Here is a 51,916-nt window from a genome sequence, read left to right as displayed (position 1 = left end):
GAACTGACAGCAATGTTTACTAAGTCAGCCTGCCAGAGCATTAAACGGGATTAAAAATGGTAAAAATCAGACCTATCCGCGTATCAATAAATAACCAAAATGACGATTATAGAGGACAGTATTACAAGTGATTAAATAATAATCTTGTTTTGTGTAAAAAGTAACCAAAATAAATCACATATATTGGTAAACTATGGGGTATTCCAATTCACAGGAAGTGTTATAACTAGAATCAATTAGAAAGTTACCTGGCAGTTGTTGACGTTTCGTGTACATCTTATGGAGCCCAGTTATAAGAATTTAACCGAATGCCATTGTCCGGCTTACAACCTCTGAAGGCAAGGTGAAGGGTAGGCGCAAGCCCAAAATGACCAGCAGCAAGATCGAATCGGCCAAGAAGCTATTAACCAGCGGCAGAACGCACGTAGTGTGCTTTATATGACCCCAAATATCCGACTTATTGAAAAAACGGGGCAATTAAGCCCCTGTGAAATGTAATTTTAAACCCAACGCTTTCGTTATTTTAAACACTGTATTAAATGTAGGGTTTGCTTCTCCAGAAAGTGCTTTATAAATACCCTCTCTACTCATTCCAACTTGTTTTGATAGCTGGCTGATATTTTTTGCTCTTGCAATATTGCCTAATGCAATAAATAAATATTTAGTATCGTTTTCCTCTATCGCTGCATTTAAATAGGCTTGAATATCTTCATCATCATGTAAAAACTCAACAACATCAAACTCTTTAAGCTCTTTATTCATGTCAAAATCCCCATTCTTTAGCTATTTCTTTTGCTTTTTTGATATCTTGTTGTTGTGTATTTTTATCGCCACCACAAAGCAACAAAACTATTTCATTATTCCTATTAGTAAAATATACCCTGTATCCCTTCCCTTGATGAATTCTTAATTCTGATATTCCATTTCCAATAGGTTCTGCATCTCCGAAATTACCCTCTTTCATTCTATCAATTCTTATAATGATTTTTGCTTTTGCGGTTTTGTCTTTCAAAGATTTTAACCATCTCTCTACTTCGGGTGTTCGATTTACTTTAATCATTTTACCCCTCATTTATTTCTATAATACTGAGTATAATACAGCCTTTTGTGTTGTCAACCGCAGTTAACAGTTTTAACAGTTTTCTGGGTGTTTCATTTAAAAATTCCTCTCAAAACGTCAACCGCCCCTATGCCTTTATCCCGCCACCGGCAAAATCGACGGTGAGTGTTTTCCCAGCCGCCATAATCGGGGGCAAATCTCGCCAAGATGCCCCTGTTCGTAAAATCCAAAACACCGCATTGATAAATAATCGATTATCGTGGGCTTCACGCCCCCATGCGCCTTTTCGGCCAGGCAAATGAGGTTCAAGTCAGTCCCAAACAGGTGCTGAAATATCATGGCGACGGTGTGAAGGTGTGCTCATTGTCAAACAATTCTATATATGAAATGGACGATGCTCATAGCAGATATTCTTCATGACGACATTATCTAGAGTCTTGTATGTTTTGTTTAGGATTAGACAACTATATCAGAACCGGTAACTCTGAACCTTTTTATATTTATCAGTAAAAACAAAAAAGGCCAGCAAACGCTGGCCGATTTTAAAAACTTATTTCTTAACACCAAAATCACGATAATCTATCGGACCTTTATTACCCGCCTGATCTAAACCATATACACAGAAGCGTACTGGGGAATCTTTCTTCATAAGAGAAATCGGTATTCTTCTATAGATAGAATATCCGGTGTGATCGTCACACTTTGTAGATTCCAGAGGACCTGATTTTATACGTAAGTCAACAATTTCCCATTGATTAAATATAGGATTAACAACCCATCTGTCCTCTGCTTCAAAAACTAATCTTATGGCTGGTTTTATTGACGGAGGAGTGTTATCAATTTCACGTAATTTTACTGACGCGTAAGATGTGTCCTGCCAGCGTTTATTTTCAGCATGTCGTCCAATAACACACATTGTGTAAACTCCTTCTTTAGAAGGTGTCAGGAGTTTATCCAGCGGTTGCTCAGTGACTGAGAAGGGTTTGCTGTATCCTTTAGGGTTTGAACAATCAGTATTACTCGCAAGTCCTTTTTTATAGCGGATTTTGTCAAAACCATCTTCACCAAGTCGTAAATTCCATGTGGCAGCGTTGCCATTAACGGTACTCTGAGTAATAAGAGGACCACTGGCTCTAATGGTGATTCCTTTGCCATCGTCAAGTTTATTTAAATCCAGTTTTCCATCATGGGTAAGTGCACGTGCAATTTTGTCAACAGGCATATAGTAACTGGCACTTTCGCGCGAGTAACCTTTATCATCGACTAATTCACACGGCCGGCCAAGCCCACAACCACTGTAACCCGGTGTGACGGTGGTATTTAATACGCCAATTATCTTAGATTGGTTTTTCAATATGACCGGTGAACCAGAGGTTCCCCCAGAAACACCAGCACAATCCACAGAAACACTTGGCGCCCAATTCCACACATGTTCATACAGGAGCGGTGTTTCTCCAAGGATGTGGCAGTCGGAATATCGCAGATAACGTTTATCGCTCTCTACACCATTGACAGGTATATGAGCAAGTTCAACGGCCTGACCTGATGGTTTAAGTTCTTTTTGTAATGTCACCGGCAGTATTCCACGCTTTGCCAGTTCTCCATAAGTTGCTTTCAGTCTGAAAACCGCCAGGTCACCGCCTTTCATGGTTGCGTACAAAACTTTATCAATATCAACAGGTTGATGTTTATCGATCAAGTCAATAAAGTAATTTGGTGTAAATGTCCAACCAGGACCGGCGGGTTGATCAATAATGACTTCGTTTGTGTCTAAGGTATCGTCAAGACAATGGCCTGCGGAGAGAATAAGCGCCTGTTGATTGGCATCCGGTTTTTCTGAGCCGGCAATGAGTGTGGCGGTACAGAGGCCATTCGTTCTTAATTTTCCAACATGCTTAAATCTATCTGCACCCGGATCGGTCGATTTTAATAGCGGAGCTTCGTTTCTGGTGTTGTATTGCTGATGAGCAATATGCTCATTTTTGCTTTCAGGGAGTGTTTGTGCGAAGCAATTTGTTGACACAATCCCTGTAATAAGAGTAGCTAAAAATATTTTTTTCATATTTTGACCTCAGGTTGTTTACATTTTTAATATTTCCATGTAAAGAAAACAGACGTTCAATAAAATGATGTTTATTGCTAATCTTTTTTTAGGATTTTAATAAATCCTCTTATTGGGGTATTTAATGCTTACTAATTTATGAGTTAATAAACATTTTTTTTAGCGCATAAAATCATTCTATTGGGTGCCGGTGTTCCTTACCCAATAATAAATAACATAAAAATCAGCTGAACAGTTTTATATACGGCAATAGGGCTATAACGTTCAATGGAACGAAAGCTAACGATAAGGGCTTTTCTGATATAATTTCGTCGTTATAAATGATGAATTGATTAAATAGGATTTAAGCTCCGGGAGAATGTGAGTTTGTTAGTTGTTACTTAATTTCTCACCCGGAGCATTGATTGAGGAATAATAAAAATGTTAGCGAAATAATTCTGGTTTTGCCGGAATTAATTCCAGTTCAGTTTGAAGTGTTTTTAAATAGTCAATAGCAATAGTCGCTAAAATGGGATAAAAATCATTTTCCAGTTTGGCTTCTTCAGTCAGTTCCAGATAACGATATGCCCACGGCAGTAAGTGCTGTTCCAGCAGTGTACGCGCAGCAGGTTTATGTCCTTGTTCCAAAATATAAACCAGGGCCAGCAGCATCAGGCCGAATTGATCTTCCGGTTCCCGTTGTTTACTGGAGATGATCATATTTTGTTGCGCCAGAAATTCCCGGTAAGCCAATGTGCTTTCACCTAATAACAGGTTTTCTCTGTCCAGATAAACGGATCCCCAAGGCGGCGCTGGCATGGCTCCTTGTCCTTCGAACAGGATGGAATAGTCATATTGCAGGGATCCCGCCGGCAGAGCAGCGATTTTTTTCGTCAGGTTTCCTATTTTTCCGCTATCCGACCAGGGAAATAATTTATCAATATCTGTAAGCAATGGAATTAGCGGACGGACTTGTTCTGATTGCGGTGAGTAATAAAAACAGGCACCAAGAATGCGGGGTACAGTGGTATCTAATAACATCGGCAGCTCTCATTGTGATTTGGTTATACAGAGGGTGTAGGAAGCTATTTTATGACAAGCTGCATCATAAACTTATATGATATGAATAGATAGTTGATTATGATCAACGATTAAGCTGTTGTGGTGTTGTTACTATCTTTGTTACCAGATTGGCGGTGGTTTTTGTTATAAGTCGTATAAATTTATCGTCGAAAATAATAAATCCAACCGTCTTCTTGATGTGAAGAATATATATTTAATTCGCATCTTAATTCAATGGGGTTAATAAGGTTATTATAATGTCAAAGGATATATATCATTAGCCATCTAATAACTTAGTAAATAGTCCCGTTAAAAATAAATAAACCGCTGTCGGGTTAATACTGCACCTCAATGGGTGTGGTTGGGAAGGGGGTGAAAATCCTCCGCAGCCCCCGCTGCTGTGATGCTGACAACTCCGCTGATGCCACTGGTCGGAATGACTGGGAAGGTGGCGGGGAAGGATGACGCTAAGCCAGAAGACCGACCTGACAGGTATGAGACATTCAACTCCTTCGGAGGGAAGCGGGTTGTCATCCAATGGATGTGTGCAGTGCTGATGCTGCGTCAGGCACGTCTTGTTGACACCTATTCTCGGTCGATATATCGGGAATTTTTTATGCAACAGTCAGGCAAGAAGGCGTTTGTTATTGCAGGTACGGGGAGTGGTTGCGGTAAGACCACGGTTACCCTTGGCATTTTGCGGGCGTTGAGGCTGCGCGGGTTGGCTGTCCAGCCGTTTAAAGTGGGGCCGGATTATCTGGACAGCGGCTGGCACAGCGCGGTGTGTGGCGTGGCATCCCGCAATCTTGATGCGTTTATGCTGCCAACAGCAACTTTAAACGGTCTTTATAATCAGCATATGCGCCATGCTGATGTGGCCGTCATCGAAGGTGTGATGGGGTTGTATGATGGTTATGGTACGAACCCGAATTATTGCAGTAGCGCTGCAATGGCGAAACAGTTGGGATGTCCGGTGATTTTGCTGGTAGATGGTAAGGCAGTATCCACTTCTGTTGCGGCTACTGTTCTGGGTTTTTGTCGTTTTGATCCCTCTCTGACAATTGCGGGCGTTATTGTTAACCGCGTCAATTCTGAAAATCATTTCGAACTCATCCGTAGTGCTATTGAACATTATTGTGGTGTTCCGGTGCTGGGGCGTTTGCCCGTTATGCAAGATGTGTCGTTGCCGTCCCGCCATCTTGGTCTTATTCCGGCTCAGGAACAGGTTGCTGATGATGCCCGCTGGCAGCGGTTGGCTCAACAGGTTGAAACATATATCAACCTTGATCGTCTGTTGGCGCTTTGTGACTGTCCTGTTTCACCGGAAGGTGAGGCGCCATCATTGCCTGATCCCGCACTGGCTGACGGCCTGACGCTGGCATTGGCGGATGATGAAGCTTTTAACTTTTATTATCCGGATAATCTGGAAATGCTGGAACGGGCAGGGGTACGTATCCACCGTTTTAGCCCACTACATGATCGCCGCCTGCCTGATTGTCAGATGATTTATCTGGGCGGTGGCTACCCGGAAATCTATGCCGCTCAATTGGCCGCCAATAGTGCTATGCGGAAAGCTTTACAGGATGCGCATTATCGTCAGGTTCCCCTTTATGCTGAATGCGGTGGCCTGATGTACCTTGGCGAGTCATTGACCGATGGAGAAGGGGCACGTCACCAGATGGCCGGCATTTTGCCGGGAGAAAGCCGTATGGGGACACGGCTGATGCGCTTTGGTTACTGTCAGGCCAAAGCCCGTTGCAGTACGTTGCTGGCCGCTGCGGGCGAAGTTTTACGCGGCCACGAGTTTCACTATTCCGATTTTATCAGTTCGGTACCTTCGGTTTTTGATTGCACGAAATGGCGTGATGGTATGGCAATCCAGCAATGGGCGGGGGGCTATCAGGTACAGCAAACACTGGCCAGTTACCTTCATATCCATTTTGCCCAGCGCCCTGGTCTGCTTGATCGCTGGTTGATGTATGCGAGGAGACTATTGTGACACTTGCCGCTTGGTTCGCTGCTTTCTTGCTCGATAGTTGGCTGGGTGATCCGCCACATTGGCCTCATCCGGTACGTTGGATCGGTCATCTGATTTCATGGGTGCAACGGGTTATCCGGCGTTGTTGTCGCAATGAACGAGCATTGAAAGTTGGTGGAGCCGTGTTGTGGGTAGTCGTTGTTGGCTTGACCTGGCTGGTGAGTTGGGGATGTTTATGGTTGATGAACTGCATTCACCCCTGGATCGGCTGGTTGGCCGAAGTATGGATGATTTATACCCTGTTGGCTGGCCGTTGTCTGAGTGATGCCGCTCTGGCGGTACATGGTGTGTTACAGCAGGGTTCTTTGGATGAGAGTCGCCGGCAATTGTCATGGATTGTCGGGCGCGATACTTCTCAACTGGATAAGCCGCAAATCACGTGTGCAGTGGTGGAGACGGTGGCGGAAAACAGCGTTGACGGCGTTATTGCGCCACTCTTTTTCCTGATGATTGGCGGTGCGCCGTTGGCAATGGCTTACAAAGCGGTCAATACCCTTGATTCAATGGTGGGATATAAAACGCCGAAATATCGCGCGATTGGGTATGTCTCCGCCCGTATGGATGATTTGGCAAATTGGTTACCGGCACGGCTGAGTTGGCTGTTGCTGAGTGCAGCGGCTTGGTTCATTCGGGTTGATTTTCGTCAGGCCCTGCGTATTGGCTGGCGCGATCGTTATCAACATGCCAGTCCTAACTGTGGCTGGTCTGAAGCGACAGTTGCCGGAGCCTTGGGTATTCGCCTTGGCGGCCCGAATGACTACTTTGGTGAACGGGTAGATAAACCCTGGATTGGTGATGAACGCCGTGAAATCGCGCTGACGGATATCCCGCTCACTATCCACTTGATGATGATAGCTTCGCAACTGGCCTTACTGTTGTTTGCGTTGCTGCACTTACTGTTGGTCGGAATAGCTTAGAAAAGGGCAACGAATATGAACTATCTCCAGAAACCTCAGCAAATTGAACAGAATAGTTTCGCAATCATTGGCGATATTATTGCCTGTGAACGCCCCGATTATCGTTTTGTTGATGAGATGCAGGAAGCGGTGATTAAACGGGTGATCCACACTACCGCAGATTTTGATTGGCTGGATATTTTATGGTTTTCACCGGATGTGCTGACCCGTATTACTGAGGCATTGCGCCGGGGGTGCATTCTGTATACCGATACCACGATGGCTCAGTCCGGTATCAACAAGACGTTGTTACAGCAGATGGGCTGTGAATGCCGTTGTTATGTCAGTGATCCGCGAGTGGTTACGATGGCAAAAGCGCAGGGTATTACCCGTTCTATGGCAGCGGTGGATGTCGCATTGGCTGAGGAGGGCGACAAAATATTCGTGTTCGGTAATGCTCCGACAGCGCTGTTCCGCTTGCTGGAAAGGCGGGCTTCGCCATTGGCGGTGATCGGGGTGCCGGTCGGGTTTGTCGGCGCGGCAGAATCGAAAGCGGCGTTGATGCAAAGCGAATTGCCTTATATCGCCGCCGCAGGCCGTAAAGGCGGAAGTAATATCGCGGCGGCGATTATCAATGCCATTCTGTACCGGTTGCGGGAGGCATAATGAGCGATACGATGCAATTAGACAGCATCTGGCATAACGGTAAGCAATATCGCAAAGGTTATACCACCGGTTCCTGTGCTACTGCTGCCGCCAAGGTTGCCGCATTGATGGTGTTGCGTCAGCAAGTTATTGACCATGTTTCTATTGTTACCCCTTCCGGCGTGACATTACGCCTTAACGTCGAACAGCCACTGATTGAAGGCCAACAGGCGACGGCTGCTATCCGTAAAGATGGTGGCGACGATGTGGATGCGACTCATGGCATGTTGATTTTTGCTCGTGTCACGCTATGCGATCACGGTGAAATCCATCTGAGCGGCGGAGAAGGTGTTGGTACGGTTACCCGCAAAGGTGTCGGGTTGCCGGTAGGCAGTGCCGCCATTAACCGTACACCACGTCAGACTATTGAGGCAGCGGTACGGGAGGCTATTGGCCCCATGCGGGGAGCGGAAGTGGAGATCTTTGCACCGGAAGGCGAAGAGCGGGCAAAGAAAACCTACAACGGCAAGTTGGGAATACTTGGCGGTATTTCCATTATTGGGACCACCGGTATTGTCACGCCAATGTCGGAGGAGAGCTGGAAACGTTCACTGGCGATAGAGCTGGAAATGAAACGTGCAGCAGGAGCTGAAAAGGTCATTCTGGTTCCCGGCAATCACGGCGAGCGTTTTGTGCGTGAACAATTGGGGCTTGATGGTCAGTTGGTGGTGACGATGAGTAACTTTGTCGGCTACATGTTGCAGGAAGCGGTTCGGCTTGGCTTCCGCCATATCATGCTGGTAGGGCATCCCGGCAAGCTGGTGAAGGTAGCCGCTGGGATTTTTCATACCCACAGTCACATTGCTGATGGCCGCATGGAAACATTGATTGCCTATCTGGCCCTGATGGGCGCGCCGCAGGCACTGTTGTTGGAGGTTAATCACTGCGATACCACGGAAGCGGCAATAGAGCTGATTGCGGAACACGGCTTGCAAGCGGTTTATGACCGTATTGCCGAACGTATTTGTGAACGGATGAGTGAGATGCTGCGTTTTGCCGTTAACCCACCGCGCTGTGACGCCATTATGTTCTCCTTTGATAATCAGGTCCTCGGCACCAGCCGTCCATTGAATGACATTTTGGAGGAGATGCGATGATCACTGTCGTGGGTATTGGTCCCGGTGATACGGCGTATCTGACGCCACAGGCACAACACTATATTACTGACGCGGAGGTACTGGTCGGTGGCAGGCGTCACCTGGAGATATTCAGCGGTATCACCCATGAAACCCGCGTACTGGATGCCGATCTTGCCAGTTTGCTGATCTGGCTACAGAACAACAGTACACGTCATATTGTGGTATTGGCGTCCGGTGATCCGTTGTTGTATGGCATCGGCAAATTGTTGTCTGAATATTTTACCGCAGATGATCTGCGCATCATTCCGGGTATCAGTTCAATTCAGTATCTGTGTGCCAAAGCGGCGCTGGATATGAACGATATCTATCTGACCAGCAGTCACGGGCGTACCCCGGATTTCGACTGGATTCTGCAACATGACAAAGTAGCGATGGTAACTGATGGGCGCGTCGGCCCGTGGGCAATTGCGGAGGCCATTATTGCGCGTGGCCTGAGCCGTACATTGATTATTGGTGAAAACCTCTCTTTGCCTGATGAGCGTATTCACCGTCTGCGGCCAGAAGCGGTGGCGACTGACTATGACATGAACGTGGTGGTGATCCTATGAGAGATGACGAATTTTTACGCGGACAGAAAGTACCGATGACCAAAGAGCCGGTTCGTGCACTGGCATTGGAGCGGCTGGTATTGAATCATGCCAGCCAGTTGATTGATGTGGGAGCGGGTACCGGCAGCGTGGCGCTGGAGGCGGCGCTGCGATTCCCGGCGCTGACGGTCACCGCTATTGAACGTAACCCTGCTGCTCTGGCTTTGATTGGGGAGAATCGTCAACGGCTGGGTTGTCATAATGTGGCGATCATCGCCGGAGAGGCCCCGTTGGCATTGGATGTAATGGCAGATGCGGTATTTATTGGCGGCAGTGGGGGGCAATTGACGGCACTGATCGACTGGGCGCTGGATCACATGTACCCCGGTGGCCGTCTGGTGCTGACGTTCATTTTGCTGAATAACCTGAATGACGCGCTGGTACATTTGCGGACGTGTCAGATAAGTGATTTGGAGTGCATACAGTTACAGGCGTCTACTCTGGCATCACTTGGCAGCGGTCACTATTTTAAGCCGAATAATCCGACTTATCTGATTTCCTGTTACAAGGAGAAGATCGATGTCTGAACATTTTGATCCTCGGAAAGTCTGGTTTGTGGGGGCCGGGCCGGGTGATAAGGCGTTGATCACCCTGAAAGGCTATCGTTTATTGCAGCAGGCGCAGGTGGTGGTTTACGCCGGTTCATTGATTAACACCGAACTGCTGGATTACTGTCCGCCGGAAGCTGAATGCCATGACAGCGCCGGTCTGACGCTGGAACAGATTGTTGCACTAATGGTGGATGGTGTACATGCGGGTAAATTGGTGGTTCGATTGCAAACCGGTGATCTCTCGTTATACGGCTCTATCCGTGAGCAGGGGGAAGCTCTGACTGATGCCGGCATTGGTTTTGTCTCGGTGCCGGGTGTCAGTGCTTTTCTTGGCGCGGCGGCGCAGTTAGGGGTGGAGTACACCGTACCGGAAGTGTCGCAAAGCCTGATTATCACCCGGATTGAAGGACGTACACCGGTGCCTCCGCTCGAACAGTTGGAATCCTTTGCCGCTCATCAGACTTCAATGGCGATTTATCTTTCTGTGCAGAAGATGAGACATGTGGTTGTACGTCTTCAAGCTGGTGGTTACCCGGTCACAACACCGGTCGTGGTGATATACAAGGCAACTTGGGCTGACAGTCGTACCGTGCGCGGTACGCTGGCCGATATCGCCGAAAAAGTACAGGCAGCGGGTATCCGTAAAACCGCTTTGATTCTGGTCGGTGCTTTCCTGGGAGAGGAATATCACTATTCCAGGCTCTACGATGCGGGGTTTAGCCATGAATATCGCCGGGCATGAATCGATCGCGGTGTTCTGTTTGACTCCGGGCGGGGTCAGATTGGTGCGAAGGTTGAGAACGCATCTGCCGCTGACCTGTTTTACCAGTGAAAAGCTGCTGGAGCCGGGATTTATTCCTTTTAATGGCAGTTTTGGCGACACCTTGCGTGGGGCATTCAAGAATTATTCGGCGCTAGTGGTGGTTGCGGCGCTGGGGATCACTGTACGAATGATTGCGCCACTGATAAACGACAAAATGCATGATCCGGCGGTGGTGGTGATTGATGAACGTGGTCGGCATGTCATCAGTTTGCTATCCGGTCATGTGGGTGGCGCTAATGCATTGACTCATTATCTGGCGGAACTGCTGGGGGCCGATCCGGTGATTACTACCGCTACGGATATCAATGGGGTGGCGGCGCTGGATACTCTTGCCACTCAGTTAAACGCGGATATGCAGGATTTTCGCCATGTGGTGAAAGTGGTCAACCAAATGCTGGTCAGTGGTCAGAAAGTCGGGCTGTGGTGGGATGAATCACTGCTTAACGAACGTGAACATTTTGATACCCGTGGTTTTGTCTCGGTAGCGAGTCTGGCGGCATTGCCGGAGCTGGATGTGCTGGTATGTGTCACGTTGCGCGATTCACTGCCCGAACTACCTCTGCCGGTTTATAAACTGGTGCCGAAACGTGTTGTGGCCGGGATCGGCTGCCGTCGGGACACCCCGCTACAAACACTGGTTGAGTTATTGCAGCAGCAGATGGCGGAAAATCATTTTGATCTGATGGCCCTGAGTGCCATCGGCAGTGTTGTCATCAAGAAGGATGAGCCGGCGTTGAATCAGCTTGCACAGCGTTGGCGTGTACCGTTTAAGTTGTTCAGTGTTAATGAATTAAGTCGCCATGAACAACGTTTTCCCGCTTCTGATTTTGTCCGCCGGACGGTGGGGGTTGGCAGTGTTTCACAACCTGTCGCCTGGTTGATGAGCGAAGGAAAACTGGTTGGCCGGACCTTGCGTCAGCAGGGCGTCACTATCACTTTGGGGGTATCACAATTATGTTAACCGTAATCGGCATTGGGCCAGGCAATGAATCTATGATGACGCAGGATGCCATTGCGGCGATCCGCGAAGCCGAAATTATTGTCGGCTATAAAACCTACACCCATTTGGTCAAACATCTGACGATGGATAAAGAAGTGATTAAGACTGGAATGTGTAAGGAGATTGAACGCTGCCAGACAGCGATTGATCTGGCGTTATCCGGTCGTAAAGTGGCGTTGATCAGCAGCGGGGATGCGGGGATCTACGGCATGGCTGGTTTAGTGCTGGAGTTGGTTTGTCAGCAACAGTGCGATCTTGAGGTCAAACTGGTGGCCGGGATCACTGCCAGCATTGCTGCGGCTACGTTACTGGGGGCACCGTTAATGCACGATTTTTGTCATATCAGCTTGAGCGATTTGTTGACACCGTGGCCGGTGATTGAAAAACGTGTTATTGCCGCAGCGCAGGCCGACTTTGTTGTTTGTTTCTATAACCCACGCAGTCGTGGCCGTGAAGGGCACCTTGCCAAAGCGTTTGAACTTATGAGCCCATGGAAAGACCCGCATACGCCGGTGGGGGTGGTAAAAGCCGCCGGGCGTAAAAAGCAGGATAAATGGATTACCACTTTCGGCGAGATGGACTTTTCACCGGTGGATATGACCAGTCTGGTGATCGTTGGCAATCATACAACCTATTGCCGTGATGGACTGATGATCACGCCACGGGGGTATGAGCTATGAGCCATCCGGCTATCCATGTTTTCGGTGGTACTAGTGACGCCCGGCTGATTTGCCGGGCACTGGACGCGGCAGGAGCGCGTTACTGCCTCTCTGTTGCTACCGATGCCGGGAGGCAACTGGCGGGTGATATTCAGGGAGAGGTGATGGTGGGGCGAATGGATGCCGAGGCGATGGTGCACTATTTTGATCAGCATCAGGTAGGTTGGGTAATTGATGCGTCGCATCCTTACGCAGACGTGTTAACTCACAACGTGATCGCCGCCTGTCGCCAATTGTCACTGCGGTTTACCCGTTATCAACGTCCCAGTGAAATTGACTTACTGAATCACCCATTGTTGCACAAAGTCGATAGTGTGGAGGCTGCTTGCGACGTTGCCCGGACTCTGGGGCCGCGGGTATTACTGACCACCGGCAGTAAACAACTGGCGCTGTATCAGCGTTTACTGCCGGAAAAAACCTTACTGGTACGGGTATTGCCGACGGCTGAGGTACTGGTTCAGTGTGAGGCTCTGGGGTTGGGGGTCGATCATATTATCGCATTGCGTGGACCATTCACGGCTGAATTCAATCATGCGTTGTATGAGTTTTGCCACCCTGATGTCGTGATCACTAAAGAGTCCGGTGCTGAGGGGGGATATCAACAGAAAGTGGCTCCCTGCCTGGCACTCAATATTCCCTGTATTGTTGTGTGCCGTCCCGCACAGACCTTACAGGCAGATGAAGGAGAGCAGATTAGTTCGCTGGATGAGTTTGTCCAACACCTGACCCAATGGCAGGAACAACGAGGGCAATAAAATGAAAAAAGCACTGTTAATCATCAGCTTTGGTACCAGTTATCCGCAGACCCGGCAAAAGAATATTGAGGCTTGTGAGCGGCAATTGTCGGCTGCTTACCCTGATCGTGATCTGTATCGTGCATTCACTTCAGGAATGATCATCCGCAAATTGCAAAAACGTGATGGCCTACAGGTGGATAACCCACGTCAGGCGCTGGAGCGTTTGGTCAATGAAGGTTATCAAGATGTGGCTATTCAGTCTCTGCATGTTATCAACGGTGACGAATATGAGAAGATCGTCAGTGAAGTGAGTGCCTTTAATCAGCGTTTCCAGCGTTTGGTTGTGGGTACGCCGTTGCTTAACAGTTTTGCCGATTATCAACAACTGCTTATTGCCTTGGAAAATCAGATGCCGCCATTGGCTGCGGATGAGCGCGTGGTGTTTATGGGACACGGCACCAGTCATCATGCGTTTTCTGTCTACGCGTGCCTTGATCACCTGATGAGTTCACTTAATTTTCCGGCGTTGGTGGGAGCGGTGGAAAGTTACCCGGAAATCGGCCATCTCATCATCCGTTTGCGGCGGCAGTCCGTGCGTAAGGTACATTTGATGCCATTAATGCTGGTGGCCGGCGATCATGCAATCAACGATATGGCATCCGACGAGCCGGACTCCTGGCGTTCTCAGTTGGAAGCCGTTGGGATCAGCACGCAATCCTGGTTACAGGGATTAGGTGAAAACCCGTTGATTCGCCAAATGTTTGTTCAACACTTGAACGCCGCGTTGCAGTTAGATCAGCGGGAGGTGGCGTGATGAAGGGAAGACTTTATGCCATGGGCGTCGGCCCTGGCGCCAGTGATTTGATTACCGTACGGGCCGCCCGGATACTTGCCCGCCTTGATGTGCTTTATGCACCCGCCGGGCGTAAAGGCGGAGATAGTCTGGCGTTCTCTATCGTGCGTGAATACCTGTTACCCCACACTGAAATTCGCACCTGTCATTTCCCGATGAGCAGTAACGGCGAAGAAAAACAGGCGGTATGGGATGAAGTGGCGCAACAACTGAAAGATGAAGTGGCACAGGGGCGGCAAGTTGGGTTTATCACATTGGGTGACGCAATGTTGTTCAGTACCTGGGTCTTTTTGCTGGCGCGTATTGGCAGGCAGGAATGGCTGGAAATTGTGCCGGGTATCACCTCTTTTGCCGCTATTGCCGCACGAACCGTATTGCCGCTTGCCATGGAGCAGCAATCAATGGCGGTCATGTCCTGTACTGCGTCGGAAGCTGAGTTAGAACAGGCATTGCAAGCCCATGATTGTGTCGTGCTGATGAAAGTTTATAACCGTTTTGCCACCGTGCGTGCGTTGTTGGCACGCTTGAATTTATTCGAACATGCCCTGCTGATGGCAGATGCTTCATTGCCGGGTGAGCAGTGCTGGCGTTGTCTGGATCAGGTAGCGGCTGATCAGCCGCTACCCTATTTCTCCACCATTTTGGTGAATAAACAATGGCATACCAAGGAGTAGATTATGGAACAACAGCTAAAGAAACTCTCGTTGACCGGGTTGGCAATGGCAGTCTTGTTGATGCTGGTGCCGGAGCAAGCCTTTGCCATGCACATTATGGAAGGTTTTTTGCCTCCGGTTTGGGCATTGGCCTGGTGGGTTCTGTTTTTGCCTTGTCTGTTTATGGGGTTGGTACGATTGAGGCAGATTGTCAGTGATGACAGTAACCAGAAAGTGCTGCTGGCGTTGTGTGGGGCATTTATTTTCGTGCTGTCCGCATTGAAAATTCCATCAGTTACTGGTAGCTGCTCTCATCCGACTGGGGTAGGTCTGGCGGTGATCTTATTTGGTCCTTCGGTCGTTGCAGTACTTGGGGTTATTGTACTGTTATTTCAGGCGCTGCTACTGGCGCATGGTGGTCTGACAACCCTTGGCGCTAATGGTATGTCAATGGCCGTGCTTGGTCCGGTTGTGGGTTATTGGGTCTGGCGTTTGGCTAATAAAATCGGATTCCGGCGTGATGTTGCCGTGTTCCTCTGTGCCATGATCGCGGATCTGGTGACCTATTTCGTCACGTCGGTGCAGTTGGGCGTGGCTTTCCCAGAGCCTGAATTCGGTATTAGCGGTTCTATCGTTAAGTTTATGAGTGTGTTCTGCCTGACTCAGATCCCGATTGCAATTGCGGAAGGTTTGCTCACCGTACTGATTTACGATCAGTTAACTAAACGTCATCTTATCCACGTCAGGAGTCATTAACATGAAAAAGACCATTACCTTGCTGGTACTGCTAATCGCGTTGGTTATTCTGCCGTTCTTCATTAACCACGGAGGCGAATATGGCGGAGCTGATGGAGAAGCAGAAGCCCTGATTCAGGTCACTGCTCCAGACTATGAACCCTGGTTCCAGCCGCTGTATGAGCCGGCTAGCGGAGAGATTGAAAGTTTGCTGTTCACCCTGCAAGGCTCATTAGGAGCCGCGGTGATCTTCTATATTCTGGGTTACTACCGGAGTAAACGCAGTGAACATGTTGGGAATTGATCGACTAAGTTATCAAAGCCGCTGGCGGCGGGTTGATCCGATGGCAAAACTGGCGCTCTATGGCTTGTTTCTGCTACTGGCGATGATCAGCCCGCCGCGCTACCAGGCATTGCTATTGCTGGTGATTGCGGCGCTGACCTGCTATCTGTTGCGGATCGGGCCACGTCGCTATCTGCTTTGGTTGTCTGTACCGTTATCATTCTTATTGGTGGGACTGATAGCCATTGTGCTATCAGTTTCCCGTCAGCCGGACGCCCTGTGGTGGGGCGTTCAGGCAGGGCAGTTTTGGTTCGGTATTGATAAAGCAGGGTTGACCACGGCCAATCAGACAATGTGGCGCAGCTTGGCCGCATTGGCGGCTACCTTCTGGTTTGTACTTAATACCCCGTTTCCACAATTGATCCAACTGTTGAAACGTTGTCATGTCCCGGATCTATTAACGGAACAGATCCTGCTGACTTGGCGTTTTATCTTTATTTTTATTGATGAGGCAGCGGCGATCCATCGTGCGCAATCCCTGCGGTTTGGTTACACGTCGTTGGGAAGTGGCTACCGTTCACTGGCAATGTTAGTTAGTATGCTATTTACACGTGTGATGATCCGTTATCAGCAAATGATCGTTTCGCTGGATATCAAACTTTATCAGGGGAATTTTCACCTGTAAGGACAGGATTCCGATGTTAGCTACCCGACAGTTAAGTTTCAGTTATCAGGATGAGCCCGTCTTACAGAATTTGACCATGGATTTTAGCCGACATGCCGTTACCGGCCTGTTAGGGGCGAATGGTTGCGGCAAATCCACGTTGTTTATGAATCTGAGCGGCATTCTGCGTCCCCAACAGGGTGAGGTTTTATGGCAAGACCAGCCTATTGGTTATGGTAAAGCCCATTTGCGGGCCTTGCGCCAGCGGGTGACGACAGTATTTCAGGATCCGGAACAGCAAATTTTCTATACCGATATCGACAGTGATATCGCTTTCAGTTTACGTAATCTTGGCATTGATGAGGCGCTGATTGCGCAGCGTGTTGAACGGGCGCTGGCGCTGGTGGATGCTCATGAATTCCGTCATAAGCCAATCCAACATCTGAGTCATGGACAGAAAAAGCGTGTCGCGATAGCGGGGGCATTGGTGATGGAGGCGGAATATCTGCTGTTGGATGAACCGACCGCCGGGTTGGACCCTTCTGGCCGACAACATATGATCGCTATCATCGAACGTATTGTGGCAGAAGGAAAACGGGTGATTATTTCCAGCCATGATATCGATTTAATCTACAACGTCTGTGATTATCTGTACGTACTATCCCACGGTAAATTGGTCTGTGCAGGTGAAACTGCTGAGGTCTTTCTGCAACATGAACAGTTGCAGGCTGCCGGATTGGTGCAGCCTTGGTTGGTTAAGATCCACAGCGAACTGGGGTTGCCATTGTGTAAAACTGAGGAGCAACTTTTTGCTCTGCTACGTCAGCGTAATAATTAAGGAAATGACATATGAGTCTGTCTTTAATGCTGCAAGGTACGGCATCCGATGTTGGAAAAAGCATATTGGTGGCGGGATTATGCCGTATTTTTGTTCAGGATGGTTATCGCTGTGCGCCGTTTAAGTCACAGAATATGGCGCTGAATTCTGGTATCACTGCTAACGGTGAAGAGATGGGGCGGGCGCAGATTTTTCAGGCGGAAGCGGCGGGTATAGAACCTGATGTACGAATGAACCCGATATTGCTAAAACCTACCAGCGATTGTAAGGCGCAGGTTGTGTTGATGGGAAAAGTGGCCTGTAGCATGAATGCGGTGGAATATCACCAGTACAAGCCCCGTTTGCAGCAGCAAATCTGTGAAGTTTTTCACAGTCTGGCCGGTGAATATGACGTGATGGTGCTGGAAGGCGCCGGTAGCCCGGCGGAGATCAATCTGCGTGATCGGGATATTGTCAACATGGGAATGGCGGAGATGGTTGATGCACCGGTGCTGTTGGTGGCGGATATCGATCGCGGCGGCGTATTTGCGGCCATTTACGGTACGCTGGCACTGTTACTGCCGGAGGAGAAAGCACGGATCAAAGGGGTGATCATCAATAAATTCCGTGGTGATATCAGCCTGCTCCAGCCGGGTATTGAACAGATTGAAGCCTTAACCGGGGTGCCTGTGCTGGGCGTGATGCCTTGGCTGAATATTGACCTGGAAGATGAAGATGGTGTAGCGCTGCAAACCGGTAAATACGATGGTGCAGCCGAAAAGGCGCTGGATATTGCCGTGGTTCGTTTGCCTTACATTGCCAATTTTACCGACTTTAATGCACTGGCAATGCAACCGGATGTTCGCTTGCGTTATGTGACTCAGCCATCAGAGTTGCAGTCGTCGGATCTGATTATCTTACCTGGCAGCAAAAACACGCTGGGCGATCTGCGATGGCTGCGACAGAACGGATTTGTGGATGCTCTGTTGACGGCACATCAGTCTGGTATTCCGGTTATCGGTATCTGTGGCGGTTATCAAATGCTGGGGAAGCGGATTATCGATGGAGTGGAATCGGGTATTGACCAGATGGATGGCCTTGGATTGCTGGATGTGGAAACCCGATTTGCCCATGAAAAAGTGACAACCAGGGTAAACGGTAGCTGCCTGATGGCGTTGCCGGGGTTGCTATCAGATTGCATTGAGCAACCGGTCCGTGGTTATGAGATTCATATGGGAAGTTCGTTATTGGGGACGGATGCAACACCGTTTGCCTGTATTACCGATCGTAACGGTCAATCCGGCAGTTGGTTTGATGGTGCGGTCAATCGGGAGGGCAGTGTGATGGGCAGTTATATTCATGGCCTGTTCGATAGTACCCATTTTACTCGTGCTCTGCTTAATGCTTTGCGTCAGCGTAAAGGATTGATGGCTTATCAGGGAGATACATTGGATTATGCCCACTACAAACAGACACAGTTTGACCTTTTGGCAGAAGCCATGCGTGAACATCTGGATATAGAACGAATTTATCAGTGTATGAAAAGCCATCAACAAGGTTCGGTGCCGTGATTTTGATTACCGGCGGCGCTCGCAGTGGTAAAAGTGTGCTGGCGGAGAAACTGGCGGCACAAGCCAGTGAGCAGGTGTTGTATATTGCGACAGCCGTGGTGACAGACAGCGAAATGGCTGAACGTATACGACTGCACCGTGAAAACCGGCCGGCCCATTGGCGTACATGGGAGGGCTATCGTGATCTTGGTGCGGTAATTACCACGCAAATCCAGCCGGGAGAAGCGGTCATTCTTGAATGTATTACTACATTGATTACCAATCTATTATTTGATCAGGCTGGAGAGACTTCACCTGAACAGATGGATTTTGCTGTATTGGAGGTGGAGATTCAGCAGCAAATTAGCGATCTGTTAGCGGCTTGTACCGGCGTGACTTCACCGATCTATCTGGTTACTAACGAACTGGGAATGGGCATCGTGCCGGAAAACAGACTGGCGCGCCATTTCCGTGACATCGCAGGAAGGGTTAACCAGCGGCTGGCGGCAGCTGCCAGTGAGGTATTTCTGATGGTCTCGGGGATTGAGGTAAAAATTAAATGAATCTGCGTCTGTTTCTTGCCACCTTGCAATTTATGACTCGCATCTCCGTTCCGTCGCGCTGGACACAGGGTGTGGAAATGGATCAATACGTGCGTGGTATTGCCGGTTTTCCATTTGTCGGCTTGATCGTCGGTACACTTGCTGCGGTTATTTTTACCTTGCTTGCGCCTTGGTGTGGCGCGCCGCTGGCGGCATTAAGTTACGTATTAGTGCTGGCATTGCTAACGGGTGCGCTTCATCTTGATGGTTTGGCGGATACCTGTGATGGCGTGTTTTCCGCCCGTAGCCGGGAAAGAATGCTGGAGATTATGCGTGACAGCCGTTTGGGAACTAACGGCGGGCTGGCGTTGATCTTCCTTATTCTGACGAAAGTGCTGGTCGTGAGCGAATTAGCGCTGCATGACGTCCCGATGTTGGTGACCTTAATCGCTGCGTCAGTAGCGGGCAGGAGTGCGATTGTGTTGTTAATGTATCGCCAGCGTTGTGCCCGTGAAGGAGGTGGGTTGGGAAATCTCTATATTGGCCGGGTTAATGGTCATCAGGCAGCGTTAACATTATTGAGTGGGATGATGTTGATTACTCTGCTGGCTGGGGTGCCTGGTGTGTTGGCATTGGTGATCACGCTGTTGGTTATTGGGTTACTGGCGATTTATTTGCATCGTCGTTTAGGTGGACAGACAGGCGATACCTTGGGTGCGTCTGTGGAAATTGGGGAACTGGTGTTTTTACTGGCGCTACTGTGAGTCACGTTGATGCGACTATTTTTGGTTAGACATGGTCAGACGGAAGCGAATTTGAGCGGCGTTTTCTGTGGTATGACCGATGTGGAACTGACCGAAACGGGAATAAACCAGGCTCGGCAGGTTGCCCGCTATCTATCGGCAGTGACATTTTCGCAAGCGATAAGCAGCATGTTACAGCGGGCGCGTCATACTGCGGAAATTATTCTGGCGGATCGTCGGTTATCAGCCGGCATTAATGCGCAACTCAATGAAATGCATTTCGGCGCATGGGAAATGCGTCACCATCACGATTTGCAATATGAAGACGCTGAAGCTTGGGCTGCCTGGTTAGCCTACTGGCAACAAGCCTCTCCTACCGGTGGTGAAACCTTTCCTGCATTTGCTGCACGTATAGAAAACGTGGCGCAGCAACTGCTGAAACAGGAAAATCAGGATAATTTATTGCTGGTGGCTCATCAGGGGGTACTTGGCCTGTTATTGGCGCGTTTGCTGGCTATGCCGCCTTCTGCCATGTGGCATTTTCATTTTGAACAGGGTGCATACAGCGTAGTAGAAATCCATCATGGATTTACTACGTTGCGTACATTTAATAGCCGGGCTTGCTGGCAACCTGAGACGCGGGAATAACGCTATGCAATCATCTTCATCAATCTCATTTTCATCGATCATTAGTGCGATTGTGCCGCTGGATAGCGTGGCTATGGCGCGTACTGCTACCCGATTGGATGGATTGCTTAAACCAACGGGCAGTCTTGGGCGTTTGGAACATCTGGCAATTCAACTTGCCGGAATGCGGGGATTATCGGGCCATCATATTGATCGTAAACAAATCATTGTGATGGTGGCTGATCATGGGGTTTATGACGAAGGCGTGACGATATCCCCTAAATCGGCAACGGCTATTCACGCCCAGAATATGGTGAAAGGGAGCACGGGGGTTTGTGTGCTGGCAGTGAATGCGGGCGCAGAGGTTAAAGTTGTGGACGTGGGAATTGACAGTGATCCGCTGCCGGGATTGGTGGACATGAGGGCAGGGCGTGGCAGTGGCAATATTGCTTGCGGACCGGCAATGAGCCGTCAGCAAGCCGAAGAGCTGTTGCTGGCAAGCGTATGCTTGACGTTGGAACAAGCCGCAGATGGCGTGAAACTGTTTGGCGTGGGTGAATTGGGCATGGCGAATACCACACCGGCGGCGGCGGCGGTCAGCGTTTTTACGGACAGCGATCCACAACAGATCGTAGGCATTGGTGCCAACTTTCCCAGTGATCGTTTGCATCATAAAGTGGCGATTGTGCGGCAGGCGATTGAAATCAATCGGCCTGATGCCAGTGACGGCATTGATGTGTTGGCGAAGGTCGGTGGTTATGATTTGGTGGGGATGGCGGGCGTGATGCTTGGCGCGGCTTCTGCCGGACTGCCGGTCATTCTGGATGGTTTTCCCTCTTACGCTGCGGCGTTGGCAGCCTGCCGTATCGCTCCCGATGTGCGCCATTACCTTATCCCATCACATTTATCGGCTGAGAAAGGCTCAATTATTGCATTGCAACATCTGCAACTGGAACCTTATCTGCATCTGGACATGCGTCTGGGAGAGGGCAGCGGCGCGGCGCTGGCTATGCATCTGGTGGATGCGGCTTGCGCTACGTATAACAATATGGGGCTATTGGCCGATAGCAATATTGTGCTGCCGTCGTAAAAGAATGAGAGAAAAAGCGTTGCCACCCTCTTCATCAAGTTCTTTAAAAGCAGTGTGAAGGTATATCTCAGCAAACTCAGGGTCCTTACGGATCATTTCAATTACTGCTTCATTGTGATTACGTGATGTCCTCATGGTTTCCAATGCTAAATATAAATTAAGGTTTTTGACGGAAGGGATTAGAAAACACCCTGCATTATGCCAGCATTTTACTGAGTGCTGATCTCTGGTCTCTTATTGGCGTGGGTCACACCAATAAGAGACTGAATAAAGCTTTATGTTGTTGCCTCCGTTACCTATCAGTGTGAAGTCACGGATACCTCAAGATTTTTACCCATTGCCCCGATAGCACGCTGAACAGTGTCGATTTTTGTTGAATGCCGTAAATTAAAAATACGTTGTACTTCCTGTTTTTTAACCGTAATACGCTTGGCCAGCTCCACCTGAGTTAAGCCGGAATCAACAAACGTATTCAACATCATAATTTTTGCCGCAACACTTATCGGTACATCGACAAAATCACCTGTTATTGAACCAGGTAAAGGCACTTTCTCATTATCTTCAAAATAAAATTCAAAAGCGGTAATAAGTGCATCAAGCGCCATTTCTAGCGCTTCTTCGCGTGTATCACCTTGTGTAAGGGCTTCTGGTATATCGGGAAACGATACAACAAAGCCGCCCTCATCGGCTGACTTTAGGTTTACTGGATATCGCATATTTTTCACCATCCCTCCTTTTTGTTGAACATAGAGTTATGGTAATCATTTTTGATTACCTTGGTCAACATTTATATTTGTTATTTTCATGCTTGAAACAGAAAAGGATAATTTATCTGTTTTAGGGGCTTTCTGCTCTGCTATAACTACCCTTGGACAAAAACTTTAAGTATTTTAGGTAAATATATCTTGTACAATTTGATTATTAATATCTTTCATCTATTCTGAGGTTGCTTGGATGAGTAAAAGAATTAAATTCGATTACTAACACAAAAGTATTAATTGAATCTGTTTTGTCATGAAATATATCACATTTTTTGGAATGAAATTTATAACTAATTATAATTCTTATTAATTTAATATATATTCATGTTTTTGAAAATTGACTAACTGATGGTTCTTTATGGCGAATATAATCTATTTGGAAGTTAAGGGTGATAAACAAGGATTAATATCACAAGGATGTTCAACAGTTGATTCTATTGGCAACACATGTCAGCTTGGTCATGAAGACCATATATTCGTTTATGAATTGACATCGAATATAACCCGAGGTCAACATGTCAACCATCAGCCGGTTGAGATAAGAAAGCCAATCGATAAATCTTCTCCTCTTTTGGGTTTAGCTATAACCAATAAAGAATCACTTCAATGTATTTTTTATTTTTACAGAACATCAACAAAAGGTGGTTTAGAACTCTATTATAAGATAAAACTCACCGGCGCATATCTATGTGGATTGAATGGGTTTTATCCAAATTCATCTACGCATAATGAGTGTCAGCCACAGGAAAGTTTATCTTTGATGTACCAGTCAATCACGTGGGAACATGTTATGTCTGGCACAAGTGCATATAGCATATGGGAAGACAACGTTTATTGAGGCTTTTATGAAAGGGATATCTCATCTTTCTTATGACTTAAATAATTACGCTTCGTCATTGAAGCGTAAAGCACATTTGGCTGCCAGTTTTTTTATAGAAGATAGCCAATTGAGAATGTCATATTTAAAAGAAATTGATGACTTTGTTAATATAAAAACACGTGAGTTTAAAAATACATTTGATATAAGTGAAAAAAAGAGATTAGTTTATGAAGTAAAAGATGAATATGAAAATACTGAAAAAGAATATCAAGTTTTAAGGCGTAAGGATTATACCAAATATATTATAACCGATATATTTGAGGATCAGGGAGTGGTTAAATATGCAAAAATAGGGGGTGGTGTTGTTGCTGGTATTGTTCAGTCAGCTGCTGGTGTTGCTGTAATTAAGTCAGGGAGACTTGTAAAATCTAAAACGGTTCAGTCAATTGGGGCTGTTTTGTTCGCCCATGGCGTTAATAATACTTATGAGTCTGTTAGCCCTATTTTCTATGAAAGTCAAGATATAGGTTGGGTTAGGGAAGGATATCGGCATATCTCTCATGTTTTAGGTTATGATTATGATGTAGCTGATGTTGCTTATAGTTCAGTTGATTTAGTAGCAAGTGCATATGGAACGTATGGGATGCTTAGGCTTAAGCCTATTAAATCTCAGAATAATATATCAGGGGGCTATACTGTTAAGCCGGGTACGGGAAAATTATTTAGGTATATTAACGAAGATTTTATCAGAACTTGGAAATTAACATCAAAGCCTATGCTAACTATTCAAGTATCAAGTAGTGGATATAAATTTAAACTTTTGATAGACGACATATATAAACTTCATGATGATTGAAGTTTAGTTTTTATTTTAAAACGGAAGTAAAGTATTGATAATTTTAATTCTGTTATGAAATTAATAGAATGACCGAATAAAAATAAAAAAGATGTTGTTGTTAATAAGTAAACAAAAAACATTAATGGAATTCCATATGCTTTTCCACTGAAAAACATTCCTAACATTATGAATGAACAAATAAGTGTTGAATATATTATTGGCATGGCTACTTCTTCGCCTCTAAACAATAGATAATGACAAAAACAATCTGTTTTACTTTTATATTTATCATAAATGTAGGGGTTGTCTTTATGAAGAATTAGAAAATTTCTCTTTATCTTAAGCAATTCTTTTAAGGTGAATCCACTATTTAATATTAACTTTCTTAAGTCAGTTAAGTTCATTTATTTAGATCCGATTTTATTTAGTTTTATAATCGGTTATTTCTATCATGTTTTATTAATAAACTCAAGGATTAAATTTTTTTATTTTAAAACGAATATAGAATATTGCTAATTTTAATCCTATTATGAAATTACAATTAACAGAGTAGCTGAAATAAAATAAAGCTGATGTTGTTATTGATAAGTAAACAAAAGTCATCAATGGAATTCCATATGCTTGCCCACTGAAAAACATTCCTGATATTATAAATAAGTTAATTAGTGTTGAATATATTAATGGTATGGCGATTTCTTCACCTATAAGTAACAGATAATGACAAAAACAATCTGTTTTACTTTTATATTTATCATAAATGTAGGGGTCGTCTTTATGAAGAATCAGAAAATTTCTCTTTATCTTAAGCAATTCTTTTAAGGTGAATCCACTATTTAATATTAACTTTCTTAAGTCAGCTAAATTCATTTTTTTAAACTCGTTTTTATAACTATATAAATGGCTTGTCGTAACATATTTAATTTTTTATAGCTGCTTTAAATGTTCTTTTATTCTGAAACGAATATAGAAAATGACTAATTTTATGCATGTGAAAAGATTATAACGATAGCGATGATAAAAAGATTTATAGCATATGCATATTATTGTTGAAATGATATAAAGAATCGATACTAATGATAAATAGGATATTGAATTCTCGTCATAGAGGAAAATCTCCATTATTATGCAGCCTGCATACATGAGAGTAAAAAATAACACTGGATCGCCGGCATCTTCAGCAAGCACTATTATGACATTGTAAATATTATCGTTTTTTGTATAATACTTTATTACATATCTTCTTTCATCATCATCAAGATTTTTAAAGGTCCTTTGCATCATAAGAAGCTCTTTAAATGTGAATCCGCTACTGAGGGTTAATTTTCTTAATTTTTCCAAATCCATTTATTTAACCTATACCCGTGCTCATTGAAACTGCTTGATTTTCCCCAAAATGAGGATTCATGGTATCAGTCATGAAAATATTCATTACCGATGAACAAAAAGCCGAACTTGAGCACCTCCATCCCATGCAGGGGACGAAACTCGCTTATGGCTGTATGCGCAAAGGCCAGAAAACCGCGGTGAAAACAACGGGAAGCCGTACCCGTCTGAATCCTGCATCTTCAAGTTAAGCGGGTATATAATATTTAGCTGATATAATGACTTATTATAACATAACTATTGTTTTGTTATACTTAATAAATGCTTTCTTTAGACCTGTTTTTCGCAGGTTTGTTGTGCTTGTAAATTTTCGAATTATGCTAACCGTTTTGCCGATAAACTAAAACCAATAAAAAATGAATGAATTTTCAATAAAATCACATAAAATTTTTCTCCTCTATGGAATTAAAGTTTACGTAATGCCGTTATATGGGGTGATTTTATTCTTAATTATGTAAAAGGGATTTGTCCCTTAAGTGAAATGTTATTAGAATAGGATAACGCGGAAAAAACGGTATCTAATTTCGGTGGTTGCTTATTATAATGTTGAATAATGACTTATAAACGATGAATTCGTTAACGATATCTTTTACTGCACTGATAAATTTCAATATTTAACTGCTTTTGAAAAGTGTTAAGTTAAATTTTACAGGTTAAATCACCTGTTATATATGTATCTAACTAACAGGATGATTGAAGTCTATTTTTAATTTTAAAACGAATGTAGATAATTAACAGTTTTGACCCTGTAAATAATTCTGTTTAATTTTTCCTTGTCATATTTTCATTAATAAAACCATATGTGTTTTTACTTAATTATAAATAGAATTTTAAAAGTTTCTTGAGGTTATATGCATAAATCCGTAATGTATTTCAAATTCGTGCAATTCATATATTTTAACGGAAACTTTACTATGTCTGACAAGCACTCAATTTGGCGATACACCATGCCGATAGCACTTTTGCTGATGGCGCCTTTTGATTTACTTGCTTCTCTGGCCATGGATATTTACCTTCCCGTGGTGCCAGCTATGCCCGACGTATTCAATACGAGTCCGTCAGTTATCCAGCTCACCTTAAGCCTTTATCTATTGGCCCTGGGATTGGGGCAGGTGCTCTTTGGACCACTTTCTGACCGCATCGGCCGACGTCCTGTTTTGCTCGGTGGTGCCACTTTCTTCGTTATTGCCTCAGTAGGGATCGCGACATCAACTTCTCCTTCTGTCTTCGTTGCCTTCCGACTTATCCAAGCCCTCGGCGCGTCAGCAGCGCTCGTCACGACTTTTGCAACGGTACGTGATGTATACTCTGACCGTCCAGAGAGCGCTGTAATCTACAGCCTGTTTAGTTCAATGCTAGCCTGCGTGCCTGCTCTGGCACCGATATTAGGCGCTTTTTTGGCGGATGGGTTCGGCTGGCGAGCGATCTTCTGGTTCTTGGCTCTGGTGGCGGTTCTGCCGTTACTACACGCAGCATTTCGTTGGCATGAAACTCGTATGTCGGATGTTTCCGGAGGTTTGTCAGTCATTCCTATTTTGGTAAGCGGTAAGTTCTGGCTTTACACATTCGCCTTTGGAACCGCGATGGGGACATTTTTCGTATTTTTCTCCACTGCACCAAGAGTGTTGATCGGAAAAGCTGGCTATTCTGAATTACAGTTTAGTTTTGCTTTCTCGACTGTTGCACTTGTCATGATAGTGACAACAGGTTTTGCAAAGCGATTTGTCGGCAAGTGGGGCATCGCTGGTAGCGTATGGCGTGGCATGGCGCTGCTGGTCTTTGGTGCTGCAATCTTAGCTGTAACATGGACGATAGGTGAACCATCCTTTGCTACGTTTGTATTGCCGATGTGGGTGATGGCTGTCGGGATGATCTTCATTGCATCTGTCACAGCCAACGGTGCACTCGCTGATTTTAATGACCGGGCAGGCTCGGCCGTGGCTATCTACTTCTGTGGTCAAAGCGTTATTGTTTCTCTTTTCGGCACAGCAGCTGTCGTAGGCATGGGCGGTGATACAGCTTGGCCGCTTGTCACTTTTCCATTCATATTTGCAGGTACGGTTCTCATAGCTATGAGAGTTTTCCCTGCTTGGAGTCGTTGAGATATTTCAATAATCTTATGAAATAATTTTCGGAATGCTGGGGCGACTATTTCCTTAAGAGACGGTAACAGTCGCCTTCTGAATTTGAACTCATGATTTATTATCGATCTTGTAAATATTTCTGATTTATCAGAACATATTTATTCCTTTATTTATTATGCCTAATAAATTTTCAAATAAAGAAAGTTTTTTCTTTGCGTGCAGCTAATAGTTCATCAAGTAATGTATATTCTTCTTCCAGTTTGTCGTATTCAGCTTTGAATTTTGGATCTTTCATCCAGTTAGCAACCATTTCATCGTGTGTTATGGTTGGAGGGATACGTTTACCAGTCATTCTTTTTGATCTCCTTTAATCTGGCTTCTGCAATGGTTCTCTTTTTGGATGGTGTTTTTTACGTCTTTTTAATGAAGCTGACGTAACATTCTTGTTATGTTTTCACAAGGTCTTGCAAGGCAAAGGAGACTCATCTGGATTCTCTCTATTTCAATTCATTATTTTTTAAGTACCTGTTTATGATGCTGGAATAATCAGTTTCTATCAACGACTAAGAGCAATGCCGGAGGCTTGTTGTGCCAGCATATTTTTAGCTAAATCGACAATAATTGCGGCGGCTTCGATTGGCGGTGTTCCGCCCCGGTGAATGTTGGAGATACAAGTGCGGTCCGCCTCAACGGTTTTTTCTACGGTCGGTTTGTAGACCGCATAGCAGGAGAGGCTTTCCGATTGCCCCAATCCCGGACGTTCCCCGATGAGCAAGATAACCACTTTAGCTTTCAGCAATTCGCCAATCTGATCTTCAATTTTAACGCGGCCATAGCGCACAAAGAACGGCGTGCCAATGCACAATCCTGCTTGTTCCAGTCCTTTCAGCAGAGGTGGCAAAATATCTTCATAGTTGGAAATAATAGCATCAGTAGAGAGACCATCGGAGACAACAACCTGTACGTCAGGATCAGTTTTACACTGTGTCAGCAGAGTTTCTACAGCATTGGCGCTGAGTTTTCTGCCAAGATCAGGGCGAGTCAGATAGAGGTTTTTGTCGCTGATTTGAGATTGCACTTCCAGCAACCCTTGTTTTTCTATCCATTCGACAGGAACTTCTTTCAGCACCGTATCCTTGGAACGGGAGTGGTCAGCCAGAAAACGCAGTAGTGCCTGGGTGCGTGGACGTGGGCCGCTGCGACCGGTACATACTCTTGATACGGTACTGCGGCGTAATTCCTGTAGGACTTCCATACGGTTCGGATTTTGTACACCAATCCACAGCTTGGCTTCCAGCGAGCCTAAGTCCAGCGTACAGTTTTCCGCTTCGTCAATGATTTCAGGAGATGCAGGTGATTCCTGACCAGATACTACATTGCTTACATTTTCTTCAATTTGTTTTTGGTTCATATGATTTATCTCAACAAAACATCAGAAAAAGAACGACGCATCACCTGCGCGTGATGTTAAGCGCCCGTTTGCCATGATTCCCATGTTTTCCAGCCAGTGTTCAAACTCTGGTGATGGACGCAAATTGAGCAGGTGACGGATGGTAGCGGTATCGTGGAAAGCAGATGTTTGGTAATTGAGCATAATGTCATCACCGAGCGGCATGCCCATGATGAAGTTACACCCTGCGGTTGCCAGCAGGATCATCAGGTTTTCATTCTGGTTCTGATCGGAATCTGCATGATTGGTATAGCAGCAGTCACATCCCATTGAGACACCGCTGAGTTTTCCCATAAAGTGATCTTCCAGTCCGGCGCGGATGATTTGGCGATCATTGTAGAGGTATTCCGGCCCGATGAAGCCGACGACGGTGTTAACCAGGAATGGGTCATAATGGCGCGCCAGACCGTAGTTCCGTGCTTCCATTGTCACCTGATCGGCACCAAAGTGAGCGCCAGCGGAGAGGGCAGAACCTTGGCCGGTTTCAAGATACAGGCAGTTACTGCCGGCAAGACGGCAATATTCCGCGCCGACAGCTTGTGCTTCATCCAACATCGCTAGCTCTACCCCAAACTCTTTCAGCCCTTTTTCGCTGCCACAGATACTTTGGAAAATTAAACCGCCCGGCGCCCCACGCTTAATAGCTTCTATTTGGGTGGTGACATGGGCTAAGACACAGCCCTGTGTTGGGATGGCGAATTTGTCGATTACCTCATAGATGGTGTCCAACACGCGAGTCAGGTTTTCCACATCGTCCGTTACCGGGTTAACGCCGATAACTGCATCGCCAACGCCAAACGCCAGTCCTTCGTAAATCTGGGCCAGAATGCTTTGTACTTCGTCGCGGGTATCGTTGGGTTGAAGGCGGGCGCTGAACGTTCCCGGTGTGCCGATGGTGGTATTGGCTTTTTTGATCACCGGCATTTTTTTCGCGCCATAAATCAAGTCGGCGTTGGAGCTGATTTTTGCCACAGCCGCGACCACTTCGGAACTTATCCCTTTGCGAAGAAAGGCAATATCATCCACGCTGGTGTCATCGCTCAATATATATTCACGCAGTTCGCCAATACGCCAGTTTTTTATGCGAGTGTAGGCAATTTCGTTAATGTCATCCTGAATAATGCGGGTAACGCAATCTTCTTCATAGGGAATAACCGGATTCATACGGATATCCGCTATCGTCATTTCCGACAGGACATGTTTAGCCGCTACACGTTGTTGAGAACTTTCGGCAGCTACCCCGGCTAATATATCCCCTGAACGCAGTTCGTTAGCCATTGCCAGCACCTGTTTGACATCCTTAAACTGATACGTTTTACCAAAAAGCTGTGTTTTTAATTTCATGTTTACGCTCTCTCAGGAAGGAAAAGCCAGTGATTTGATGGTGACGGGAACGACGGTGCCACCAAATAATGGAATCCCAATATCGATATAATCTCCGGTGTGGGTAATCACTTCGTCGATTACCGCCAGTGGCCGTTCTTCCATCAGAGGATGCAGCAGCATACCCAGTGCTTTACCAAAGTCTTGACCGGCAACTATCAGCAGCGGATGGGAAGAGGGATAACGTTCGGTAAAATCCTGTAAAGCGGTGATGCATGTTTGTACTGCGGCATAATTGACTGGCAGGGCATCGGGCAGAGCCAGGGCATACAGATCTTGTTGTGGGTCAAGGTCCATTTGTGTCAGTGCTTGCCGCCAGGCTTCTGTCAGTGATTCAGTGACCTCTGTTCCAGGATGAACCACAGGGATGTTGCACAGTGGCAGCGACAGTGTATCAAGCCAGATAGTGCTACCGGATAGCGATAATGTATGAGCGCCGGCACCGATTACGGTGGCGCGGACGGTTTGTTTTGGTACTTGCAGCGGCAGCTTGATGAAATCATGATCACGATGAATAGCGTTCGCCAGTAGTGGCCCCAGATCGTGAAAACGGAATAGATCGCTGTCTGACGCTTGACGATAACATTCACCTACACCGCCGGAGAGGGTGACAGCATAGAGTTCATCACAGTTTGGCAGTGGCTCAGTCATCAGCAATTGCTGTGCCAGTGGGGTGAGATGTCCGACGGCGACTTCCCATAGCAACTGTGACATTCGGGCGGCGATCTGTTGTATTTGTGTGGTTGTCAGATGTTGAACATCGGTGTTTTCACCAAACAGAGAATGAATGATGAGCGCTCCGGGCGGATGTGCCCGTAAGACTTTTCCTTGAGGATCGGTCTCCAATAAGCGACCGCCGACATTCAGGCAAGCGGAGGCGATAAGTCGTCCGGCATCGAACAGCGCGTAGTTTGCTGTGCCGCCGCCAATGTCAATGTTGAGCACTCTGGCCATCTTCTGTTGTGACAGTGCCTGAGCGCCGGAACCAAAGCCAGCAATCACTGATTCCAGATGTGGCCCCGCCGTTGCTACAACAAAATCCCCCAGTTTCTGGGCCAGTGCCATGACCGCAGGACGTGCGTTACTGGTTTTAGCGGTTTCACCAGTAATGATCACCGCCCCGGAATCGATGTTCTCCGGATCGATGCCGGCTGCCTGATATTGCGCCTGAATTAAATTGAGCAGTTCTTCTTCACGCAGTTGCCCGGCGAAATCCACGGGAGTAAATAACACCGGGCTTTGCCAGATAATCTCGCGTCGGACAAACTCATAACGTGGCACTTGTGATACTGCTGCCCGGTTCACCAGCGACAGACGCGAAAAGATCACTTGTGTGGTGGTGGTACCGATATCAATACCGACACTGAATAATTCCTTGACCTCCATAGCTACGCCCCTTGTCTGTAATAAGGCGTATGTTGGCATTTTTTTCTATAAATCAGTATTAAATGTCGGCAATTTGGTCGGAAAGTCAACGGTAATCACAAAAACGTCAGGGGTTATAATAAAAATGGTGTAGGGACACGTTGTCATCATCAATACATCAGGAAAAGTGAAGAATTATTGATCTCACACCATATCGTGTTACCAGCTATGGGTAATATATCTTCTAACAGACTTTCGTTACAGGGTGAGAAAAATGATGAATAGCGGAAAAGTTTGGTTGGTAGGCGCCGGTCCTGGTGATGCGGCACTGATTACTGTCAGAGGATTACATTGTATTCGTCAGGCTGATGCGCTGGTATATGATCGGTTAGTCAGCCCGGATCTATTATCTGAAGCACCCGATCGCTGCAAAATGATCAACGTCGGCAAAACGCCGAATTACCACCCAGTGCCGCAACGGCAAATCAATCAGATCCTGGTCGAGTGCGCACAACAGGGGTTAAATGTTGTCCGCTTGAAAGGGGGCGATCCTTACGTGTTTGGGCGTGGTGGCGAAGAGGCCGAAGCGTTGGCGCTGGCGAAGATCCCTTTTGAAGTTGTACCGGGTATCAGCTCATCAATTGGTGGCCTGGCTTGTGCTGGGATCCCTGTGACTCATCGTGATTATGCTTCAGGTTTTCATGTTATTACCGGCCATTTGCGTCAGGGAAATGAGCCGCAGGATTGGGCGACACTGGCAAAGCTGGAGGGCACGCTGGTGATCCTGATGGGAATGACGCAACTGGCGAGCATTTGTGAGCAATTGATCGCAGGCGGTAAAGCACCGACAACCCCAGCGGCGGTGGTGATGCATGCCAGTCACCAGCAACAGCAAGTAGCCAGTGCAACTTTGTTAACGCTGGCACAGCAAGTGGCCGCTCAGGGATTGACTGCGCCGGCATTGATTGTTATTGGTGATGTGGTGCGTCTGCGGGAAACATTGGCTTGTCGCCGGGAGCGTTTGTTGCTGGCATCCGTTTCATCACTGATGGCACTTTGATTCTCTATTCAACATCTGGATTTGACATTTGATGAGCGAACATGGCGGCAATGTGCTGGAAATGGCGCAGAAAATCGGTGTTACAGCAGAGGAACTCACGGATTTCAGCGCTAATATTAACCCGCTGGGGATGCCGGTATCCCTGAAAGCGGCCATTATCGACCAGTTGCAACGTGCAGAATGTTACCCTGATACCGAATATCGCCGGTTACATGCAGCACTGGCGCATGTTCATCATTGCACCGTCGAAAACCTGATAGCGGGTAACGGTGCCACTGAACTGATTTATGCGGTAGTGAATTATCTTAAGCCGCGCCGCGCTATGCTATTGATTCCAGGATTCGCTGAATATCGGCGCGCTTTACTGCGGGTTGGTTGCCAGATTGATGATTATGTGATGAGTGAAACCGAGGGTTATCAGCTTGATGAGCGTTTGCTGGCGACATTGGATCATTGTCGTCCTGATTGTCTGTTTCTTGCCACACCGAATAACCCAACCGGCCTGATGCCGGATGCTGAACTGTTACAGGCGGTGCTTGAACGTTGTCACCAACATAATATCGCGCTGATTGTCGATGAAGCGTTTATTGATTTTCTCCCGGATGCTGCCGGACTTATTCCCAACATAGCCCATTATCCTCACCTCTATATTTTGCGTTCATTAACGAAGTTTTTTGCTATTCCGGGATTACGTCTTGGCTATCTGGTCAGCGGTGATGTAATAGGTATTCGGGAGATGAAATGCTGGCGGGAGCCGTGGACCATTAATGCTTTTGCGGCATTGGCCGGTGAAATCATTCTCAATGATAAGGCTTACATTCAGGCAACACACCGTTGGCTGGCACAGCAGCAACGTTGGCTCTATCAGGCATTAGCTGCGTTGCCGGGATTATGTGTCTGGCCTCCCGCGGCCAATTATATTTTCTTGCGTTGCCTGCACCCGGAAATTGATCTCCAGCAAGCGTTGCTGAAACACCGGATACTTATCCGCCATTGCGCTAACTATCCAGGCTTGAGTGCTGCCCATTACCGGGTTGCCATAAAGGGCAAGCATGATAATCATCGGTTGGTATTGGCGTTGCGTCAGGTATTGGGTTATGGCTGAAGCCCGCTGTCCTGCATCGTGCGGTGAACTTATTCAAGGATGGATTCTCGGTGGTGAGAAGTTGATCTCCTGTCCGGTGAACTGGTTTAGTGAGGTTTCTGTTACTGATGGCGTACCGGGGAAACATGAACGTCCCCGTATGCGGCAAATGATGAAAACTGTACTGGCGTACTTCGGCCTGTCGGTGGATATGGCGCGAGGTTTACACATCTCTTTAACTTCCACGATTCCGGTGGCAAAAGGGCTGGCAAGCAGTACCGCAGATATTGCCGCTACGGCGCTGGCGACGGCGCGTTATTTGGGAAAAACGCTGGATGAAACAACACTTGCCCGGTTTTGCGTACAGATGGAACCTACGGATAGTACGCTGTTCAGTCATCTTACCTTGTTCGATCATCAAACGGGCGCGACTCAAATTGCATGTGACTGGCAGCCGCCTATAGACATTTTGCTATTGGAAAGCCCGGAAACGTTGATTACGGCTGATTATCATCATTTGGAGCGACATCAGACATTGCTGGAAAGCGCCTCAATATTGGAGCGCTCCTGGCGACTATTTTGTCAGGCGGTTGCCACACAGGATTGTTGGCGGTTGGGGGAAGCCACGACGCTCAGTGCGCAGGCGAGTCAAAAACTGTTGGTAAAACCGGCATTTGACAGCTTGCTGGAACTGGTAGAGCGCAGTGGGATCTACGGGTTGAATGTTGCTCATAGCGGCAGTGTTGTAGGGTTGTTGTGTGATCGTCATCATCATGATGTTGAGTACCTATGTTGGTGGCTAAAACAACGGGGTATCACCCGTTTTTATCCGCGTCAGCATTTGCTGACTATGATACCGGGTGGCGTGCGTTAGCAGAGGAGAGGGGATCATGCTGGATTATTTGCCGATGTTTTGTCAGATTCGGGATAAAACTTGCCTGTTGGTTGGGGGAGGTAAGGTGGCCGAACGCAAAGCGCGTCTATTATTGGATGCCGGTGCGCGTCTACTGGTTAATGCACCGGAATTCACTGCGCCATTCCAGATTTGGGAAGATGCGGGTCAAGTGACACTGATTCGTGGTGAGTTTGAGCCTCATTGGCTTGATCTCTGTTGGTTGGTGATTGCTGCGACCAATGATGCAGCAGTTAATGGTTATGTCAGTGATTGTGCGACGGAGCGCCGTATTTTCTGTAATGTGGTGGATGAACCACAACAGGCAAGTTTTATTACACCGTCGGTCATTGATCGCTCGCCGCTGGTGATTGCTATCTCTTCCGGGGGGAATGCACCGGTATTGGTCAGGTTATTGCGTGAAAAACTGGAACGGCTGTTACCGATGCATCTTGGCCGTCTGGCTGCTTACGGCGGGACACTTCGCCAGCGGGTAAAACGGCATTTTCATCATCTGGCGACCCGCCGTCGCTTTTGGGAACAGTTTTTTACCAGTGAGCCGTTGACGCAATCGTTGATCAGCCAAGATTATCAACAAGTTGAGCGTGTAACAGAAACACTGTTCTCTGAGTTATCTCAAGCAGATACAAGCAAAACAGATAATTGCTCTTTGACTGACCAACATTACTGGAGTGATAAACATGAGTGAGGAGCGGTATAAACAGAGGAAACAGCGGCAAAAAGAGAGATTCATGGCACAAGTTGCAGCGGCTCAGGAGAAGCGGGGGATCGTAATCATCTATACCGGCAATGGTCAAGGGAAAACAGCTGCCGCTATGGGAACCGTTACGCGGGCGTTGGGGCATGGATTAAAGGCTGGGGTTATCCAGTTTGTGAAAGGAAGATGGTCAGCCAGTGAGGGTGCTTTGCTGGAACAACATGGATTAGAGTGTCAACTCATGCCGATAGAATTTACCGGTGAAATGCGAAATCATGCCAAGGAAATAGCTGCTTGTACGGGTGCTTGGCAACATGCGCTGCGAATGATGCGTGATCCTGCTTTATCATTGGTAGTACTGAGTGAATTGGCTTATATAATAAATAATGGTTATTTGTTGCTTGATGAAATTATCAAGGCGCTAAACGAGCGGCCAATCGATCAGACCGTCATCATTACCGGACGAGATTGCCATCCTGCATTGATTGAATTGGCCGATACGGTCAGTGAAATGCGTGCTGTAAAACATGTTCTCAAGGGGAATTAAATTTTCCCTATCATTTATAGGATGTTAATTTTTCTTCTCTAAATAATAGAGGGTGAATAATCGTTCATTATTTATTTTTACTGAGATTAATTATATGGAAATATTGTTTTTAAAGTAATGAAAATATATATAAATAATATCTTATCAGCTAATCAATTATAATGAATTTGAAAGGGTATATATTCCACAAAGCTTAATGATACATTAAATAAATTCCATGAAATATATTTTTCGATCTAATAATTTTAATTTATTTACAAGTTGGAATTTCTATCTAATATTGTCGATGAAGAAATTAACGTTAATTTTTATTTTAATATATGGAATAAATTCGTGTAATCCATATCACGTTCTGTTGTACTCATTATTAAGTTTCAAACAGAACATTTACCCAATAGATTTCAAGTTGCAGCCAACAAAGCAGCAACTTGAAAGATGAAGGGTATAGTTATTTAACTTATAAATTAAGAGATATAATATGTCTATTGAAAATACCAATGTAGCTGATCAAATAACTGGCAAAGATTCAGTTGTACTTGGACATGCAGAAGCGCCGGCAGTACATTCTATCGCGATTGGTGCTTCGCCCCGGAATTCTAAAACAATCAGTGAAGCCGCTATTGCTATTGGGCAAAATCAACTTGCGGGTAAACAGGGTGATGTGAAGGTGGTTTGGCCAATTGCGATTGGTGCTGATTCTATATCCAGTGGCCTGGCTTCTATCGCTTTAGGGCAAAAGGTAACAGCCAGTGCGGCTCAGGCAGTGGCGATTGGTCAACACTCCTCTGCAACAGAACAAGGGAGCGTTGCATTAGGTGCAGATTCAATTGCTAATAAACCGAACGTTGTTTCTGTAGGAAAAACCGGCCATGAACGTAAGATTGTGCATGTTGCTGCCGGGGATATTTCAAATCACAGTACTGACGCAGTTAATGGTCAGCAATTACATGCTGAATCGGCAAAGCTTGAAATATTATTGGATGCAAAGAATAAGCAATTGGAAGAGAGAATTGAAACTCTGGAAAGTGATGTAGCCAATCTGACTCTGCTGATTCAGAATAGTGTGGATGATGTTGCATTATTGAAGAAACGACTGCTTGATGCATTAAGTTATTAATGTAAGTTAACTATTGTCTTATACATTCTTGGTCATTAGGCCAAGAATTTTGACCCGCTCCGCAGCATAAAAGCCAGTTCGAAACTGGCTTTTCACTCATCGGATAAAAACTTAAAGAAAATGAGGTGTTGACAGATAGATAACAACGCCGTGAACACTTGAGATAAAAGATTTGACAGATTTCATGATAGGTTCTCTTTATTGGTAAAATGTGATTTTTTTCACGAAAATCTAAATTGTGTCGGTGATTTTAATCAGAAAAACTTCAGAGTCAAGTTGTTTTTAAAAATTATTTTAATGATTAAAATAATTTTGTATGGCACTTTAAGTAGCAGGAAGCCTGCATCTTACAGAGATAGAATGCTGATCGGTGGTGCAGACGCGGTGAGGTATAAGCCGAGGCAAGGTTTTTTGTGTTTAAGCAGATAAGACTTTTTGTTGTTTCCAGTGAGATAATGAATATATATATGCTGGTTTTTATCTGGGGAATTTAACTTAGCATTTACCTTGGTAAATTAAATATTGATATTTGCCGGAGTTGTGAAAATAATAAGCTAATCTCGTGGTTATATTAGTATTAAATGATAAACAAACTAAATATTTTTAGAGATATATAAAATCTTAACATTAATAATTAGGTTGGTGAATTATGAACTAATACATTGATGTACTTTGGTAAATATAATAATGATGAATAACGTTTAGAAGTTTCATTTGAATACAATAGATATGCTTTATTTTTGGTATGTTTTTAATTTCAATGTGTTGGGTTTTTTATTTCTGCTAATCATATAAAAATAGTTGATCATTTAATTTATAAAGATGTTTCATTATGGTTTATTTAAACTAGACTATGATTGACATGAATTACTGGAGACTTTTTCTGGTAATTAAATATATTGCTTATAAAATAATATTATTTAATTTAAGGAGTATATATGAGTCCTAAGAATGATTTTAAAGCTTTTTCTATTAGTAATAATGCTAATGTAGTCAGTCAGCAATTATATGAAGTCAGTTCAGAATTGCCGACTGGATTCCCACCATATACTGTTACCACTCATGTGTTAAATAAGGTATTGCGTCAAGCCTCGACAATATCATCTGTTGTCGCTGATTTTATTGCGTCACAATCTGGTGAGGATGTTTTGGATGACGGTAATATAGCTAAACTTACTCTACAATTAAATAAAGCCTTAGAACAAAAATTCATAACAGGAGTTCCCAATGCTTCATTAATACAAAAAGGCATTGTTCAACTTACCAATGTGGTTGGTGATAGCGATACATTGGCTGTGACGCAAAAGCTTGTTAAGGAAATAGTCAATTCGTTGCTTGGAAATATTAATGGCAGGGTACCTAATAATCGGAAAGTCAACGGAAAGGCATTGTCTGAGGATATTACTATTTCTGCGATTGATGTCGGAGCAAAACGCCCAGGTGATATCTATTTATCTGCACATCCAACATCAGATTTGGCTAACGGGGAGTATATTGCGAATGGTGATGTTTATGCGATTGATTCAATTGTTGGTAGTGCATTGAATAATTTATCAGATGCATATAAAGCAGCATGGGGAATTAAGCAGACTGGCGATAAAATCAACCTTCCTAATCTGTTTGTTGATGGGAGAGGGGTATTCATGCGTGCGGGTTTGAATCCTGGTGTGATACAAGGCGATGCAATTAGAAACATGACAGGCGATGTGGGGTTGTGGCATGATGGGTTTATTGCTCGTACCAGCGGAGCATTTTATGGTGTTAATGCGACCTCCCAAGCAAGTATTATGAAAAAGGATGTTCCTGATGCATATGCCAAATTCGCATATGCCACTTTTGATGCTTCAAGAGTAGTGCCAACAGCAAACGAAAATCGCCCGCTCAATGTCAGTATGATACCCATAATTTATTTGGGAGCATGAAACGAAGCAATGATAAATTATTATTTTGATAATACTAAGCTACATCGGCCATTTATTGGATCGGCTGATGCTAATCCGGGCAGTGAACCACCGGTGAATGCTTTACGAATACAGCCACCATTTAAAGATGGATTTTGGCCATGTGAAAAATCAGGGCAATGGGAGCTTGTTGAGAATAAAAGGGGAGTCACGATTTACGATATTGTATCAGGGCAATCACAGAAGAATAGAGAAGTCATTATTCCCGATGGTTTTACTGAACAGTTAAGACCTTCGCAATATCATCATTGGGATGGAGAATGGTTAATTTCGACAGATGATGAAGAAAAGTGGAAAAGTGATATTCAGCAAACCAGAATTAACGATGCTGAAAATAAGAAGCAGCAACTTCTACTTAGGGTAAGTAAACAGATAGCACCATTACAAGATGCTATTGATCTGGGTATGGCAAGTGATGATGAAAAATCGCTGTTAACAGTCTTGAAAAAATATAGGGTATTACTGAATCGGGTAGATATTTCACAGGCGCCCGATATTGAATGGCCGGAACAGCCAGAATGATGAAAATGGCCTGAATAAATAAGTCTTTTCTACCGTGGTTTTGGAGCATTTTTGATTGTAGTGTGTTGGATTATTTACTACTGTCAGTTATACAAAAATAGTTAATCCTTTTGGTCATAAAAAACTCATTATTATTTTTATGAACTAGACTATTATTGATGGGAATTGTGAGAAATTATCTTTGCAATAGTTCAGTCTGTTTCTATGTAATAATGTTATTTAATTTAAGGAGATGTGTATGAGTGAAAAAAATGATTTTAAAGTTTTTGCTGCTAGTAATAACGCTAATATTATAAGTCAAGAAATATATGAAGAAAGTCAGAGTTTGCAGACCGGGTTTCCACCAGAGAATATTCCCATTCATGTATTAAATAAGGCGTTACGTCAGTCGTCAACGGTATCATCTGTAGTTACTAATTTTATTGCGACACAATCTGGTGATAATGTTCTTGATGATGGTGATATCGCCAAACTTACCACACAATTAGATAAAGCTTTGGGACAAAAAATCAAAACAGCATTTAATAGCAGTAAAGCGCTACTCGCAGTAAATGGATGGTGGAAATGTGGCGACACTGGAATAATTATTCAGTGGGGGCAAGAAAATGCTTCAATAAGTAGAAATGATTACAGAAATTTCACGATTCCATTTCCTAATGCTTGTGGTCAGATTGTTGCAACCTATTCCAGTTTCGATAATTACGGGTTTGGTGTTGCTGCTTTAGCTGTCTCTGCGAGTCAATTTATTCTAACGTGCAGAGATGCTAGAGGATCTTTAGTGAGTTGTTCGGTTAGATATTTAGCAATAGGATATTAATTATGTATTATTATAGTGCGGAAACAAATGCATTCTACCCTGTAGAATTGAAACTGGATTATATTGCTTCTGGTTCATTGCCCGATGATATTATAGAAGTCAGTGATGATATTTATCGAGAATATGCCGCTAATACTGCGCCAGAAGGAAAATATCGTAGAGCAAGTGAAAATGGTTTACCGGAATGGGCAGATATTCCTCCACCAACAAAAGAAGAATCGCAGAATTATGTTGAAGATAAAAAACAAAAACTTATGATGAAAGCCAGTGAGAGAATAGCGCCACTACAAGATGCTGTTGATTTAGGTATTGCAACAGAAGCTGAAAAGGAGGCTTTATTATCATGGAAGAAATATAGAGTGATGCTGAATAGGATTGACATTAAACAGGCTCCTGATATTGAATGGCCGGAAGAGCTAAAATAATGAAAATGGCCTGAATAAACAGGCCATTCATACAATACTTTATTGTTGTTGTAATTATAATATTGAAAGATTCAGTCTGATATATGAAAACGATGGAATAGTTTCATGTATTGAATGTCAATTGGTTAGATATATTTCCAGTTACAACTTGTTTGGCTGTTTATTGCTTCTAATTATACAAAAATAATTATTCTTCTAAGTTATAAGAACATTTTATTATTGTTTTTATGAACTAAACTATGACTGCCGTAAATTATGAAGGATTGCTTTAACAATTATTAAACATATTGGTTGTGAATAATGCTATTTAATTTAAGGAGTATATATGAGTGCCAAGAATGATTTTAAGGCTTTTTCTATTGGTAATAGTGCTAATATAGTGAACCAGGAAAAGTATGAAGGACACCAGAGCTTGCAGACTGGATTTACGCTAAATGACATTCCTGCTGATCTATTAAACAAGGTATTACGTCAATCATCGATAATCGCATCTATGATAGCTAATTTTATCGCGACGCAATCTGGCGATGATGTTTTAGATAATGGTGATATAACTAAACTCACCGAGCAATTAAATAGGGCTTTAGAAAAAGAAATTGCAACAAAAGCGCCAAATGCCTCATTAACACAAAAAGGCGTTGTTCAGCTTACCGATGTATTAGGCAATAGTGACACATTAGCTGTTACGCAAAAACTTATTCAGGAAATAATAAATTCATTACGTGACAATATTAATGCCAAGGTACACAATACCCGAAAAATTAATGGGAAAGTATTAGCTGAAGATATCAATATTACTTCTCAGGATATCTTTGCTGGACAGGCGATTAATTTAGGTAATAATGCGGATTTGGATAGTTACAAAACACCGGGAATTTATTATCAAGAACATAATTCCAGTGCCCAAAGTGGAATTAATTACCCTGAACCGTTCGCCGGTTCGCTTGTTGTATTGAAAGCGGCTGGGGTTGTTCAACGTTATTTCGTCTATAACAGCAGCCGGGTATATACACGTAGCCAATTTCATGATAATCCATGGACCCCTTGGGTTAGAGAATATAATGCAGTGAATAAACCTACTGCTGAGGATGTTGGAGCATATACCAAAGCAGATTCTGATGCCCGATATATTACAGGGATCCGTAAAGTCAATGGCAAGGCTTTAGCTGCGGATATCAATATTACTTCTCAGGATATCTTGGCTGACCAGGCGATTAATTTAGGGGGTAGTGCGAATTTGGATAGCTACAAAACACCGGGGATTTATTATCAAGAGTCTAATGCTCATGCCAAAAGTGGCAGTAATTACCCTGAGCCGTTCGCGGGTTCGCTTGTCGTGTTGAAAGCAGCTGGCGTCATTCAACGTTATTTCGTCTATAACAGCAGCCGGGTATATACACGTAGCCAATTCCATGATAATCCATGGACCCCTTGGGTTAGAGAATATAATGCGGTGAATAAACCTACCGCTGAGGATGTTGGAGCGTATGCCAAAGCAGACTCTGATGCTCGATATATTACAGGGATCCGTAAAGTCAATGGAAAAGCTTTAGCTGCGGATATCAATATTACCTCTCAGGATATCTTGGCTGGGCAGGCGATTAATTTAGGGGGTAGTGCGAATTTAGATAGCTACAAAACACCGGGAATTTATTATCAAGAGTCTAATGCCCATGCCAAAAATGGCAGTAATTACCCTGAACCGTTCGCGGGTTCACTTATTGTATTGAAAGCAGCCGGCGTCATTCAACGTTATTACGTCTATAATAGCAGCCGGGTATATACACGTAGCCAGTTTCATGATAATCCATGGACACCTTGGGCTCAGGAATATAATACGTTAAATAAACCTTCTGCTAATACTATTGAAGAGTATACGAAAACAGAGTCGGATAATCTTTATATTACTGGCGTTCGTCTTGGTGCTGAAATTTATAGCAAAGATGGAGATGATTCTGCCGAGATGCTTTATTCTAGCCCTATGCAGTTTTCTAGTAACGGTCAATGGTTCACTATCGTACGAGGATAATAATAATGAATTTAATAAATGTTGGTCCATTTGAACAATATATACCTGACAGTGAAAACGCTATTCAATTTGCGCTTTATCTTCAAGATAAGCAGGGCAATGATTGGTATAGATCTCAAAGTCAATTTTCAATAGATACATTAAAAATCATGTATGATGCGACAGGCCTCATTCGTGCAATAACAACAGATGTATCTAAATTGGCGCCACTTGGCTTTTCCGTCGCAGAAATTAATAAGAATGATGCGCCGATAGGATTTGATGAGAAAACCAAAGAGAAATGGATATTTGACGGTCATAAAATATTACTTTATGCTGCGACTAAAGAAGAATTAATACAGAAAGCAGAATATGAGAAATTTCAACTACTAACTAAAGTTAATAATATCGTTACGCCACTACAAGATGCTGTTGATTTAGATATTGCTACAGAAGCTGAAAAAGAGGCTTTATTAGCATGGAAGAAATATAGAGTGATGTTGAACAGAGTTGATATTTCATTAGTCCCTGATGTTAAGTGGCCGGAGCAGCCGAAATAATGAAAATGGTCTGAATAGATTGGCTATTTATACAATGATTTTGTGGATGTTGAATTAAGATACTGAGAGATTCAGCCTTGAGCTTGAAATATAAAAATTGTTAACATTATAAGTTATAAGAATATTTAATTAACTTGAGAAAGTACCTAAGGCACGATCAGAGTATTTGCAAATACTCTGATCGTGGAAGTATTCAGGCATGGTTAATTTAGAAATGTTTTACTGTAAAATCGATGGTTTTTGCCAGCAGCTTATACCTCAGTGGCATCCGTAGCTGGTTAAGAATGAATTCTGATTTTTTAACTTCTAGGCTTCGCTCTCTATGAGAAAAACCAAAAAACCGAATTTGAATTTACGTGCCTCGGAATTGACTGTTCTTAAATAGAGCTAGGATTAATTATAAAATAATATTATTTAATTTAAGGATTTTATATGAGTTCCAAGAATGATTTTAAAGCTTTTTCTATTAGTAATAATGCCAATGTAGTGAGTCAGGAAAGATATGAAGAAAGTAAGGATTTGCTGACTGGGTTTCCCCCAAATGATGTTCCCACTCATATGTTAAATAAAGTATTACGTCAATCTTCAACCATATCATCTGTTGTAGCTAATTTTATTGCGGAACAATCTGGTGATGATGTTCTGGATAATGGTGATATAGCTAAACTTACTGAGCAATTAAATAGGGCTTTAGAACAAAAAAGTACACCTAAAGTTCCAGATGCCTCATTAACTCAGAAAGGTGTTGTTCAGCTTACCGATGTGGTAGGTAATAGTGACACATTGGCGGTGACACAAAAGCTGGCTCAGGAAATAATAAATTCATTGCGTGAAAATATTAATGTCAGAGTACCTAATACTCGGAAAATTAACGGGAAGACATTGGCTGAGGATATTACACTTTCCGCGATTGATATCGGAGTAAAACGGCCGGGTGATATTTACTTATCTGCACATCCGGCATCAGATTTGGCTAAAGGAGAGTATATTGCGGATGGGGCTGTTCACACGATTGATTCAACTGTTGGTAGGGCATTGAATAATTTATCTGATGCATATAAGGCAGCATGGGGAATTAAGCAGAATGGTGATAAAATCAACCTCCCTAATTTGTTTGTTGATGGACGAGGGGTATTTATGCGTGCTGGGTTGACACCTGGTGTGAGACAGGGAGATACGATTAGAAATATTACAGGTGATTTGGGGTGGTGGGGGCATGGGCTTTTTACTCGAGTCAGTGGAGTATTTCATGGTGTTAAGAGTAACGCTAATGTAGTTGCTGCGGGAACGGTAGATAATAGCCAACATTCATATTCAGCCTATGCCACTTTTGATGCATCAAAAGTTGTACCAACGGCAAACGAAAATCGCCCGCTAAACGTCAGTATGATACCTATAATTTATTTGGGAGTATAAGACAATAATAAATTATTAACTGATATCCAATGGGCGTAACCACCAAAATAATGAAGATGGCCTGAATAAGCAGGCTATTTTTACAGTTATTTTTCTGATGTTATAATTTAAATGTCGAAAGATTCCATCTATAACTTGAGATAAAACTGAATGACTTATTGCTACCAATTATACAAAAACAGTTAACCTTATAAGTAATAAAGATACCTCATTATTCTTTTTCTGAACTAGACTTTAATTGGTGTGAATTGGGGATTATTTTTACAATAATTCAATATATTGATTATAACATCATTTAATTTAAGGAAGGTATATGAGTCCCAAGAATGATTTTAAGGCTTTTTCTATTAGTAATAATGCTAATGTAGCGAGTCAGGGAAGATATGAAGAAAGTAAGGATTTGCTAACTGGGTTTCCGACAAATGACGTACCTACTCATTTGTTAAATAAAGTATTGCGTCAATCGTCAACCATATCATCTGTCGTAGCCAATTTCATTGCGACACAATCTGGTAATGATGTTCTGGATGATGGGGATATAACTAAACTCACCGCACAATTAAATAGAGCTTTAGAACAAAAAACCACAACAAAGGTTCCAGATGCTTCGTTAACCCAAAAAGGCGTTGTTCAGCTGACAAATGTGATTGGCAATAGTGACACATTGGCGGTTACACAAAAGCTTGTTCAGGAAATAATAAATTTATTACGTGAAGATATTAATAATAGAGTACCTAATATCCGGAAAGTGAATGGGAAGGCGTTAAGCTCGGATATCAGTTTGAATGCCGTGGATATAGGATCATATACCAAAGCAGAAATAGACCACCAAATCAATGGCAGAGGAGCTAAAAATACAGTCTTAAAATCAGAGAATGGTTGGTGGAAATGTGGTGATACTGGGATAATATTTCAGTGGGGAATATCTAATATTACTGGATATACCAGTCCTAATGTAAATGTTAGTTTCCCAATTCCTTTCCCTCAAAAGGTTATTATAGTTGGCCAGCAAGATAGCGGTGGTGGAATTATGACAGCAATTTGGCAAATAAATAATATTCAATTATCAGGCTTCACTGCGGAAAATCTTGGCACCTTGAGTCGCAACTCTAAAGAATTTGGACCGGTAGTTGGGTCAAGATGTGTCTGGTACGCTTGGGGGTTTTAATGGCGGTACATTTCCTAACGATGTGATAAAGGTTAAAGAGTTGGTTTTTTTATTGAGTTTGTAGGTAACAATAGGCTTTAAATCAAGGGAGAATAAATAAATTCTCCCGATTGGCTTTTGCTTTAATAAAATTCCAGAAATAAAAAAACAGCCATAAATGGTTGGTAAAAATTAAGGGGAAAATAGCTTACAGATATTAAATATAAATTTAGGGTATGTTTTCGACTTTAAAATATTGGATTGCTTATTGCTGCCAATTATACAAAAACAGTTAACCTTATAAGTAATAAGAACACTGCATTATTCTTTTTCTGAATTAGACTTTGATTGGCGTGAATTGCAGAAGGATTATTTTTACAATAATTCAATATATTGATTATAACATCATTTAATTTAAGGAAGGTATATGAGTCACAAGAATGATTTTAAAGCTTTTTCTATTAGTAATAATGCCAATGTAGTGAGTCAGGAAAGATATGAAGAAAGTAAGGATTTACTGACAGGGTTTCCCCCAAATGATGTTCCCACTCATATGTTAAATAAGGCATTGCGTCAATCATCAACCATATCATCTGTCTTGGCTGATTTCATCTCGACACAATCTGGAGAGGATATTCTTGATGATGGGGATATAGCTAAACTCACTGAGCAATTAAATAGAGCATTAGAGCAGAAAATTTCGAGTATCTCTAACATTCCTGTAGGTGTGCCTGCTCCTTGGCCGACTGCCACACCGCCCGCTGGATGGTTGCAATGTAACGGTGCGGCCTTTGATAAGTTGAAATTTCCGAAATTAGCCGAAGCCTATCCTGATGGTAGATTACCTGATTTAAGAGGCGAATTTATTCGAGGTTGGGATGATGGTCGAGGTATTGATAGTGGCCGTAGAATTCTAACTCCTCAGGGAGATGCCATCAGAAATATCCAGGGTTCGTTTGCTGGCACGATAGCACCAAACTATCATTTGGCAGTAAGAGGGGCTTTTTATGCTAGCCAAGTTCTTGGAATAGCAACAGATGGCAGTTTCAAATCGGTAAGTAATCTCAACCCGGATACTACATACGGCTTTGGGTTCGACACGTCAAGAGTTGTTCCTGTAGCCTCAGAAAATCGCCCCCGCAATATAGCATTTAACTATATAGTGAGAGCAGCATAATGATCCTCATGAGTGTGGGCTTCTCTTGTCCGATTGAGATACCGCCAGATGGATTAACAGCCTGGAATAAGTACCGGGTATTACTGAGTAGGGCCGATACTTCACAGGTTCCTGATGTTGAGAGATCGGAGGTGCCGAAGTAATAAAACCGGCTTTATGTTAATTAATTAGATAGTTTTATGTTTATAGATGAGGGGCGATGGTTTGTTAATGGTGGCAAATGCCAGATTTTAAATCGGAGTTTTACCAGAGACAAATCCCGCAAATAAAAAAACCAACCCTAACAGGTTGGTTTTTCTGGGGAAACTTGGTCAGTATGATAGGGTTTAAACCTATGATCCGACACTCTATGACAATAGTATTATTTGGCTCAAGGCCTTGCTACACATGGGTTTCGCGAGTTTTGACTGTGAATGCAAACAGTGCAAATTCTGCAAACCGAATTAGTTCAAAAACTTATTAAAACCAGATATTCAAAAATGGATCTCAAAATTCAAAGTCAGAGCACAATGAAGTGGTTAAAGGAATACGAACATGTTTACTTCCAGATTAACGATGTTGCACTTATTATGTGAATACACTAGGTAAAACCAGTAACCTATTTTACAAAGGTGGATAGCCTTATGATATTCCTGAATTCTATTAGGGTTAAAATGCCTAAAGATTCAGTGTGGAGCGTTAATCGGTGGGAGTTTCAGGAAGTGATATAAGGAATAAGAGAAAAATAGTTTCCAGATGTTAAATATAAATGGATTTAGTGTTTTTTTGGTTGAGAATATTAGGTCTTTTACTCTTTGAATTATATAAAAATAATCAGCCTTCTGAGTTATAAGGGTGTTTTATTATTATTTTATTGAAATACACTGAATTGTGATAAATCGTCTATAAAATAATATTATTTAATTTAAGGAATATATATGAGTCAGAAAAATGATTTTAAAGCTTTTTCTATTAGTAATAATGCTAATGTCGTGAGTCAGAGATTATATGAAGAAAGTAAGGATTTACTGACTGGGTTTCCACCAAATGATGTTCCCACTCACTTATTAAATAAGGCATTACGTCAATCATCAACCATATCATCTGTCTTGGCTGATTTCATTTCGACACAATCTGGTGAGGATGTTCTCGATGATGGGGATATAGCTAAACTCACCGCACAATTAAATAGAGCTTTAGAACAAAAAACCACAGCAAAAGTTCCCGATGCCTCATTAACACAAAAAGGTGTTGTTCAGCTTACGGATGTGGTGGGCAATAGCGACACATTGGCGGTTACACAAAAGCTTGCTCAGGAAATAGTAAATTTATTGCGTGAAGATATTAATAATAGAGTACCTAATATCCGGAAAGTGAATGGGAAAGCGTTAAGTACAGATATTAGTCTGAGTGCAGTGGATGTAGGGGCGTATACTAAAGCGGAAGTAGATAATCGTATTAATGTAAAAGATAACAAGAATACATCCAGTAAAGGTGTTAACGGTTGGTGGAAGTGCGGGGATACAGGTGTAACTTGTCAATGGGGATACACTAAGGGGAATTTGGGAGAAAGCCGCGAGTGGGTTCAATTCCCAATTCGTTTCTCAAATGGTTGTTTTGGCGGTTTGGCGACGGTTACGTTGCTGAACAAAGTAGTAGGAATACTATCTGCATATTTTGGAGGCTCAACGCAAGAGGGTGCATGGGTGACGGTTGACCAGGCGACCAACACGTACGATCAATCACCTGTTTTTTGGTTTGCTATAGGGTATTGATATGTACATTTACGGCGTCAAAACAGAGCAGCATCGACTAATGAACATAAGCAGAGAAGAAAATTGAGCCTCTTTGGATGCGATTAGCCTGAATATTGTTACCGATGCCGAGTCGTATTGATGGTGCACTACTCAGTGATGTTAAACTGTGTAGATACTTCACAGGCTCCTGATGTTACATGGCTGGAAGTGCCGAAGTAATAAGACCGGCTTCATGCCAATTAATTAGATAGACTTATGTTTATAGGTGAGGGGAGATGGTTTGTTAATGGCGACAAATGTCAGATTTTAAATCGGAGTTTTACCAGAGCCAAATCCCTAGCATAAAAAAACCAACCCTAACAGGTTGGTTTTTCTAGGGAAATTTGGTCGGCATGATAGGATTTGAACCTACGACCCCCGACACCCCATGACTGCGACCAATTCACGTTCAAAGCCTTATGCGGTGCGGGTTGCGAGGATTTTAACTGTGAATGCAAACAGTGCAAAATGCGCAAAATCTGCATTATATACATCAATAAGTTAAGTCGGGTTTTTCCACTTATCAGACGGCTATTTCTGCGTGCGGAACTTCAACCCAGTCAACATGATTTTGAGTATAAATTTTTGTAGATTCAGCGTCACTGTGAGCCATTCGAGCTTGTGGATCTATACCCTGGATTTTAAACATGTGCGCTGCTAATGCCCTAATTTCATGAAACGTAGGGCGCTCTTCAACTGGAAGACTTGCAGCCACTCCAACTTTGTCTCTTAATTTTGAAAAAGTACGACTGAGATAATCGGGGGCAATTTGAGTTGGGTGATTAACTTCCTGGCTTATTTTATTTGATAAGCGATCCGGTACTCGATGAACAACATATGGACTTGCAATATTGTCCCGGCTAGCATCAATGATAGCCTTTATCGTTGGGCCAATCGGGATAGCTATATGTGATGCTTCTTTATGTTGGACTTTTTGTCTGTGAATATAGAGCATTCCATGGATGCCGTTTTTGGGTTCTGAATACCACATGCAACCGCAAACACCTTCCTTCGGTGATTTGATGTTGTATCTGATACGGGAAACTTCTAGCCGCGCCTGAGTCGTTTGTAATGCCAGATCCATTGCCGTTCTTAACCAAGGTTCCGCTGCATTACGGATAAGCATGAAATCATCAAATGAAAGCCTGCGACGTTTCTTTTTATCAGTACGTTTCATTTTCTTACGCTCTGCTGGATTGTCGAGCATTAATGATTCATCCATTGCGTAGCTGAATACTTTTTTTAAGAAAGAGACCTTCCTATTTTGAACGTTTGCTGACGCATCGTTATGATACTGTTTGATATAATTATTAACGTGTTCCAGTGATATTTCTGACGCGGATATATCAGTAAAAAACGCCTTCATTCGTTCTATATCATTTCGCCAGTCCGCGAGAGTGTTGTCAGACGGATTTTCATCTTTAACAATACGGGAAAATAAGTCATCAATATAATTTGACAAAGGTAATGCCTCCCCGTATTTTCCACCTGATTCTTTAACTAGTGAATTGACGGATACAGATGATTCCGGCCTCATGATATTGTTATATTCCCTTGCTATGGCAATAGCGACAGTCTTATCGCTACCTATGTTTTTCTTTTTACCATTTGTTAAAATGAAACGATATTGACCTTTATTTTTATCAAAATATAAATAATCGGGTAAATGCCTGAATTCTTTCTTCCTTGGTCTGCTTGCCATCTTACGAATCTCTGATTAATTGATTTACACATGATGAAATAACAGAGTCAACTCCCCATCTTTCAGATGAACTAACCCAAACCGACCCGTCAATAATCTTTCCCTTTAATTTTCCTATTTCTATCCAATGCTTGATAGTTCTATTGTCCGGGATAGAGTCTTTTTCAAATTCCCTAATTCCCCATGCGCTGGCTTTCATTAATTTTCCTGACATAGCCATAACTTAGCTCCATATAATAATGTGTTATTTTTCTTTTCTAACATCCCGAACATAATAAGAAAGCCAGGCTTTTGGCGTAGACTTTCTCATCTGATGCTCAGACATAATTAATTTGAACTTTGGTGTGTATTTATCAAGAATAGCTGTTGCTGCTTTATCGTCGTATTTATCGAGAGCTGTTAGCTCGCTTAAGCACTCCCTTGCTATTGCCCGTCGTCCATTTTCTAGAACTTGTTCGTTCATAGTTCGATGAGGGTTTCTTTCCAGTCCATATCTTCTAAATCAACAAGCTTCATTACGTTATCATTCATTATTCACCACTTTTTTAGTTGCAGAGAAAACTGGTTCAGATTCAAGACTAACAGTAAATATACCTAGACTTTTTCCATTAATATAAATTTCAAAGTCAATGGGCCAGTTTGATTCCCTCCCATCATTGTATTCATAGTAATCCTCTGCGGCATCTTCCGCTATATATGATTTATAGTATTCATGCCACCATGATTCAAATTCATAAGCATCATTTGGATATTTATCGCCACTTATTATATATTCGTATTTATTCATTTTCATCCTCATCATTAGTATTAATTTCATCAAGTGAGCAAAAAATTCCGTCATCATCTGTGATTCCCAGCAAGCCGAAGAATTCAACTACTTCATAATAGTTTCCGATTGTGAATTTATATGCGAAGTCTGAAATCGGATTACAATATTGCAAAGTATCACCGACATTAATTAACATTTTTTATCTCCGGCGCAGCAGGAT

At 43.7% G+C, this 51,916-nt stretch carries 57 protein-coding genes, 3 pseudogenes and 1 riboswitch; of the genes and pseudogenes, 44 read left to right on the top strand and 16 right to left on the bottom strand.

Translation table 11 applies throughout. The features are described 5' to 3' along the window. Positions 1 to 346 precede the first annotated feature (346 nt). Positions 347 to 415: pseudogene (locus tag LGZ99_RS24870) on the top strand (recombinase family protein); the annotation flags it as partial. 62 nt (positions 416 to 477) lie between these two features. On the opposite strand, the gene LGZ99_RS15660 reads toward LGZ99_RS24870, so the two are convergent. The 5 genes and pseudogenes from LGZ99_RS15660 to LGZ99_RS15640 form a co-directional block, all read right to left on the bottom strand. Then, positions 478 to 762 (bottom strand): addiction module antidote protein, encoded by a 285-nt coding sequence (locus LGZ99_RS15660; RefSeq protein WP_036840097.1) that lies wholly within the window; start codon positions 760 to 762, stop codon positions 478 to 480. Between the two features lies 1 nt (position 763). Further along, positions 764 to 1,060, bottom strand: a complete 297-nt coding sequence (locus tag LGZ99_RS15655; RefSeq protein ID WP_262979314.1) for a type II toxin-antitoxin system RelE/ParE family toxin — start codon at positions 1,058 to 1,060, stop codon at positions 764 to 766. A gap of 128 nt (positions 1,061 to 1,188) precedes the next feature. Beyond that, positions 1,189 to 1,424 (bottom strand): annotated as a pseudogene (locus LGZ99_RS15650) (transposase); the annotation flags it as partial. 186 nt (positions 1,425 to 1,610) lie between these two features. Beyond that, the gene (locus tag LGZ99_RS15645) at positions 1,611 to 3,122 is read right to left on the bottom strand and encodes a trypsin-like serine peptidase (RefSeq protein WP_023044073.1); all 1,512 of its coding nucleotides are present in this window, start codon (positions 3,120 to 3,122) and stop codon (positions 1,611 to 1,613) included. Between the two features lie 423 nt (positions 3,123 to 3,545). After that, a complete protein-coding gene (locus LGZ99_RS15640) occupies positions 3,546 to 4,142 on the bottom strand; it encodes a molecular chaperone TorD family protein (protein ID WP_228940016.1) in 597 nt (198 codons plus the stop codon). Between the two features lie 336 nt (positions 4,143 to 4,478). Further along, positions 4,479 to 4,666, top strand: a riboswitch (cobalamin riboswitch). Positions 4,667 to 4,779: 113 nt separating this feature from the next. Between LGZ99_RS15640 and LGZ99_RS15635 the strand changes: the two genes are divergently transcribed. From LGZ99_RS15635 to cobT, 21 genes are read left to right on the top strand one after another with little or no spacing between them, the layout of a single operon-like run. Next, positions 4,780 to 6,162, top strand: coding sequence for a cobyrinic acid a,c-diamide synthase CobB (locus LGZ99_RS15635; protein WP_262979313.1), 1,383 nt, complete (start codon positions 4,780 to 4,782; stop codon positions 6,160 to 6,162). Next, positions 6,159 to 7,118 carry an adenosylcobinamide-phosphate synthase CbiB gene (gene cbiB, locus LGZ99_RS15630; protein WP_262979312.1) on the top strand — a complete coding sequence of 320 codons (960 nt, stop codon included), beginning with the start codon at positions 6,159 to 6,161 and terminating at the stop codon, positions 7,116 to 7,118. The genes LGZ99_RS15635 and cbiB overlap by 4 nt, the downstream gene beginning before the upstream one ends. 15 nt (positions 7,119 to 7,133) lie before the next feature. After that, positions 7,134 to 7,763, top strand: a complete 630-nt coding sequence (locus tag LGZ99_RS15625) for a cobalt-precorrin-8 methylmutase (protein WP_262979311.1) — start codon at positions 7,134 to 7,136, stop codon at positions 7,761 to 7,763. Then, the gene (cbiD, locus tag LGZ99_RS15620) at positions 7,763 to 8,899 is read left to right on the top strand and encodes a cobalt-precorrin-5B (C(1))-methyltransferase CbiD (RefSeq protein WP_262979310.1); all 1,137 of its coding nucleotides are present in this window, start codon (positions 7,763 to 7,765) and stop codon (positions 8,897 to 8,899) included. Before LGZ99_RS15625 ends, cbiD begins: the two co-directional genes overlap by 1 nt. Further along, positions 8,896 to 9,489 (top strand): cobalt-precorrin-7 (C(5))-methyltransferase, encoded by a 594-nt coding sequence (locus LGZ99_RS15615; RefSeq protein ID WP_262979309.1) that lies wholly within the window; start codon positions 8,896 to 8,898, stop codon positions 9,487 to 9,489. Before cbiD ends, LGZ99_RS15615 begins: the two co-directional genes overlap by 4 nt. Beyond that, positions 9,486 to 10,055 carry a decarboxylating cobalt-precorrin-6B (C(15))-methyltransferase gene (locus LGZ99_RS15610; RefSeq protein WP_262979308.1) on the top strand — a complete coding sequence of 190 codons (570 nt, stop codon included), beginning with the start codon at positions 9,486 to 9,488 and terminating at the stop codon, positions 10,053 to 10,055. Before LGZ99_RS15615 ends, LGZ99_RS15610 begins: the two co-directional genes overlap by 4 nt. Further along, on the top strand, positions 10,048 to 10,821 hold the full coding sequence (locus LGZ99_RS15605) for a cobalt-precorrin-4 methyltransferase (RefSeq protein WP_262979307.1): 774 nt from the start codon (positions 10,048 to 10,050) through the stop codon (positions 10,819 to 10,821). Before LGZ99_RS15610 ends, LGZ99_RS15605 begins: the two co-directional genes overlap by 8 nt. Then, a complete protein-coding gene (cbiG, locus tag LGZ99_RS15600; RefSeq protein WP_262979306.1) occupies positions 10,802 to 11,863 on the top strand; it encodes a cobalt-precorrin 5A hydrolase in 1,062 nt (353 codons plus the stop codon). The genes LGZ99_RS15605 and cbiG overlap by 20 nt, the downstream gene beginning before the upstream one ends. After that, the gene (locus LGZ99_RS15595) at positions 11,857 to 12,582 is read left to right on the top strand and encodes a precorrin-3B C(17)-methyltransferase (RefSeq protein ID WP_036840078.1); all 726 of its coding nucleotides are present in this window, start codon (positions 11,857 to 11,859) and stop codon (positions 12,580 to 12,582) included. The genes cbiG and LGZ99_RS15595 overlap by 7 nt, the downstream gene beginning before the upstream one ends. Beyond that, positions 12,579 to 13,376: a cobalt-precorrin-6A reductase gene (locus tag LGZ99_RS15590; protein WP_262979305.1), complete on the top strand. Its 798-nt coding sequence runs from the start codon at positions 12,579 to 12,581 to the stop codon at positions 13,374 to 13,376. The genes LGZ99_RS15595 and LGZ99_RS15590 overlap by 4 nt, the downstream gene beginning before the upstream one ends. A 1-nt stretch (position 13,377) precedes the next feature. Then, positions 13,378 to 14,172 (top strand): sirohydrochlorin cobaltochelatase, encoded by a 795-nt coding sequence (cbiK, locus tag LGZ99_RS15585; protein ID WP_262979304.1) that lies wholly within the window; start codon positions 13,378 to 13,380, stop codon positions 14,170 to 14,172. After that, a complete protein-coding gene (locus LGZ99_RS15580; protein ID WP_262979303.1) occupies positions 14,172 to 14,885 on the top strand; it encodes a cobalt-factor II C(20)-methyltransferase in 714 nt (237 codons plus the stop codon). Before cbiK ends, LGZ99_RS15580 begins: the two co-directional genes overlap by 1 nt. A gap of 3 nt (positions 14,886 to 14,888) precedes the next feature. Beyond that, positions 14,889 to 15,620 carry a cobalt ECF transporter S component CbiM gene (cbiM, locus tag LGZ99_RS15575; protein ID WP_036840067.1) on the top strand — a complete coding sequence of 244 codons (732 nt, stop codon included), beginning with the start codon at positions 14,889 to 14,891 and terminating at the stop codon, positions 15,618 to 15,620. 1 nt (position 15,621) lies between these two features. Next, positions 15,622 to 15,903 carry an energy-coupling factor ABC transporter substrate-binding protein gene (locus LGZ99_RS15570; RefSeq protein ID WP_021324508.1) on the top strand — a complete coding sequence of 94 codons (282 nt, stop codon included), beginning with the start codon at positions 15,622 to 15,624 and terminating at the stop codon, positions 15,901 to 15,903. Next, positions 15,890 to 16,567 carry an energy-coupling factor ABC transporter transmembrane protein gene (locus tag LGZ99_RS15565; protein ID WP_021324509.1) on the top strand — a complete coding sequence of 226 codons (678 nt, stop codon included), beginning with the start codon at positions 15,890 to 15,892 and terminating at the stop codon, positions 16,565 to 16,567. Before LGZ99_RS15570 ends, LGZ99_RS15565 begins: the two co-directional genes overlap by 14 nt. Before the next feature lie 13 nt (positions 16,568 to 16,580). Then, on the top strand, positions 16,581 to 17,384 hold the full coding sequence (locus LGZ99_RS15560; RefSeq protein WP_036840064.1) for an ATP-binding cassette domain-containing protein: 804 nt from the start codon (positions 16,581 to 16,583) through the stop codon (positions 17,382 to 17,384). Between the two features lie 11 nt (positions 17,385 to 17,395). Then, on the top strand, positions 17,396 to 18,934 hold the full coding sequence (locus LGZ99_RS15555) for a cobyric acid synthase (protein ID WP_262979302.1): 1,539 nt from the start codon (positions 17,396 to 17,398) through the stop codon (positions 18,932 to 18,934). After that, a complete protein-coding gene (cobU, locus tag LGZ99_RS15550) occupies positions 18,931 to 19,476 on the top strand; it encodes a bifunctional adenosylcobinamide kinase/adenosylcobinamide-phosphate guanylyltransferase (RefSeq protein ID WP_262979301.1) in 546 nt (181 codons plus the stop codon). Before LGZ99_RS15555 ends, cobU begins: the two co-directional genes overlap by 4 nt. Next, on the top strand, positions 19,473 to 20,219 hold the full coding sequence (gene cobS, locus LGZ99_RS15545) for an adenosylcobinamide-GDP ribazoletransferase (RefSeq protein ID WP_262979300.1): 747 nt from the start codon (positions 19,473 to 19,475) through the stop codon (positions 20,217 to 20,219). Before cobU ends, cobS begins: the two co-directional genes overlap by 4 nt. A 9-nt stretch (positions 20,220 to 20,228) precedes the next feature. Beyond that, the gene (locus LGZ99_RS15540; RefSeq protein ID WP_036840057.1) at positions 20,229 to 20,846 is read left to right on the top strand and encodes an adenosylcobalamin/alpha-ribazole phosphatase; all 618 of its coding nucleotides are present in this window, start codon (positions 20,229 to 20,231) and stop codon (positions 20,844 to 20,846) included. A 4-nt stretch (positions 20,847 to 20,850) separates the two neighbouring features. Continuing rightward, positions 20,851 to 21,915, top strand: coding sequence for a nicotinate-nucleotide--dimethylbenzimidazole phosphoribosyltransferase (gene cobT / locus LGZ99_RS15535; protein ID WP_036840056.1), 1,065 nt, complete (start codon positions 20,851 to 20,853; stop codon positions 21,913 to 21,915). Positions 21,916 to 22,214: 299 nt separating this feature from the next. On the opposite strand, the gene LGZ99_RS15530 is transcribed toward cobT, so the two are convergent. Next, on the bottom strand, positions 22,215 to 22,631 hold the full coding sequence (locus LGZ99_RS15530) for a type II toxin-antitoxin system HicB family antitoxin (protein WP_031280631.1): 417 nt from the start codon (positions 22,629 to 22,631) through the stop codon (positions 22,215 to 22,217). A 403-nt stretch (positions 22,632 to 23,034) separates the two neighbouring features. On the opposite strand from LGZ99_RS15530, the gene LGZ99_RS15525 reads away from it, so the two are divergent. Both LGZ99_RS15525 and LGZ99_RS15520 read left to right on the top strand, forming a co-directional pair. Beyond that, positions 23,035 to 23,514, top strand: coding sequence for an Hcp family type VI secretion system effector (locus tag LGZ99_RS15525; RefSeq protein ID WP_023046028.1), 480 nt, complete (start codon positions 23,035 to 23,037; stop codon positions 23,512 to 23,514). Positions 23,515 to 23,521: 7 nt separating this feature from the next. Beyond that, positions 23,522 to 24,352 carry a DUF4225 domain-containing protein gene (locus tag LGZ99_RS15520; protein WP_023046027.1) on the top strand — a complete coding sequence of 277 codons (831 nt, stop codon included), beginning with the start codon at positions 23,522 to 23,524 and terminating at the stop codon, positions 24,350 to 24,352. A 450-nt stretch (positions 24,353 to 24,802) separates the two neighbouring features. Here the strand turns inward: LGZ99_RS15520 and LGZ99_RS15510 are convergent, their stop codons facing one another. Then, a complete protein-coding gene (locus tag LGZ99_RS15510) occupies positions 24,803 to 25,201 on the bottom strand; it encodes a hypothetical protein (RefSeq protein WP_262979299.1) in 399 nt (132 codons plus the stop codon). 548 nt (positions 25,202 to 25,749) lie between these two features. Here LGZ99_RS15510 and LGZ99_RS15505 point away from each other — a divergent pair. Then, positions 25,750 to 25,908, top strand: coding sequence for a hypothetical protein (locus LGZ99_RS15505; RefSeq protein WP_390894011.1), 159 nt, complete (start codon positions 25,750 to 25,752; stop codon positions 25,906 to 25,908). A 723-nt stretch (positions 25,909 to 26,631) separates the two neighbouring features. After that, positions 26,632 to 27,819, top strand: a complete 1,188-nt coding sequence (cml, locus tag LGZ99_RS15500; RefSeq protein WP_036840111.1) for a CmlA/FloR family chloramphenicol efflux MFS transporter — start codon at positions 26,632 to 26,634, stop codon at positions 27,817 to 27,819. 172 nt (positions 27,820 to 27,991) lie between these two features. Here the strand turns inward: cml and LGZ99_RS15495 are convergent, their stop codons facing one another. The 4 genes from LGZ99_RS15495 to eutA form a co-directional block, all read right to left on the bottom strand. Next, positions 27,992 to 28,153 (bottom strand): hypothetical protein, encoded by a 162-nt coding sequence (locus tag LGZ99_RS15495; RefSeq protein WP_021324520.1) that lies wholly within the window; start codon positions 28,151 to 28,153, stop codon positions 27,992 to 27,994. Positions 28,154 to 28,357: 204 nt separating this feature from the next. Continuing rightward, positions 28,358 to 29,212 (bottom strand): ethanolamine ammonia-lyase subunit EutC, encoded by an 855-nt coding sequence (gene eutC / locus LGZ99_RS15490; protein WP_036840052.1) that lies wholly within the window; start codon positions 29,210 to 29,212, stop codon positions 28,358 to 28,360. Between the two features lie 21 nt (positions 29,213 to 29,233). Beyond that, positions 29,234 to 30,595, bottom strand: coding sequence for an ethanolamine ammonia-lyase subunit EutB (locus LGZ99_RS15485; protein WP_262979298.1), 1,362 nt, complete (start codon positions 30,593 to 30,595; stop codon positions 29,234 to 29,236). Positions 30,596 to 30,607: 12 nt separating this feature from the next. Then, positions 30,608 to 32,020: an ethanolamine ammonia-lyase reactivating factor EutA gene (gene eutA / locus LGZ99_RS15480; protein ID WP_262979297.1), complete on the bottom strand. Its 1,413-nt coding sequence runs from the start codon at positions 32,018 to 32,020 to the stop codon at positions 30,608 to 30,610. Between the two features lie 256 nt (positions 32,021 to 32,276). Here eutA and cobA point away from each other — a divergent pair, with 256 nt between their 5' ends. The 18 genes and pseudogenes from cobA to LGZ99_RS24865 all read left to right on the top strand — a co-directional run bounded on the left by cobA (position 32,277) and on the right by LGZ99_RS24865 (position 49,405). Beyond that, entirely contained in the window at positions 32,277 to 33,059 is a 783-nt protein-coding gene (cobA, locus tag LGZ99_RS15475) for a uroporphyrinogen-III C-methyltransferase (RefSeq protein WP_036840109.1), read from the top strand. Positions 33,060 to 33,090: 31 nt separating this feature from the next. Beyond that, complete coding sequence (gene cobD / locus LGZ99_RS15470; RefSeq protein WP_262979296.1) at positions 33,091 to 34,164, top strand: threonine-phosphate decarboxylase CobD; 1,074 nt, start codon at positions 33,091 to 33,093, stop codon at positions 34,162 to 34,164. After that, entirely contained in the window at positions 34,157 to 35,017 is an 861-nt protein-coding gene (locus LGZ99_RS15465; protein ID WP_036840042.1) for a GHMP family kinase ATP-binding protein, read from the top strand. Before cobD ends, LGZ99_RS15465 begins: the two co-directional genes overlap by 8 nt. 19 nt (positions 35,018 to 35,036) lie before the next feature. After that, positions 35,037 to 35,666, top strand: a pseudogene (locus LGZ99_RS15460) (NAD(P)-dependent oxidoreductase); the annotation flags it as partial. A gap of 70 nt (positions 35,667 to 35,736) precedes the next feature. Then, positions 35,737 to 36,300: a cob(I)yrinic acid a,c-diamide adenosyltransferase gene (gene cobO, locus LGZ99_RS15455; protein ID WP_021324526.1), complete on the top strand. Its 564-nt coding sequence runs from the start codon at positions 35,737 to 35,739 to the stop codon at positions 36,298 to 36,300. Positions 36,301 to 36,778: 478 nt separating this feature from the next. Beyond that, a complete protein-coding gene (locus tag LGZ99_RS15450; protein WP_021324527.1) occupies positions 36,779 to 37,417 on the top strand; it encodes an adhesin in 639 nt (212 codons plus the stop codon). 938 nt (positions 37,418 to 38,355) lie between these two features. Further along, positions 38,356 to 39,339 carry a tail fiber protein gene (locus LGZ99_RS15445; protein WP_262979295.1) on the top strand — a complete coding sequence of 328 codons (984 nt, stop codon included), beginning with the start codon at positions 38,356 to 38,358 and terminating at the stop codon, positions 39,337 to 39,339. A 9-nt stretch (positions 39,340 to 39,348) separates the two neighbouring features. After that, positions 39,349 to 39,900 (top strand): tail fiber assembly protein, encoded by a 552-nt coding sequence (locus tag LGZ99_RS15440; protein ID WP_262979294.1) that lies wholly within the window; start codon positions 39,349 to 39,351, stop codon positions 39,898 to 39,900. 238 nt (positions 39,901 to 40,138) lie between these two features. Continuing rightward, positions 40,139 to 40,717 (top strand): gp53-like domain-containing protein, encoded by a 579-nt coding sequence (locus LGZ99_RS15435; RefSeq protein WP_262979293.1) that lies wholly within the window; start codon positions 40,139 to 40,141, stop codon positions 40,715 to 40,717. A 2-nt stretch (positions 40,718 to 40,719) separates the two neighbouring features. Continuing rightward, positions 40,720 to 41,142: a tail fiber assembly protein gene (locus LGZ99_RS15430; RefSeq protein ID WP_021324531.1), complete on the top strand. Its 423-nt coding sequence runs from the start codon at positions 40,720 to 40,722 to the stop codon at positions 41,140 to 41,142. Between the two features lie 325 nt (positions 41,143 to 41,467). Then, complete coding sequence (locus LGZ99_RS15425; RefSeq protein ID WP_021324532.1) at positions 41,468 to 43,171, top strand: pyocin knob domain-containing protein; 1,704 nt, start codon at positions 41,468 to 41,470, stop codon at positions 43,169 to 43,171. A 5-nt stretch (positions 43,172 to 43,176) separates the two neighbouring features. Then, positions 43,177 to 43,710, top strand: coding sequence for a tail fiber assembly protein (locus LGZ99_RS15420; RefSeq protein ID WP_036840027.1), 534 nt, complete (start codon positions 43,177 to 43,179; stop codon positions 43,708 to 43,710). Positions 43,711 to 44,142: 432 nt separating this feature from the next. Beyond that, complete coding sequence (locus tag LGZ99_RS15415; RefSeq protein WP_262979292.1) at positions 44,143 to 45,126, top strand: tail fiber protein; 984 nt, start codon at positions 44,143 to 44,145, stop codon at positions 45,124 to 45,126. 313 nt (positions 45,127 to 45,439) lie between these two features. Continuing rightward, entirely contained in the window at positions 45,440 to 46,294 is an 855-nt protein-coding gene (locus tag LGZ99_RS15410) for a gp53-like domain-containing protein (RefSeq protein ID WP_023045511.1), read from the top strand. 406 nt (positions 46,295 to 46,700) lie between these two features. Beyond that, entirely contained in the window at positions 46,701 to 47,450 is a 750-nt protein-coding gene (locus LGZ99_RS15405) for a phage tail protein (RefSeq protein ID WP_021324538.1), read from the top strand. Then, complete coding sequence (locus tag LGZ99_RS15400) at positions 47,450 to 47,593, top strand: tail fiber assembly protein (protein ID WP_081704237.1); 144 nt, start codon at positions 47,450 to 47,452, stop codon at positions 47,591 to 47,593. Before LGZ99_RS15405 ends, LGZ99_RS15400 begins: the two co-directional genes overlap by 1 nt. A gap of 774 nt (positions 47,594 to 48,367) precedes the next feature. Further along, entirely contained in the window at positions 48,368 to 49,204 is an 837-nt protein-coding gene (locus tag LGZ99_RS15395; RefSeq protein WP_036840023.1) for a gp53-like domain-containing protein, read from the top strand. Positions 49,205 to 49,324: 120 nt separating this feature from the next. Next, a complete protein-coding gene (locus LGZ99_RS24865) occupies positions 49,325 to 49,405 on the top strand; it encodes a tail fiber assembly protein (RefSeq protein ID WP_152552752.1) in 81 nt (26 codons plus the stop codon). 343 nt (positions 49,406 to 49,748) lie between these two features. Here LGZ99_RS24865 and LGZ99_RS15390 read toward each other — a convergent pair whose 3' ends face one another. The 5 genes from LGZ99_RS15390 to LGZ99_RS15370 are packed head-to-tail and all read right to left on the bottom strand — an operon-like array spanning position 49,749 to position 51,892. Next, positions 49,749 to 50,927 carry a tyrosine-type recombinase/integrase gene (locus LGZ99_RS15390; protein ID WP_036840021.1) on the bottom strand — a complete coding sequence of 393 codons (1,179 nt, stop codon included), beginning with the start codon at positions 50,925 to 50,927 and terminating at the stop codon, positions 49,749 to 49,751. Between the two features lies 1 nt (position 50,928). Beyond that, entirely contained in the window at positions 50,929 to 51,147 is a 219-nt protein-coding gene (locus LGZ99_RS15385) for a hypothetical protein (protein WP_036840019.1), read from the bottom strand. Positions 51,148 to 51,171: 24 nt separating this feature from the next. Then, the gene (locus LGZ99_RS15380) at positions 51,172 to 51,390 is read right to left on the bottom strand and encodes a hypothetical protein (RefSeq protein WP_036840017.1); all 219 of its coding nucleotides are present in this window, start codon (positions 51,388 to 51,390) and stop codon (positions 51,172 to 51,174) included. A gap of 60 nt (positions 51,391 to 51,450) precedes the next feature. Then, entirely contained in the window at positions 51,451 to 51,714 is a 264-nt protein-coding gene (locus tag LGZ99_RS15375; RefSeq protein WP_155806703.1) for a hypothetical protein, read from the bottom strand. Continuing rightward, positions 51,707 to 51,892, bottom strand: coding sequence for a hypothetical protein (locus tag LGZ99_RS15370; protein ID WP_262979291.1), 186 nt, complete (start codon positions 51,890 to 51,892; stop codon positions 51,707 to 51,709). The genes LGZ99_RS15375 and LGZ99_RS15370 overlap by 8 nt, the downstream gene beginning before the upstream one ends. Positions 51,893 to 51,916: the final 24 nt, after the last annotated feature.

It is taken from the genome of Photorhabdus temperata, assembly GCF_025384845.1.
Lineage (GTDB): Bacteria > Pseudomonadota > Gammaproteobacteria > Enterobacterales > Enterobacteriaceae > Photorhabdus > Photorhabdus temperata.
The sequence above is the reverse complement of the archived record's forward strand: the minus strand, read 5'-3'. Positions and strand labels throughout refer to the sequence as shown.

What these genes read in the sequence shown, in the direction of transcription:
- LGZ99_RS15660 (WP_036840097.1), bottom strand. Translation starts at nt 762, where the DNA reads ATGAATAAAGAGCTTAAAGAGTTTGATGTTGTTGAGTTTTTACATGAT.
- LGZ99_RS15655 (WP_262979314.1), bottom strand. Translation starts at nt 1,060, where the DNA reads ATGATTAAAGTAAATCGAACACCCGAAGTAGAGAGATGGTTAAAATCT.
- LGZ99_RS15645 (WP_023044073.1), bottom strand. Translation starts at nt 3,122, where the DNA reads ATGAAAAAAATATTTTTAGCTACTCTTATTACAGGGATTGTGTCAACA.
- LGZ99_RS15640 (WP_228940016.1), bottom strand. Translation starts at nt 4,142, where the DNA reads ATGTTATTAGATACCACTGTACCCCGCATTCTTGGTGCCTGTTTTTAT.
- LGZ99_RS15635 (WP_262979313.1), top strand. Translation starts at nt 4,780, where the DNA reads ATGCAACAGTCAGGCAAGAAGGCGTTTGTTATTGCAGGTACGGGGAGT.
- LGZ99_RS15625 (WP_262979311.1), top strand. Translation starts at nt 7,134, where the DNA reads ATGAACTATCTCCAGAAACCTCAGCAAATTGAACAGAATAGTTTCGCA.
- cbiD (WP_262979310.1), top strand. Translation starts at nt 7,763, where the DNA reads ATGAGCGATACGATGCAATTAGACAGCATCTGGCATAACGGTAAGCAA.
- LGZ99_RS15615 (WP_262979309.1), top strand. Translation starts at nt 8,896, where the DNA reads ATGATCACTGTCGTGGGTATTGGTCCCGGTGATACGGCGTATCTGACG.
- LGZ99_RS15610 (WP_262979308.1), top strand. Translation starts at nt 9,486, where the DNA reads ATGAGAGATGACGAATTTTTACGCGGACAGAAAGTACCGATGACCAAA.
- LGZ99_RS15605 (WP_262979307.1), top strand. Translation starts at nt 10,048, where the DNA reads ATGTCTGAACATTTTGATCCTCGGAAAGTCTGGTTTGTGGGGGCCGGG.
- cbiG (WP_262979306.1), top strand. Translation starts at nt 10,802, where the DNA reads ATGAATATCGCCGGGCATGAATCGATCGCGGTGTTCTGTTTGACTCCG.
- LGZ99_RS15595 (WP_036840078.1), top strand. Translation starts at nt 11,857, where the DNA reads ATGTTAACCGTAATCGGCATTGGGCCAGGCAATGAATCTATGATGACG.
- LGZ99_RS15590 (WP_262979305.1), top strand. Translation starts at nt 12,579, where the DNA reads ATGAGCCATCCGGCTATCCATGTTTTCGGTGGTACTAGTGACGCCCGG.
- cbiK (WP_262979304.1), top strand. Translation starts at nt 13,378, where the DNA reads ATGAAAAAAGCACTGTTAATCATCAGCTTTGGTACCAGTTATCCGCAG.
- LGZ99_RS15580 (WP_262979303.1), top strand. Translation starts at nt 14,172, where the DNA reads ATGAAGGGAAGACTTTATGCCATGGGCGTCGGCCCTGGCGCCAGTGAT.
- cbiM (WP_036840067.1), top strand. Translation starts at nt 14,889, where the DNA reads ATGGAACAACAGCTAAAGAAACTCTCGTTGACCGGGTTGGCAATGGCA.
- LGZ99_RS15570 (WP_021324508.1), top strand. Translation starts at nt 15,622, where the DNA reads ATGAAAAAGACCATTACCTTGCTGGTACTGCTAATCGCGTTGGTTATT.
- LGZ99_RS15565 (WP_021324509.1), top strand. Translation starts at nt 15,890, where the DNA reads ATGTTGGGAATTGATCGACTAAGTTATCAAAGCCGCTGGCGGCGGGTT.
- LGZ99_RS15560 (WP_036840064.1), top strand. Translation starts at nt 16,581, where the DNA reads ATGTTAGCTACCCGACAGTTAAGTTTCAGTTATCAGGATGAGCCCGTC.
- LGZ99_RS15555 (WP_262979302.1), top strand. Translation starts at nt 17,396, where the DNA reads ATGAGTCTGTCTTTAATGCTGCAAGGTACGGCATCCGATGTTGGAAAA.
- cobS (WP_262979300.1), top strand. Translation starts at nt 19,473, where the DNA reads ATGAATCTGCGTCTGTTTCTTGCCACCTTGCAATTTATGACTCGCATC.
- LGZ99_RS15540 (WP_036840057.1), top strand. Translation starts at nt 20,229, where the DNA reads ATGCGACTATTTTTGGTTAGACATGGTCAGACGGAAGCGAATTTGAGC.
- cobT (WP_036840056.1), top strand. Translation starts at nt 20,851, where the DNA reads ATGCAATCATCTTCATCAATCTCATTTTCATCGATCATTAGTGCGATT.
- LGZ99_RS15530 (WP_031280631.1), bottom strand. Translation starts at nt 22,631, where the DNA reads ATGCGATATCCAGTAAACCTAAAGTCAGCCGATGAGGGCGGCTTTGTT.
- LGZ99_RS15525 (WP_023046028.1), top strand. Translation starts at nt 23,035, where the DNA reads ATGGCGAATATAATCTATTTGGAAGTTAAGGGTGATAAACAAGGATTA.
- LGZ99_RS15520 (WP_023046027.1), top strand. Translation starts at nt 23,522, where the DNA reads ATGAAAGGGATATCTCATCTTTCTTATGACTTAAATAATTACGCTTCG.
- LGZ99_RS15510 (WP_262979299.1), bottom strand. Translation starts at nt 25,201, where the DNA reads ATGAATTTAGCTGACTTAAGAAAGTTAATATTAAATAGTGGATTCACC.
- LGZ99_RS15505 (WP_390894011.1), top strand. Translation starts at nt 25,750, where the DNA reads ATGAAAATATTCATTACCGATGAACAAAAAGCCGAACTTGAGCACCTC.
- cml (WP_036840111.1), top strand. Translation starts at nt 26,632, where the DNA reads ATGTCTGACAAGCACTCAATTTGGCGATACACCATGCCGATAGCACTT.
- LGZ99_RS15495 (WP_021324520.1), bottom strand. Translation starts at nt 28,153, where the DNA reads ATGACTGGTAAACGTATCCCTCCAACCATAACACACGATGAAATGGTT.
- eutC (WP_036840052.1), bottom strand. Translation starts at nt 29,212, where the DNA reads ATGAACCAAAAACAAATTGAAGAAAATGTAAGCAATGTAGTATCTGGT.
- LGZ99_RS15485 (WP_262979298.1), bottom strand. Translation starts at nt 30,595, where the DNA reads ATGAAATTAAAAACACAGCTTTTTGGTAAAACGTATCAGTTTAAGGAT.
- eutA (WP_262979297.1), bottom strand. Translation starts at nt 32,020, where the DNA reads ATGGAGGTCAAGGAATTATTCAGTGTCGGTATTGATATCGGTACCACC.
- cobA (WP_036840109.1), top strand. Translation starts at nt 32,277, where the DNA reads ATGAATAGCGGAAAAGTTTGGTTGGTAGGCGCCGGTCCTGGTGATGCG.
- cobD (WP_262979296.1), top strand. Translation starts at nt 33,091, where the DNA reads ATGAGCGAACATGGCGGCAATGTGCTGGAAATGGCGCAGAAAATCGGT.
- LGZ99_RS15465 (WP_036840042.1), top strand. Translation starts at nt 34,157, where the DNA reads ATGGCTGAAGCCCGCTGTCCTGCATCGTGCGGTGAACTTATTCAAGGA.
- cobO (WP_021324526.1), top strand. Translation starts at nt 35,737, where the DNA reads ATGAGTGAGGAGCGGTATAAACAGAGGAAACAGCGGCAAAAAGAGAGA.
- LGZ99_RS15450 (WP_021324527.1), top strand. Translation starts at nt 36,779, where the DNA reads ATGTCTATTGAAAATACCAATGTAGCTGATCAAATAACTGGCAAAGAT.
- LGZ99_RS15445 (WP_262979295.1), top strand. Translation starts at nt 38,356, where the DNA reads ATGAGTCCTAAGAATGATTTTAAAGCTTTTTCTATTAGTAATAATGCT.
- LGZ99_RS15440 (WP_262979294.1), top strand. Translation starts at nt 39,349, where the DNA reads ATGATAAATTATTATTTTGATAATACTAAGCTACATCGGCCATTTATT.
- LGZ99_RS15435 (WP_262979293.1), top strand. Translation starts at nt 40,139, where the DNA reads ATGAGTGAAAAAAATGATTTTAAAGTTTTTGCTGCTAGTAATAACGCT.
- LGZ99_RS15430 (WP_021324531.1), top strand. Translation starts at nt 40,720, where the DNA reads ATGTATTATTATAGTGCGGAAACAAATGCATTCTACCCTGTAGAATTG.
- LGZ99_RS15425 (WP_021324532.1), top strand. Translation starts at nt 41,468, where the DNA reads ATGAGTGCCAAGAATGATTTTAAGGCTTTTTCTATTGGTAATAGTGCT.
- LGZ99_RS15420 (WP_036840027.1), top strand. Translation starts at nt 43,177, where the DNA reads ATGAATTTAATAAATGTTGGTCCATTTGAACAATATATACCTGACAGT.
- LGZ99_RS15415 (WP_262979292.1), top strand. Translation starts at nt 44,143, where the DNA reads ATGAGTTCCAAGAATGATTTTAAAGCTTTTTCTATTAGTAATAATGCC.
- LGZ99_RS15410 (WP_023045511.1), top strand. Translation starts at nt 45,440, where the DNA reads ATGAGTCCCAAGAATGATTTTAAGGCTTTTTCTATTAGTAATAATGCT.
- LGZ99_RS15405 (WP_021324538.1), top strand. Translation starts at nt 46,701, where the DNA reads ATGAGTCACAAGAATGATTTTAAAGCTTTTTCTATTAGTAATAATGCC.
- LGZ99_RS15400 (WP_081704237.1), top strand. Translation starts at nt 47,450, where the DNA reads ATGATCCTCATGAGTGTGGGCTTCTCTTGTCCGATTGAGATACCGCCA.
- LGZ99_RS15395 (WP_036840023.1), top strand. Translation starts at nt 48,368, where the DNA reads ATGAGTCAGAAAAATGATTTTAAAGCTTTTTCTATTAGTAATAATGCT.
- LGZ99_RS24865 (WP_152552752.1), top strand. Translation starts at nt 49,325, where the DNA reads ATGGTGCACTACTCAGTGATGTTAAACTGTGTAGATACTTCACAGGCT.
- LGZ99_RS15390 (WP_036840021.1), bottom strand. Translation starts at nt 50,927, where the DNA reads ATGGCAAGCAGACCAAGGAAGAAAGAATTCAGGCATTTACCCGATTAT.
- LGZ99_RS15385 (WP_036840019.1), bottom strand. Translation starts at nt 51,147, where the DNA reads ATGGCTATGTCAGGAAAATTAATGAAAGCCAGCGCATGGGGAATTAGG.
- LGZ99_RS15380 (WP_036840017.1), bottom strand. Translation starts at nt 51,390, where the DNA reads ATGAACGAACAAGTTCTAGAAAATGGACGACGGGCAATAGCAAGGGAG.
- LGZ99_RS15375 (WP_155806703.1), bottom strand. Translation starts at nt 51,714, where the DNA reads ATGAATAAATACGAATATATAATAAGTGGCGATAAATATCCAAATGAT.
- LGZ99_RS15370 (WP_262979291.1), bottom strand. Translation starts at nt 51,892, where the DNA reads ATGTTAATTAATGTCGGTGATACTTTGCAATATTGTAATCCGATTTCA.